Consider the following 57671-nt stretch of genomic DNA (forward strand, 5'->3'; position numbering starts at 1 on the left):
TTTTTTCTTTTAATCCTTTTATTCAGAATACTCGGAAAGTGACAGAAGAGGGGTAAATCATCACAAACCTATTTAATCCTGCACGTAGTCTTGTCCTGTCACCAATGCCAATTCTGCTCGCATAAACTCACGCCCCAAGTAAGCCGCATGATCCAATCGGCTCACTGGGCAAGGTTTTATTGACTCAAACACTTGAATGCAAATTTCTTTAGCAGTTCTTCCAGTAAATAGGGCAGTTGGTTGTCGTTCCACTTTGACGGTTGCAGGAATGGGTTTTCCGGTTTCTGGATCGATAGCCAATCCTTGCTCGTTCACTTCATTGGTAAAATGTTTCGCACAAATTAAGCCTGCTCCCCGATCTAAGTAGATGATAAAATAACCGGCCGGATCGAGTTCTAAAAATCGCTTGGATAGTTTGTAGTCAATTGCTGCAATCGTTTCCACTGTCGTTATCATATTTTTTAAACTCCAAAACAAAAAGCACCGCTCTAAACGTCAACAGAAGTCTGAGCTTCATATCTTCAGTGAATGCAGAGAAGAGTAGTGTAGATAATTGGGCATTACTGTTGAGTTCAACAATAAGCAAGAGAGCAAAAGTCTTAAAGCACTCTCAGACTTTTGCCTGTGGCTACTTTTACTGTTATTTCACAGTCGCATTTGCTTCCTCCCGTAGAACTTTTGTGGCTTCCACCATGTTCTTTAAAGCTGGAATCACCTCTGACCATCTCCGAGTTTTCAAACCACAATCTGGATTTACCCAAATTTGTTTTACCGATAAATTAGCAATTCCAGTCCGCAATTGTTGTAAAATCTGCTCAGTTGTCGGGACAACGGGACTATGAATATCGTAGACTCCATTACCAACTTGATGTGAGTAACCACCCTCTGTGATTTCTCGCAAAGTTTGATTGTTGCTGCGACTATTTTCAATCGAAATAACATCAGCATCTAACCGTTCAATATCCTTGATGATGTCACCAAATTCGCAGTAGCACATGTGGGTATGAATTTGGGTTTGGGGTTGGGCTACTGCTGTCGCCAAACGAAATGCATCTACAGCCCAAGAAAGATATTCATTCCAGCGCTCAACCTTTAAAGGTAAACCCTCACGCAGCGCTGGTTCATCAACTTGAATTACCTTTGCACCAGCTGCTTCCAAATCCGCTACCTCATCCCGCAACGCTAAAGCAATTTGGAAAGCTTGTTCTGACCTAGAAATATCGGTACGGGGATAAGACCAATTTAAGATAGTTACAGGAGCCGTCAACATCCCTTTTACAGGTTTTTCCGTCAAAGATTGAGCGACTTTAAACTCACGTACCGTCATTGGCGCAGTCCGAACCACATCACCGTAAATAATTGGTGGACGAACATAACGACTACCGTAGCTTTGCACCCAACCATTTTCAGTGAAAGCGAAGCCTGATAACTGTTGTCCAAAAAATTCCACCATATCGGTGCGTTCAAATTCACCATGAACTAAAACATCTAATCCTAATTCCTCTTGTAGTTTAATGCTGTCGGCAATTTGAACATCAATTGCAGCTTCGTATTCTGACTGATTCAATTCACCCCGTTTATAACGCATTCGGAGTTGGCGAACTTCAGAGGTTTGGGGAAAAGAACCAATTGTAGTTGTCGGGAACAGAGGAAGCGAAATTTGGGAATCAAGCCGCAATCCATAGGATAAGGAGCGCTGAAAATCATCAGTCTTCAGAGTTTTCAGTCTTTCTTGAACTGACTGATTTGCTGGATTAAACTCCTCGAACTTATTCCAGCCAGTCTCGAGAATTTCTTGCTCTCTTTTAGTGTTTTCTCCTGTTATTGTCCGAGCCAAGAAAACCACTTCTTGAAGTTTCTGTTCTGCAAAACTTAAGACATCGCGTAGCTTTGATGGTAATTGTTTTTCTCGTTTGGCATCGTAGGGAACAAATTGTAAAGAAGCAGATGGTTGAATATGTAGAGATGTTCCATGTAAAGTCTCTACAATATCTTGCAAAATGGGAATAACTTTCTCGGAACGAACTTGCCAAATATTTCTTGCGTCTAGAATCCCTGCACCTAGTCGCTTATTTGCTGGGAAACCGTAAGTTTTAATTAACTCTAAGTTGCGTCCGCGTGTCAAGTCTAAGCTAATAGCAGCAACAGGTAAATCTATCACCCAAGGGTAAGTTTCACCCAAATCATCAAAATAAGTAACCAAGTGTAGGGGTATTCCAACTAACGAAAGTGATTGATAAACTGTTTGAAAGTGTTCTTTCCACGAATTAGCATCACTTAAAACAAGCGCAGGTTCATGTATTTGTACTTCTTCTACTCCCAGATTTTTTAATTCAGTGAGTAGGTTTATGTATAGCGGAATTAACTTTGATACTGCTTGCTGAATATTTAGTGCTAGTTTGCTTAAGCGCAGTAGAGTACAGGGGCCAAGTACAATCGGAATTGCCCGTTTTCCTAATGTTTTTTGAGCGCGGCTAACTCGTTCTAAAAAGTCACTGAAATCAGATGGTAATATTGATTCTGCAATTTCCGGGACGAGATAGTGATAGTTAGTATCAAACCACTTGGTCATTTCCAAGGCAGGAATTCCTTCTTTACCCCGTGCCATTGTAAAGTAGCGTTCTAACCCGGAAAGCTGTTGAAATCTTTCAGGAATTAGCCCAAAACGAAATGTCCAGTCAAGTACATGATCGTAGAGAGTTGTGTCTCCAATTCCAATATGGTCAATTCCGGCTTCAAGTTGGGTTTTCCAGTTAGATTCCTCGACTTTTCGCACGGTTTGGAGTAATGATTCTGACTCTAGATTACCACTCCAAAATGCTTCTAGCGCTTTTTTGACTTCCCGGTTTTTACCAATGCGGGGATAGCCTAATGTTGCTGTTTGAATCTGCATTACTTTCTATTCCTTTGAAGACTAATGATTTAAGTACTAAAGATTAAGAACTGGGAAATTTTACCCAGTCATCAATTAACAACAACTTATGTTTAATTTTGCCCACTTATTTAGTGGTGGAATCTTTGCTAAAATCCCCTTTTTCAAAGGTTCAGGTCGTTCTGACCAAGGCAGTGAACCATCGGATTTAGCATAATATTGAGTTGCACATTTCAGTACAGCAGATGCACAGCCGTCAACTGGTAAATCGCCAAAGAGATAAGTTGATTTCCCTTCTGCTGTAAAGGCAATAACACAAGAATGGTTACAAGCACTCATGCATTCAACTCCCTGAATGTGGAATTTATTTCGCAATTCCCAATCTTGTGCAAGTTGTTGAAGCTGTTGTAGTAGTTGTTCACCTTTACTTTCACCAACTCGTTTACCGTTTTGCCACACGCTGTCACAAGTCGTGCAAACAAATAAAGTATGTTGTTTATTGAGCATTAATTTTTAAGTTTGTAGAAAGAAGTCTGAATCGCAGACATGAAAAATTTTTACAGTTGTGCAACTGCAACATAACTGTAAATTTGGCAGAAATAATTCTGTAAAAGCTTTCACGCCAGCGAAAACTAGCGCAAATGACAGTTAGACCAAAGCATAATTGCAATTATCAATAAACTGTCTGTAATTTCACAGCCATGAGTAGTCTGTGGGGTATCTCTGGCACTATGAGAACGTGAAACTGATGTATCGTTGAAATATTTATGGCAATATTCACCTGTACCTCGCAGATGGGTATGAGTTTGTCTGTTACTTTCGGCGGGCATTCTGACTCACAAGGTGAACCTTGATTACAGCTGCGGGACAGTGCCGGATTTACACCGGACTTTCCCCCTTGCGTCTGATGGCTGACTCCCACCAGAACCGAGTTCTAAACTTAGACTATATCATTGTTTACAGTTTAATGCAAAATTCAATCACCTGTTTTGTTATTGCCGGAAAAATCTGATTTAGGGAGATCCAAAAAATAAAATGCCCAGCCGGATCAAGGATATTATGTCCACACGACTATATCTTTGGCGATGAAAGCCCTTCCCTACGGGACGCTGCGCGAACAGACGAAAGCGACGGCTGGTCACTTTATTATTGGTAAGTGCCTTAACAAGAAACTTACTTACCTTTGCTGTAAATATTGGAGAATACCGCGAACGATCGCCTCAGCCATCCGATTATCATACTCTGGGTTCGCTAGTCTGGGGTTATCTTCAGAACCTGTTACAAAACCAGTTTCTATTAAAATTGCGGGCATAGAACTTTTTCTCAGCACATAAAATCTAGCTCGTTTTACTCCTCGGTCTTTTAATGTCGGAATGGCTTGAAGAATGCTTTTGTGAACCACTTGCGCTAAACGATAACCCCGGTCGTAATGATAGGTTTCTAAACCATTTGCACTAGGGTTGTTATCAATTGAATTTGCATGAATGCTCACGAATAAGTCTGCATGAACATGTTCTGCCATGACAACTCTAGGAGCAAGATCGATAAAATAGTCAGCATCCCTTGTCATGATGACTTTAATACCATTTTGCTCTAAAAGTGAGGCGACCTTTTTACCAATCCTCAAGATGATATCCTTTTCTTGCAGTCCATGAAGACCAATAGCACCTGCATCTTTTCCCCCATGTCCAGGGTCGATAATTATGATTATTCGTCCTTTGGGAGGACGAGGTATAGGTTGTGAGGTTTCGGATGCAGTCGTTGGTGGAGACTCAAGGTCTGGGAATGGTGTTGGTAAAGGAGGAAAAACAATTGGGGGTTTTGTTATAGAAGCAGAGGGTGGTAAAACTAAGCGATCGCGCTGAAATTCTAATGCTAATATTTGAGAACTAATTTGGTTGAGTTGCTTAATTTGTACCCTAGACGCAGGTTGAACGTAAATTACTACCGCTTCTCTTTCTTGCTGTTGTAGACGTACTCTCAACACGGGACTATTTGCATTCAGAGTCGGCCCGGTAATATTGCCTGCGAGTTTAGCATTAGGGATAGCGATTCGGTAAAGGGCTGTTTGTCTATCCCAGTTACTCGTGACATTTGATAAACTGCGATCGCTTTTAATTAGCAGTTGTGTACCATTGCTTGCCAATTCTACAGACTCAATTGTGGAAGGGGAAGTAGGTAATTGGGTAACTGAGTCAGGTTGATTATTGCTTTGTTGTGACTTGATTACTCCATTATCAGGTAACAGTACTATACCGTCGCTACCACTAACCGTTGCCCGCCAATCAGGACTATTTTTGTCTATGCGTAAGGTCATGCGGACGGTGGGTATTGCAGTTTGTAGTTGAGTAAATTGAATGCTGTTGACACCGTATCGGTTGATCGACTGCTGTTGTTGCAGACTAGGCGATAAAGTTGCACCTTTAATATTAATATCTATAACGCTACGATTCTCGCTGCGATTTACCTCAATTTGTGAATGATTACTGCCATGAGTGCGGATAAAAAATCCATCTCCTGTGACTAGTAAATTTTCAATAATATTTGTCTGCGATGTCGTTTGTGCAACTTTTCTATCAGTCACCACACTGTAAATTCCACTTGCAGATGATGTTGTCTCTACCCGTTCTGGCGATAGTAACTGTACTACCCATTGATTGCCAGTTCTTGATGTAAATTTTACAAGTTGTGGATCGAGAGTGTAACCTGAATTCAGTTCTACAACTATGCGAGTCTTTTGTTCGTCAAATTGTCCAAAGCGGATAGCACGAATTGCACCACCTACAGATTGAGTAAAACTAGGTTTTCCTAAAGTAGTTCCAGGTAAATCAATTACCAAACGAGTGGGATTAAAAATTAACTGTGCCTGGGGTTGTACAGCATCATCAGTCGTAAATTCCAGCTGCTTGGAGACACCATCAAATCGCCAAGATTCTAGTTTTGCAGCAAGTGCGGGAGATGTGAGTATGGCAATACTTAATATTGTACTGGGTAGCAACCAGTGTATTTTCACAGAGTACTCTCCTGTTTCGATTTTATAACATAAGACAATTTGTATTTACTTCTACTCACACCAGTAGTAACCCAGCAGAAATACTTTGCTGCTAAGTGTCCGTTTAGCTGGGTATTTAAATGCAACTAAATTGCTTTAAATATTACTCACACTCTCTAATTTTGTTTGCTCAAAACATTACAAAATTTTTGGAAATTTTGCGTACAACTATTCAAAAATCTAGCAAAAACACTCGAATCTTTAATCGAGTTAATTACAGTTGAATCAACTTAAATAAATTTTATTTAAACATTAGCCATGCTGAGTTTTCGCAAGGTATAGTTGATAGCTGTATATTTTTGCTTTTGATATCGCGATTGTTGTTTGGTAAAATCCACTACCTATGGACTTTTACTAACGCAGATACAAAAAACGATGGATGATATTAGTCTTAACTCTGAGTAGAGAAAATTTTGCAACATCTGTACCTCGCAGATTTTTTAGGTGTGTTAACATCGGCGGGTCTTCTGACTTTGAGAGGATGTTTGAACACAATCTCATTACAGCTGCGGGACAGCGCCGGATTCACACCGGACTTTCCCCGTTTCCTCTAGTGGCTGTTCCCCACTAGAACCGACTAATCGACCCATTATATAGCATGGTGAGGAAAATAATACAAGAGCAAATTTTAGTTAACAGTCACGATTATTTGAAGATTTCATGACATTAAAGAAGTCTTGGTTGTCATAACCAAGACTTCTAGTGAATTTATTCAATTGAATACGCTTACACAATTGCTTATCCCAAATTACTGAAGAAAGTTCCCCAAAGGATTCCCGTTACTCCCACAGCAATTAAAAGGTTAGTGAAAAACTTACCTAATTCAATTTCTTTTCCCAGCACTTTGTCGTCTTGACCTGCGGTGAAAAACAATGACCAAGCTTGGTTGAGATTGATTTTCTCAAAGTTGGTGAAATCAGGTCGAAAAACAACGGGGCCAATTAAATCCTTTTTAGGGAAGTCAAAATCAGTTCTCATAACTCTCCTCACTGAATGTTCTATTTGAATGTAATTTTTGAATAGTCAAAATTATCTACAAGCTAGTCAGCCATCCAATCAGGCCGTGTCCGGTGATTACTTCAAAAGCGATGAGTGAGACAAAACCAATCATTGCCAAACGACCATTGAGTTTTTCAGCATACTCGGTAAAGCCAACTCTTGGAGTTTGGTCTACATAAACCTTTGGTTCAACTGCAAAGTTGTCAAGTTGACCGAGTTCGTTGATGGTGAAACCTTTGCTAGTCATGTCTTTTTTTCCTTCGCTGGTTTATGTAACTAAATATAACGTTATGTAAATAATATTTGCAAGTACTTGACAAAACAATTAAGTGTGGCGAACCGTACTAAATTAAGTCGTAGATACCGTATCTGTGAAAAGAAAGCAATTATTGTTCGTTTGTAAGCATCATTTTTTCATGTTGCTGCCGTTACTCCGATGGCGCTGCTTCGCCCGCCGTAGGCGATGGTCTACGACCGACCGTAGGTCATCGCACTGCACTTGATATGCCCCCCTACCGGATTGAAGTTGATCCAAAATACATGGTCTACTGAAAAATTAGACCCTTAAATAATCTGGCTGCAAAAGACACTTATTAAATATGGACACAGTAGCGTTCACGGGTATTTCGTCCTTCGGCTGGCTGTACTGGATAATACAGCCGCATTTAGCTATGCATATTCCGGATGGCTTTTTGAATCTACCCGTTATCCTTATCACCTGGATAATTGCCATCGGTCTAATTGCACTAGCTATTAGGCAGGCACAGGCAGAATACCAAGAACGAGCTGTACCTTTAATGGGAGTTTGTGCAGCATTTATCTTTGCAGCACAGATGATTAATTTTCCAATTCCAGGGGGCACTTCTGGTCACCTTTTGGGTGGAACACTAGCCGGAGCTTTATTAGGGCCGTGGGCTGGTTCGCTAGTGATGGTTGCAGTGTTCATTGTCCAGGGCGTTCTGTTTCAGGATGGTGGACTGACAGTGTTAGGAGCCAACATCTTTAACATGGGATTAATCGGTACATTTGGTGGTTACTATCTCTATCGCACAGTGAGATTTGCTATCGGGCGCGATCGCTTATCTGGAGTAGTGATTGCAGCGGCGATCGCAGCCTGGACAAGTGTAGTGGTAGCTTCAATTGTATGTGCCTTGGAACTTGCTATCTCTGGAACAGTTCCTCTGGCGGTAGCTTTTACCGCGATGGCTTCTTGGCACGTTCTCATTGGCATTGGCGAGGCGCTGATTACTGTAATAGCACTTAGTTTCATCTGGCGGACTCGACCTGAGCTACTTTACGATCCCCCCCGTCAAACGAAATCACCTGTCTCTCGTCCCCTATCTCGGTATTAAAGGTATTTATTGAATCAGGAGTGAACGCTTATGAGTAGCAACCTCTCGCGATCGCGTAACCGTGCCTTTGTCATTGCTGGCTTAGGTATTGCCCTGCTAATTGCAATTTTCCTTTCACCACTGGCTAGCAAAAATCCAGACGGACTCGATAGAGTTTCACAAGACCTCAAATTTGACAGCAAGGCACATGAAGATACGCCAGCTCGGAAGTTACCCTTTTACGGCATATTTGATGAGTATGCCCTCAGAGGTGTACCAGAAGCGATCGCCACTCCCTTAGCTGGTTTAATCGGAACCTTAGCAACTTTCGGTTTAGCTTGGGGGATTGGCAAACTAGTTGTGCGCGGTTCAACTTCACCTTCCACAGAGCATGATGGCTATTCAGACTCAGATGAGTAAAAGGGAGTGGGGACTGGGTGCTGGAGATTGGAACGCTTGATAACTGATAACTGATTTAAGTGGGAACTTAACATCATGCTGCTGCACGTTGGAGCATTTGTAGTAGATATCGATAGTAAACAGGCTACTCCCTGGCACAAACTTGCTCCCCGTACCCGGATACTATGCACATTGTTGTTTGTATTTGCTACTGTCCTTACCCCAGATGGGCATTGGTGGACTTGGGCTATTTATGGATTAGCTTTAGTCAGCCTACTCTTGCTAAGTCGAGTCACCTTACCAATACTGCTCAAACGCTTGGCAGTAGAGTTCACATTTATTGGTGTTGTTCTGTTGGGTACTTTATTTCGAGGTGGTGGCGAGGTGTTATGGTCTTGGGGGCCACTACAGATTACAACAGTGGGGCTGACTATTTTGGGTAGTGTGACGCTTAAAGCATTGCTATCACTTTTGATACTGAACTTATTGACTTTAACAACTTCAGTAACGGCGCTGCTTCATGCCCTACTTGAATTGAGAACTCCACCACTACTAGTAGCAATTCTGGCATCTATGTATCGCTATATCAGCATATTAATTGGCGAGTTTAACGCTATGCGTCGAGCAGCCGAGTCCCGAAACCTGATGAACAGCAATCGCTCGATACGTTTAATTGTCGGTAACATGATTGGAGCGTTGTTTATCCGCACTTATGACCGGGGAAATCTGGTTTATCAGGCGATGCTATCACGAGGTTATCAAGGAGTACCACCGATGATGGAAAAAGTTTCGTCAGGGGGACAGCGAGATTTTGTAGCTTTGAGTTTGACTGTAATTTTGGTACTACTAGGTCAGGCTATTTACTGGCGGAAATAATATTTGTTCGTATTGTCTCAATGCACCATAATCCAATATCAATTCAAAATCTTAGCTATATCTATCCTGACGGAACTCAGGCTTTGAGAGATATTAATTTGTCTATCAAAGCAACTGAGCGAGTAGCATTAATCGGAGCTAATGGTTCGGGAAAATCCACCTTGCTGTTACATCTCAATGGAATTATCATGCCTGGGTCGGGACAGATAACGATTGGTCAATGGCCATTAACTGTTGAGAATTTGCGAAACATTCGGAATTTTGTCGGCTTGGTGTTCCAGAATCCTGATAATCAGTTATTCATGACAACAGTTTGGGAAGATGTTGCTTTTGGCCCGATGAATATGGGTGTGCAAGGTGAAGAATTACAACAGCGAGTTCTGCAAGCAATGGCAGCAGTTGATATCGATCCCCAATGGTATGGGCAACGCTATACAGGTAATTTATCTGGAGGTGAAAAGAAACGGATTGCGATCGCCGGAGTTTTAGCCATGAACCCGCAGATATTAGTATTTGATGAACCCTCGGCTCAATTAGATCCTCGTTCTCGCCGTCAATTAATCGAACTGCTGCACAGTTTACCTCTGACACAACTGATTGCAACGCATGATTTAGATTTAGCTTTGGATTTGTGCGATCGCACTGTTGTTCTCAGTCAAGGTCAAGTTGTGTACGATGGCGCAACTGAACAAGTAATGAGCAATCCAGAGTTCTTGGTTAGGCACGCTTTAGAGTCACCATTATGCTATAGCCGCCCTTACTGTCAGCTGGAACATGCACCTGTCAGTCCATCTCCACGAGCGTGAATTTGTTTGAATCAGTCATATGAAATTGCTACCCAACAAGATTTTTTAGCAGTAATTTAGATTTCAGCTAGTAGTAAATTGTTACTTAATCAATTCCAAACCCATCAAAAACCAAAAATAGCTATATGGATTCTCATCAAGAAAACTCATCTAATATAAAGCATAATTACAGTGAAGCATCTCTAAATGATTTGGTGAAGCGATTGTCCCGTATTGAAGGACATATTCGGGGTGTCAAGAATATGGTTGAAGCCAGTCGTCCTTGTCCGGATGTATTGGTTCAAATAGCTGCTGTTCGAGGAGCAGTTCAGCAAGTTGGTCGAATTATTTTACATGAATATCTCAAGGAATCCGTTGCTCGAACTACCCAAGAGGGAGATATTAAAACTGAGATTGAAGCATTAAAGACAGTGTTAGATCGCTTTTTTCCCTAGATTTAGGTTTGCTACGCAGTGAAGTTATTGCTAATTGGATGCTATTAGCAAATGGTTAGGGTTTTAGAGATTGTTCATTCAAGTTGATTACAGTTGTATAGTAGCTATTTTGGCAAAGTATAGTGATGCCTAACAAACTTGAGCGACTTATATCCTTACTAATTTGTTTGTGTTTTTTAGTTCAGTCTGTACCGGCTCTTGCCCAAACTCCAGAAGAATGGGTCACTCTCGGAAAGCGCATACATGGAGGTTTTGGTAGTTATATTGCTTTAGGAATCCGTATAGGATTAGATGCAATGAAGCGTCTTGATGCTAAATCACGCGAATTGGATGTTACTTACTTTGATGGTGCTAATGCGCCATGTCCTTGCGTTGCGGATGGCATTATGATTGCTACAGTTGCTACGCCGGGGCAAAACTCACTACGGGTCATACCCTCTAAAAGCGACGCAAGTAACTTTGCGGTTGTTGTGATTAAGAATAAGAAAACAGGAGAATTACTACGTTATGTAATACCAGCCACGGCTCGTTATCTTCTTGATAAGTGGAACCAGGATCTAAGCGATCGCCAGCGCTACGATGCAGTCATGAATACTTCTAGTGATTCTCTATTTCATGTTGATAGTAATAAGAGAATAATTGAAATCCCCAAAATTCAGTATAATAATTAATTTAATACTTTTGCTTTTTCTAAATTTTCAGCATAATTTCTAATTGACAAAAGCAATATTATCTTAATCTCTCACCGATGCTTTTATAGGAGAGCCTCATCAGCAATTGCATCTGGCAGTTGATGGTTCAGCCGCCGTAGAGGTTGATATAGATAGCCAAAAGCGATCGCTATTATAGTCAAGATTCCGACGACAATAAACAACAAAGCAATACCATATCCTCGACCGACACCAATAAGCTTGCCAATGCTTCCGGCTAATAACCCTCTAGGAGCAAGTAATGGCTCAAAAACTCCATCGGCTAAAGGCCCTGCAATTAGATAGGCAAGCGGTAGTGATACCAAAGCAAGCATACTTCGCACGGCAAACACACGTCCTTGAACAGCAGGTGCGACTTTGCTCTGCCAAATGGCTTGGTCACAGCCATTAATCATGGACACCCCAAAATAGTAGATGAAAGCAGCTGCAAAGAAGACCGGAACAGAAGGTCTAAGCCCCGCAAGTATTATGGACAATGCACCTGATAGGGTAAAACCAAACACACCAAGGATACGGTTCTTGGGGCCGCCCCAAACGCTCATCACCAGACCACCAACCAACATACCGCTTCCACCAATGGACAGTACCGTACCCAGTACGTTAGCCGTAGCAAAGGCTAATACCAGTGGTGTAACTAGTACGCTGACAACTCCGATTAAGAAATTAATGGCAGCAAAGAAAATCAACAATCCTAGTAGTCCGGGTCGAGCAGTAATGTATGTCCACCCATAGGTGAACTCCCGCAGCTGCCAACTTTTCTTCACTTCATGCTCTGCGGTAGTTTTCGGCTCAGGGAATCGGACGAGTAGCAGCATCACCAGGGAAAAGAGAAAAGTAACGCAGTCGATCAGGATTACGCCCTGAATCTGAATAGTCACAACCAGCACACCTGCTAACATCGGTGAAAGCAGCCGTGAAGTTGCCTCTGCAAATTGCACCATACCACTGGCACGACCAAGGTGTTGCTTTGGAACAAGCATTGTAGTTGCAGCAGCATAAGCTGGCCATTGGAAAGCGCTAAAGGTCGAACTAACTGCTACAACTAAGTAGATATGCCAGACTTGAAGCTGACCAACCAAGAGCAACAGCACAATAGCTAGCGTACTCAGTCCTGCTCCAGCATCGCTAAGTATCATGCAAGTGCGTCGGTTCCAGCGATCTACAAGCACACCGACCAAGGGTGACAACAAAATGCTTGGCAGTATTGCGAACAAAGAAATCAGGGCAAATTGCGTGACTGACCCAGTATTTCGGTATACCCAGACACCTAAAGCAAATCGAGTCAGCCCAGAGCCAATTAATGAGACAAGTTGCCCAAACCAGATCAGGGTAAATATTCGCATTCTACAGATGTGGGTGATTTACGAAACCATTATGAGTGAAGTAAGAGAAGTAGTTTTGCAGAAGTTCGTCATCGATCGCCGGACATACAATAGAAGTATTTGCTAGCTTATCAAGCGTGTTTTGGCAATCGAACTGTGTCATTTTTGATTGAGAAAGACTCTCTTCGATGGATATCTGATTTTTGAATCTATTTTCAGGAAACAAAGGCAAAAGGGAATACAACGTTGCATCTAGAGAATGCTTTGCAGCAGTTATCAATTCTTGTCGCCATTTATCATAAGCAACTAGCCGCAGTGGATAGCCATAAGAACGTACCCACTTGATAAGTTCTTCTAGTTTAATTGGATGCGGATTGAGCAAGTGAAAAACTTCTCCAATTGATTCTTTTTGCTGAGATAAATAAACGATCGCTTGACTTACGTAATTTACAGGGGTCATATCCACTAAACCAGTAATTTCTGGCACACTACCAAGCTGAATACAGCATTTAATCATGCTGCACATAAAATCATTTGTATTCCAAACTCCTGTTTTGCTGTTTCCTGTAATTCTTCCCAGTCTGTGGATAGTCACAGGAAGCCCTCTAGAAAGTGCGATCGCTACTAATTTTTCCGCCACCCATTTACTCTGAGCATACCCACTTTCGAGAATTTCACCATGTTCTAAATAGTCTTTTTCTCGAAATACTTGAACTTCCGAATCGCTTTGTGCGGGGAAAACGGAAAGAGTAGAAACGTAATGCACTGGCTTGATTTTGATTAAGCTTGCTAATCTGAGAACTTCCTGAGTTCCGAGAACATTAATCGCCTTCATCTGCTCGTATGGATGAATAAAATTAACGAAAGCACCATTGTGATAAATAACATCTATCTTATTTGCCAATAGTAGAAACTTTTCCTGAGATAGTCCAAAAAGTGGCTCAGATAAATCTCCCACAATCGGGATGATTCTGGAACTAAAATTTTCGTTCCACAGTAAATACGTTTCCAGGTTTTGGCGCAGCTTATTTTTGCCTGATTCTGCATCAGCAGAACGTACCAAACAATAAATATCTGCTGGAGTTTTTTGGAGAAGTTCATCAAGTAAAAAAGCTCCTAAAAAACCTGTGGCTCCGGTTAATAATATACTAGCTGGCTCGGTTGTATAATCTCTTGGGACAGCTTCAGGACGAATTGTGCGATCGAGAACGGCTTCAGCTTGCAGATCCGCAACAGTTTTCCTAGCAATAGTATTAGAAGAACCTGTGTTTTGAACCATCTCAATACTTTCGGCTAGGCCAGCTACCGTAGGCATTTGAAATAGACTACGCAAGGGTAACTCTACTTGAAAAGTTTCTCGCACTCGAAAAATCATCTGAGTCAGCAGTAAGGAATGACCACCCAACTCAAAAAAGTTATCATTAATACCAACTTTTTTCCGAACAAGTAAATCAGACCAAATTGCCGTTAATTTCTTCTCAGTTAATGTACGTGGCGCTACGTAAATTGTGTCATCATCATAGTGGTTTTGGTCAGCAATTGGTAACGCTTTGCGGTCTACTTTGCCGTTAGGAGTGAGTGGTAGTGCTTCTAATACCACAAAGACTTTTGGCAGCATATATTCGGGCAACTTATCACTGAGAAAGCGGCGTAGTTCACTGCTGTTGGGAACTGACTTTGAAGTGGGAACCACATAAGCTACTAAATATTGGTTGCCCGTAGCGTCTTGTTGAGCGATGACTACAACTTCCTTAATCTCTGAGTGTTGAGCCAGTACGACTTCAATTTCTCCAAGTTCGATGCGAAAGCCGCGCACCTTTACCTGATTATCAATACGACCGAGAAACTCAATGTTGCCGTCTGGGAGATAACGCACTAAATCCCCAGTTTTATAAAGGCGATCGCTCTCTTGTGACTTGTTAAAGAAGTTAGGAATAAATTTTTCTTCAGTTAAGTCTGAGCGATTCAAGTAACCTCGTGCTAAACCAGCACCACCAATGTAGAGTTCTCCCTGGATACCAATAGGAACTGGCTGTAAATTTTTATCTAACACATACACTTGAACATTACGAATTGGCTTACCAATGGGTACTCCTAACAATGTACTATCTGAAGAAAAGGTAGCTTTTGGTAACTTGTAAATTGTGGTTACTACAGTTGCCTCTGTAGGCCCGTATCCGTTGAATAGTTGCGGGTAATCACCTACATACTTTTGCCACATTTTTACTCGTTCTGGAAGTACCTGCTCTCCCCCAATAATTACTAGGCGCAATGATTCAGGTAGCCTTAGTTTTGTTGTTGTTAATTCAAAAGTCAGATGATGCCAATATGCTGTAGGTAAATCTAATACTGTAATTTCCCATTCTTGACATTGTTTAAGGAAATTCGGTATATCAATTAACATCTGTTCATTACGTAGCACCAGCGTGCCACCAGAGATTAGGCAGGGATAAATTTCTTCGACTGCCGTATCAAAGCTGATAGAGGCAAACTGTAGAATGCCATCAGACTGGGTAAACCCATATTCAACAATTGCCGCAAGAGTGAAATTCACTAAAGACTGATGTTGAATCATCACTCCTTTTGGTTTGCCTGTAGAACCTGATGTATAGATGATATATGCTAGATTTTTCGGTGTAGCACCACTGAGGAGATTCTCTTCACTTTCATGAGAAATTACTTCCCAGTCTGTATCCAAGCAAACTATATGCAGTCCATCAAACTCTCGTTCTACCAGCAAATGCTTCTGAGTCAAGAGGACTGGTACTCGTGAATCTAATAACATCCAGGTCAAGCGCTCTTGGGGATAAGTGGGATCTAAGGGTACATAAGCCCCACCAGCTTTGAGGATGCCCAACAAAGCGATCGCCATCTCTAGAGAGCGCTCTACACAAATACCCACCAGCACTTCTGGTCTGACACCAAGAGAATGCAAATAACGCCCTAGTTGATTTGCCTTGGCGTTCAGTTGCCGATAGGTCAACTGTTGCCCTTCAAAGACCACTGCAACAGCATCCGGTGTTTGCTCTACTTGAGTTTCAAACAACTCATGAATGCACAAGTCTTGCAAATTTTCTGTTTTTGTGCTGTTCCACTTTACCAACAGAGTCTGCAATTCTGTCTCTGTCAAGATTGGCAAATCACTGAGACTCTGGTCGGGATTCACCACAATGCTTGAAAGCATTGTCTCGAAATGCCCCACCATTCTCTTAATAGTGGCTGCTTCAAACAAGTCAGTGTTGTATTCTAGATTTCCAATTAGTCCCTGCGGCGTATCTGTCATAGATAGAGACAGGTCAACCTTGGCTGTCTTACTGTCCACCATCACAGGATTCAGGATCAGTTCTGGCAACTCCAAGGGTGGCATCGGTGCATTTTGCAGGACAAACATCACCTGGAACAGTGGCGTATGGCTGAGGCTGCGCTCCGGCTGCATTTCTTCTACTAGCTTCTCAAAGGGCAAGTCTTGATGGTCAAATGCCCCTGAAATTACTTCCCGTACTCGTAAAAGCAACTGCCAAAAACTAGGGTTATCCCCAAGGTAAGTACGTAAGACAAGAGTGTTAACAAAAAACCCGATCAATCCTTCGATTTCCGGGCGGTTGCGGTTAGCAGTAGGTGAACCTACTATGATGTCTTCTTCTCCTGTATAGCGGTAGAGTAATGTTTTGAATGCTGCTAGCAGAGTCATAAACAAGGTGACTCCTGCTTGCTGGCTAATGTGCTTGAGCGCCTGGGATAAATCAGAAGACAATAAAAAAGACTCGGTTGCACCTTGAAAGTTTTGGACTGCTAATCTTGGACGGTCTGTGGGCAGTTCTAAGACGGGTATGGAACCGGCTAGCTGTTGTTTCCAGTAGTCTAAATGAGTTTGAAGTACCATCCCTTGCAGCCACTCTCGTTGCCAGATAGCATAGTCAGCGTACTGTATGGGCAGTTCGGGAAGTGGCGAAGCAGTCCCAGTAGAAAAGGCTTTATAGAGGGCTGTTAATTCTCGGATGAAAACCCCAATCGACCAACCATCAAAGATGATGTGATGTAGCGTCAGCAACAGCAGATATTCATTCTTACCTAATTGGAGCAAGGTGACACGCAGTAACGAATCGTGTGCCAGGTCAAAGGAGTATTCTGCCTCCTTGTTAATTAGTCCCTGAACCTGGGCTGCGCGGTCTACTTCCGACCATTCACTGAGATTCACCACAGGTATGACTATCGAGCGGCTTTTGGCAATGACTTGTACCGGATTTCCATCCACTGTGGTAAAGGTAGTACGCAGGATTTCGTGACGATTTGCGATCGCTTCAAAAGCCTGTTGCAAAGCCTCTACTTTCAAATTACCACTTATTCGCAACCCATAAGGAAGGTTATACACTGAGCTATTCGCCTCTAGCTGATGCAAAAACCACAGTCGTTGCTGGGCAAAAGATGTAGGAAAAACAAATAGTTGTTCTGTCATTTGATTTTGGATTTTAAATTGGTTTTACAAAAGAAGGGAATAGGGAACAGGGAACAGGGAACAGTGATAAAAACTTTATTTAGTTCTGGGTAACAGCCACGTTTTTAAAAGGATGTTTTTTGAGCGGAGAGTGCAACGAAAAAAACAGCGTCATTGTTTCAATCCCATTCTTTTAAGGGTGGGTTTACTTGTTGTCTGTTGCCTGTTAAGAGTTTCCTCTGAAAGATAAATCTGGCGCTCATAGGACTTAGGCAGACTCTACGCCAACGCTACCGCTTCACTATCACAAAATATAATTACGAATTATTTAAATCTGGTATTGGTCACGAGACACTGGCTTTATTGTGGGTATCCGCAGTTCTTCATTTGTTTTTATCACTTGAGAAAGTTCGTGAATTGTAGGATGTTGAATAAACTCTTGCAAAGAAAAACTTAATCCTCGGTCATTAGCTCTGGATAATACTTGAATACTGCGAAGTGAGTCTCCTCCTAACTTTAAAAAGTTGTCGTGAATGCCCACTTTTTCTACATTCAGAACTTGTGACCAAATTTCTGCCAGTGCTACTTCGATCGCAGTGCTAGGTGGGACAAATACTGCTTCCAGATTTGGTCTTTCTTGGTCGGGAATCGGAAGCGCTTGACGGTCTACTTTGCCATTGGGATTTAGTGGTAGCGCCTTCAATATCACGAACATCGAAGGCAACATATACTCTGGCAAGCAGTTTTTTAAAAAGCTACGCAAATCATCAACTGTGGGTACTTGCTCTTTTTTTGGGACAATATAAGCTATTAAACGGTGGTGAGCATCGATATCCTCTTGGGTAATAGCGATCGCTTCTTGTACAGCTGGGTGTTGATTCAGAACGGCTTCAATTTCAGGTAGCTCAATCCGATACCCGCGAATCTTAACCTGGCGATCGAGACGACCGAGAAACTCAATGTTTCCATCTGCAAGATAACGCCCTAAATCTCCAGTTTTATAGAGGCGTGCGTTTGGTTCATCGCTAAATGGATTAGGAATAAACTTTTGGGCAGTTAGTTCTGGGCGATTAAGATAGCCTTTAGCTACACCCAAACCACCAATATAAATTTCACCAAGAACTCCAATTGGTACTGGTTGGAGATGAGAATTTAGTAAATAAATCTGAGTGTTGGCAATGGGACGACCAATAGAAACAGGATTGTTTAAATCATGATTTTGACAATCGTATACACTACTCCAAACTGTTGCTTCTGTGGGGCCATACTCATTAAATAAGCTTACTTCCGGCAATAATTCACGATGTTGCTTAACAAGTTCCTTTGAACAAGATTCTCCAGCGACAATTACGGTTTTGAGGCTAAGTAGTTGCTGCGATCGCGCTTGTTCTAAAATCAGCTTGTAGAGAGACGGCAGACATAATAAATGGGAAATTTCTTGTTGAGTGTAGCTTGCCGCCGTAGGCATCGCCTTTACAAGTTGTTGAATATCTAATTGCCCATTTTCCGGTAAAACGGAGACAAAACCACCTTGACAAAGTGTCCAAAAAATCACTGCAACAGAACTATCAAAGGCAAAAGACGAAGTAAAGATAAAGCCTATTATAGGTTGTTCATAATAATAAATTCGAGCAGTCGTGGAGTGAACTAAGTTTTGATGCGTAACCTGCACTCCTTTGGGTTGTCCTGTAGAGCCAGAAGTATAAATTAAGTAAGCCAAATTATCAGTCTTCACTTCATTTTTGGGATTCTCATCACTTTCTTGAGCAATTACATCCCAAAGAGTATCTAAGCAAAGCACCAACGCTCCAACATCAGGTAAATTTTTCACCAATCGTTCTTGGGTCAATATTATTGATACCTGAGAATCTGCAAGCATATAACTCAATCGTTGGTTGGGATAGGATGGATCGATTGGTACGTATGCTCCTCCAGCTTTGAGAATGCCTAGTATACCTACTAGCATTTCGCAAGAGCGTTCTACGCAAACCCCCACTAATACATCGGGTTCAACTCCCAAAGCTTGAAGACGATGTGCTAGTTGATTTGCCTTAGCGTTCAGTTCTCGGTAAGTTAGTTGCTGATTTTTAAATACTACCGCTACATTTTTTGGAGTACGTTCTACCTGTGACTCAAATAATTGTTGGATACACTTGTCGTTAACATAATCTCTTCTCGTATTGTTAAATTCGACAAGCAGTCGTTCTCGCTCAACATCGCTGAGAATCTCTAAATTGCCAATTGATTTTTCTGGATTATTTAGAACGCTCTTTAACAAGGTGTGAAATTGTCTTGCTAAATAATTGATGTTTTCGGTCGAGAATAATTTAGAATCGTAGTGAAACTCTGCAATAATATCCTTTTCTTTTTTAATACAGGAGAGTTTTACTTTAAATCGGTCAATGCAACTGTACTGCTTGTAAATTTCAAATGATACGTTGCCAGCAGAATACTTTACAGACTGTTGTATAAAATCAAAACAAAATGGTAAAAATGTTGGTTTCTCAACATTTTCTGTCTCTCCCACTGTTGAGTGCCAAGTAAAGTACTCTTGCCATTGAGCAACCTCACGTATTAATTCATCAACTTGCCGTAGATTTTTACTAAATTGAATGTTTTCTTCCAGATAACAATGAACGGGTAAGTATTTTGCTAAAAGTCCCACCGCACCCTCAAGTTCTTCACATATCCGACCGTTGTCGGCCGTACCAACTATCATATTTGACTGTCCAGTTAAACGCCAAAGTAAGACTAACCAACAATTTAGCAAGAATACAGATAGTGAAGTCTCATGTTTTTGGGCAATGGTCTGAATTTTTGTCACCACATCGTGGGGAATCGTTAAGGTTAAAAATCGAGGTTTAAATTCCGGTTGTTCAACAAGCTGATTTTCAAAAGGAAGCGTAACTCTATAAAAATCAAAAATATTCTTTTTACGCCAATATTCTATTCCTATTTTGGCATCCGCTAATTTAATAATTTCATTTTGCCATTCAGAAAATTGGACGTACTGAATCAGTGGTTCGGACGTTTTTTCTAAATTATTTTGGTATGTATCGTAGAGAGAGGCAATTTCTTTGCAAATATTTTGGAGTGTCCAAGCATCGGCACATAAAGTAGGGAGAGTAATAAACAAAGCATATTTTTGCGTTGACAGAGTAGCTAAAACGAAACGCAAAACAGAATCTTTTTCATAATCAAAAGTCTGCTGTCCCTGTTCTACAAAAAGTTCTTCAATTCTGGTGTTTTGTTGCTCAATTTCCAAATCACTCAAATTTAACTCCTGCAAAGATAGGCTACTAATATCGTTTATTATCTGAATTGGAGTTTTCATCTTAGGTGATGTCCGAAAATTAGTACGAAGAATCTTATGCCGTTTTACTAGCTGATATAAAGCTTCTTTTAGTAAATTGACCTTAATGATACCTTCTATTAAAATAACTAATTGAGCACGATAAGTCACAGTATCTTGCTGTAATAACCAGAGATGTTTCTGGTGAGGTGATATCTGAAAGCCTTCAATAATGTTAGTTTGCATTTGTTTGACTCACCGTTCTAGTTTGGTTCGACTATAATTTTTTGCTCAGTCAAAATATATAATTTAAATTTAATGCTGCCTATACTTAACTAGTCTATAAATTTTTGATAATTGAGCGATTACAGTTTAGTTAACTTTTTTAGGAGTTACGCACACTCTACGAATTCTTAGCGTTCTTGGCAGTTCGATAAATTAAGCTTTTCGGCAATTTTTGCATAAGTTCTATTTTTAATGAATTATTTATAACTAACAAAGTATGTATATTCAGACCTTTCTTGAAATACAGCATCGTGTTTTTCTTCATGGACGCTTACTTGCCTGAAACCCACTTTTTCCAGGGCTGACAGAACTTCTGCACGAGAATAAGTTTTTTCTAAAATAATTTGTTCTAACGGTTTCCATTCTTTTTCTATCAATTGAAAACCAGTTATTTGAATTTGACCAATTTTTTCTTCTGAATTATAGCTCTTTTGACTGATCCAGGCATAATCATCTCTAACAACGCGAGTAGTAGAATTATCCCAATATGATTTAAAATCCTCTTCTAAGCGCAGGTTGAAAATAAATATTCCATTTGTTTTTAAGGCTGTATTCACGTTCCGAAACACGCTCATTAATTCTTCTAAGTTCATGACATAGTTAAGGGCATACATTGAAATAACTGCATCAAATATGGGTGATAGTTCAAAGGATTGTGCATCACACAATATGAATTTGCCTTCAGTTGCATTGGATCGAGCATAATTCAACATTGACTCAGATCTGTCAAGTCCAGTTATTTGATAACCTTTGATTAATAACTTTTGTGCCAATTGTCCTGTACCACAACAAAGGTCAAGAATATTAGCTGCTTTGGGAAGATGCACTAACAGTAACTTTTCTAAAATTTGTATTGTTTGTTCGCTAAGTATCTGAGCGTAGACTTCGTTATATTCTTGAGCAAAATAATCATAATTTGAATCTGATTTTTTAGAAGACATAAATGATGTATTAATTAAAATTTCTTGATAAAAATGTAAAAGTTTTTCTTATTTTTGTAGTTTATTTAATTATATTATCTGTTTTTATTAATCAACTGATAATTTGATTGGTTTAGGCTGGCAAGTTTTTAGCTTGTTAATTATGAAATTTCTACGTTCTTTGATATTTAAGGTTTGTTCTTGACTTTCAAGCTCATTAATTATGTTTATTAAACTTCCTAATTGAGTATTAGGTTCTGCGAGTATACTATTGATAAGTAGTTCAAAAATTTTCATTATTTTGGCGATCGCAATAGATTTGAAGCAGTGTAAATCATAGGATATATTCAACGATAGCTCTGCTCCTAGTGTCACCATCAGCACAAGAGAATAGTTAGAGTTAATCAAGGAACGAACATTATCAATCCTCAAGTTTTCTATAGGTAGGCCAGAAATACTTGCTGTTGAGGTTTCAAATACTAAAATACTCTCGAACAAAGGCATACTTGAGGGTACTTCACTCCAATTCTGAATTTGCACTAAGGGGGTATACTCATATCGACGCATACTAAGCTGCTGGAGTTGGAGTTCCTGGAGCCAAGACAGAAGTAAAGCTTCACCAGACACCAATACGCGCATTGGTAGGGTGTTGATAAAAAGTCCTACCATCGAGGAAACCCCTGGTAGAGTGGGCGGACGACCAGACACAACGGTTCCGTAAACTACATCTGCTTCACCACTGTAATAACTCAACAGTAAAGCCCAAATTCCTTGTACCAAGGTGTTCAGCGTCAAATGATGTTGTTGCGCCAGAGATTTAAGTGCTTCTGTAGTTACTAGCGACAGTTGGATTTGCTGTTGACCAGAATCTTGGTGGCGATTGGAGTAAGCATCAGTTCGCCAGTCTGCTGCTAAAGGAGTTGATGTTGTGAAGCCCTGAAGACTTTTTCGCCAAAATACCTCTGCTTGTGATAAATCCTGCTGCTTAAGCCAAGCAATGTAGTCCCGATAAGGACGGCTTGGTTGCAAGTGGAGACTTTGGTCTTGGCAAAGTGCTTTATAGAAGGCAAAAAATTCTTTCATAATAATGTTAGTAGACCACCCATCCAACACTAGATGACAAATACTCCAGATAAATTGGTAAGTGTTCGCGTCAGTTTGAATTAAGGCAAGCCGCATTAAGGGTGGTTGAGCCAAATCAAAGCCACTTTTTTGGTCTGCTTCCAGGTAACTTTGTAGTTGCGCTTCCTGTTCAGCAGTTGAGAGCTGACACCAATCATATTGCTGTATCAGCAGTCTAGCTTGTTGGTGTACTATTTGAACTGGCTGGTTCAGACCTTGCCATACAAAAGCTGTCCTCAAGCTCGGATGTCGGTTTACCACTTGCTGCCAAGCCTGCTCAAAAGCTGAGACATTGAGAGTGCCATGCAAGGTACATAGCGTCTGCTCAAAATACATCTTGGAATCTGGAGCAGAGAGGATGTGAAACAGCATACCCTGTTGAGTAGGCGAGAGTGTATAGATGTCCTCTATATTTTTGGCTTCCATACAGTGAAATTTCTACTTGTTGTTGTTCATAAAAAGCTTATTTAGTTCTTCCTGAGTTAACTCAGCTTCTGGAAAGTCTGAAGGTTTGAAGTTGAGCGTATCGGTAGACACAAAATGAGTATTTGGCGGCAATTCCTCCTGTGGAACTGCAATTGTCTCCACAATTATTGCTAACTCTGCAATAGTTAAATGTTCAAATAGCTGATTTGTTGTGAATTTTAAGCCTGCTTCATAAGCTTTAGCTACAACTTGAATACTCCCAATTGAATCACCTCCCAATTCTAAAAAGTTGTCGTAAATGCCTACCTGTGGAATTCCCAAAACCTGGCTCCAGATTGTGGCTAGCACTTTTTCCACTGGCGTGCGGGGTGCTACGTAAATAGTTTGCCTTGCTATACCTTCTTTGTGCATCAGCATTGCCAAAAGTTCGCGTTTTTCTGATGAAAGCTGTTCAATACGTTTTAAAAGCTCGTCGCTCACTGTTGATTTGCTCCAAACAAAATAAATATTTACTGGCGTTGCATAGATAATTGATTGTTGGCAAGCATTACTTTCACTTCTTCTTCTGAAAGTGTTTCCAATATGCTTAGAAGTTGAGCCATTTTTACCTCTTTGGATTGTACTTGCTCAGGTGCAGGCAAATGGCGGCGATCGACCTTTCCACTTGGAGTCAATGGCAATTCTTCTAAGACAACAAAGACATTAGGAATCATGTATTCCGGTAATTTCTGCCGCAAGAAACTCCGCAATTCATTGGTCGCAGGTGCAGGTTTTTGCTGTGGTACTACGTAGGCTACTAAGCGTTTGCTACCTGATTCCTCTTCTCGAAGTATGACCGCTGCTTCCCGAACAACAGGATGTTGAAGTAAAATTGCCTCAATCGCCGTTAGTTCAATCCGATACCCGCGAATCTTCACCTGGCGATCAATACGTCCCAAAAACTCAATGTTGCCATCTGGAAGATAACGCGCTAAATCCCCAGTTTTGTAAAGGCGGTTAAATTTTAGATTTTGGGTTGCACCTTTGGTGCGCTGGAAGCGCAACTTAGATTTTGGATTATCGAAATTTTCATTCTTATCCCCCAATCTAAAATCTAAAATCGGCAATCCAAAATCGCTAAACGGGTTGGGAATAAACTTTTGGGCAGTTAATTCTGGACGATTGAGATAGCCTTTAGCTACACCCAAGCCACCAATATAAATTTCACCAGGAACTCCAATGGGTACTGGTTGGAGATAAGAATCTAGTAAATAAATCTGAGTGTTGGCAATGGGACGACCAATAGAAACAGGATTGTTTAAATCATGATTTTGACAATCGTATACACTACTCCAAACTGTTGCTTCTGTGGGGCCATACTCATTAAATAAGGATGTATCGGGCAGTAGTTGACGATGGCGTTCAACCAATTCTGTAGAACAACATTCCCCAGCAACAATAACTGTCTGCAACGAGACAAGTTGGGCTGGATCTATAGCAGCGAGTAGGGTGCTGTAAAGTGAGGGAACACTTAACCAGTGTGAAACTTGATGTTGAACAATCAGCTTGACTAATTGCCAAATATCTCTCTGGGAACCCTCAGTTAACAGTACTAGTTTACCTGCTTGACATAATGTCCAAAATATGGAACCGACTGAACTATCAAAAGCAAAAGAGGGAATCAATAAGAAACTGGTAACGGGTTCTGAGTAATAAGTAATCCGCGCCAAGGTGGAATGGGCTAAGTTTTGCTGGGTTACGAGTACTCCCTTCGGTTGACCTGTGGAGCCTGATGTGTAAATAATGTAGGCTAGATTTTCTAATGTGCTTGTACTGCTGGGGTTTTCTGGACTTTCCTGCGCTATGATATGCCAGTCTGAGTCTAGGCAGACAATTTGGGCTGTGTGGGTAGGTAAGTTAGCTACTAGCCGTGCCTGAGTCAATAAAACTGGCACTTGAGCATCTTCCAATATAAAAGCCAAGTTTTCTTGGGGATATGTTGGATCTAAAGGTACGTAAGCTCCTCCTGCCTTGAGAATTCCCAAAATTCCCACTATCATTTCTAAGGAACGCTCGACACACAGAGCTACTGGTACATCAGCAGTTACTCCTAGACGCTGCAAGTAATGAGCCAGGGCATTAGCTTGATGATTTAGCTGTTGGTAAGTTAGAGACGCGACGCCAGTCGCTACAACGGGGGGAACCCCCGCAACGCGCTGGCTCATTAATCGCGTCTGTACATCTTCAAAGACGATGGCGATCGCATCAGGATTTTGTGCTGCCATAGCCTCAAAGTGTTGATGGATACAGCAGTCTTGGGGATATTTGGTGGCAGTGTTATTCCATTCTGTAAGCAACATCTGCCGTTGGCGATTGCCCAAAAGACATTGCAACTCGTAACGTGCTAACGGCTGTGAAGACATTGCTGTTAATGTTTCTTGAAAATAAGTGCCAATAGTCTCTAACTGGGCATGACTTATCTGTGTCAAGTCACACTCTAAATCGAGTTGTATACAATCTGAGGCATGATTGAGATTAAACTCAGACCGCAAGGTAAAATGAGTTTCACCAAAACCCCTCGCCCCTAAAACTTCCAAATCTTTGAGACTTTGCAGACTCTCATAAACATGGAAGTTAGTGTAATTAAAAACAGTTTCAACTAGGGGCTGGAGAGCTTGACGACCAACAAGTTGATGTAAATCTGCGTAAGGATAACGTCTGAAGGGCAACAACTCTCGTTCAGCTGCAAAAACCTGCTGCACCAACTCTAGCCAAGTTCCCCCCGTCAGCTGCAAACGCAAGGGAACCGTATTCAAATGGATTCCCAGAGTTTTTTCTCCGTCAGCTGCTTCCAATCGACCATTCGACTCCAGCCCCGTGAGGATATCACTCTCACCACTCAACAAACTCATCACCCTGATATGTGCAGCTAACAACACGTTTTTCAGGGGGACTTCTGCTAACCGGGCTAGTTTTTGCAATTTCTCAGAAAGTTCTGAGGAGATGGGGACATCTAAAAAGCCAATTTCCGGGGTATTTGTGCTGTAATGAGTCACCTTCCAACGGGCTATTCTCGTGGTTACACAACCTGCTAATTTTTGCCTCCAAAAATCTTGAGAGTCGGAGGATTGCAATGTTGCACGCTCCAAAGCAACAAAATCTCTATAAGTTATAGCTGGGGCTGGTTCAATGGCTTTGCTTTTACCGTTGAGCAGAGCATAATAATCATGTAGCAATTCTGTCAGCAAACAAGCTTTGCTCCAACCATCAAGAATAGAAGTGTGACAGCTAAAGGTGAGATAAAAAGACTGCTCTGTAAGGCGGTGAATGAAAAAGCGAATAAATGGTGGAGAAGACCAATCAAAATTTCGTCGTTTTTCAGCTTTTATCCAGGTGGAAAGTGCTTGTTGTTGTTGTGGCGAGAAATCACGCAAGTCCTCGACATGAAAGGGAGCAGTAACTTGTTGATGAACCAACTGTAAGGGTTCACTAAAATTAGTCAAATCGAAGGATGTCCGCAAGATGGCGTGGCGATCGACAACGTGCTGTAGAGCTTTTTGAAACAATTCAATGTCTAGACGAACTTGCAAATTGTACAGAAAAATATCATGGTACATCGGCTCATCAGGCATGGACTGAGTGTGAAAAATCACCCCAGCCTGCACCCTAGCCAAAGGATAGGCATCTTCTACATCTTTGGGTAGCTTTTGCCGTTCTGTCTGGGAAATCAGGCTAAATGGCTCTGTTTTTTGAGTTATTAAAACACTGGGTTCAACAAAAGTAATTTCTCGTGCCAGTGAGTCGATAGTCTGATACTGAAAAATCTGCGCTAAGGAAAAACTTAAACCTTTTGCAGAGGCTTTAGCTAACACTTGGATGCTGCGAATCGAATCTCCTCTTAACTCAAAAAAGTTGTCGTGAATGCCTACTTGTTCAATGTCCAGCACCTCTGCCCAAACCTCTGCCAATGCCTTTTCTATAGGAGTACGAGGTGCTACGAAAGCTTTTTCCAATTCAGGTCTGACTTTAGCAGGAATTGGTAAGGACTGTCGGTCTACCTTACCATTCGGCGTTAAAGGCAGTGCATCCAGTAGGACGAAAGCCGCCGGAACCATGTAATCAGGGAGCTTTTCTAAAAGAAAGCGACGCAATTCGGTAGTGGTGGGTGCTGGTTGATGACGGGTGACGCAATAAGCAACTAATTGCTGATTGCTAAAATCTGCCTGAGAATTAGCTAATTCTCCTTTGAGTAAGCGACGCAAACCAGTAATTGTTGATGAATTTTCTACATCAACCAGTGGTGTGAAATCTCGGTGCTGTTCCTTCTTCTCAATTTCTCTGATCAAAATAACAACTTGCCGCAATGCTGGGTGTTGACTCAGTACCGCTTCAATCTCTCCTAGCTCAATACGGAACCCCCGCAATTTAACTTGATCGTCGAGTCGTCCGAGATATTCAATGTTGCGATCGCTCAGATAACGTGCCAAATCCCCAGTTTTGTATAAGCGATCAAATCCAGATTGATCTTCATTCGCTCCCCTGCTCCCCTGCTCCCCTGCTCCCCTACTTCTTTTAAACGGGTTGGCAATGAATTTAATATCTGTTAACTCTGGTTGATGCAGATAACCCCGCGCTAAACCCACACCCCCAATGTGTAGTTCCCCAGGTACGCCAATAGGTACTGGTTGCAAGTGATTATCTAGCAAATATATTTGCGTATTGGCAATGGGGCGACCAATGGGAACAGTATGCTTACGACTCTCACGTTCACAAGCCCAGAATGTGACATCGATCGCAGCTTCCGTTGGCCCGTACAAATTATGTAAGTCTGCATCCAAACGCTCAAAAAATCGTTCTTGTAGTTTCAAAGGTAGTGCTTCACCACTACACATCACCTGCCTCAAGCACTTACACACCTCAAGTCCAGGTTCCTCAAGAAATACTTGCAACATGGAGGGAACAAAATGCAACGTGGTGATCTGTTCTTGGGCAATCATCTGAACAAGGTAGGTGCTATCTTGATGACCTCCTGGACGAGCTACCACTAAACGCGCTCCGGTAGTCAAAGGCCAAAAGAATTCCCAAATGGAGACATCAAAACTGAACGGTGTTTTTTGCAACACTTTATCTACCATTGTCAGTTGATAAGTTTCCTGCATCCAAGATAGACGATTGCAAATTCCTCTATGAATGTTCATCACCCCCTTTGGTTTGCCAGTGGAGCCGGAGGTGTAAATCACATAAGCTAAATTATCAGTTGTCACCTGGCTAACTGGATTGTCTCCACTTTCACTAGCCCAAACCTCATGGTTTTTGTCCACCAATACCACTTGCGCCCCATGTTCAGGCAAAGCTGCAAGGAATTTCTCTTGAGTCAGCAACACTGAAACCTGAGCATTTTCCACCATGAAAGCCAGACGTTCTTGAGGATAGGAGGGATCTAGAGGAACGTAACCTCCTCCAGCTTTGAGAGTCGCCAAGATACTCACTACCATTAAGAGCGATCGCTCTAGACAAATGCCAACCAACACTTCCGGTTCTACTCCCAGAGTTTGCAGATAATGTGCTAATTGGTTGGCTCGTCGATTCAACTCGATGTATGTGAGTTCTTCTGTTTCAAACACTACCGCCACTGCATCTGGTGTCTGCTCTACCTGAGCCTCAAATTGTTGATGGAGACAAGGTTTGCTAGCATAATCTACTTGGGTAGTATTCCACTCGACTAATAATTGTTGCTGTTCTAATTCCGTGAGGAGTGGTAGAAGTGAGATGTGCTGCTGTGAGTCAGCAACAATACCTTCTAGCAAGGTCTGAAAATGACCAGCCATCCGCGCAATAGTGGCAGCATCGAATAAGTCTGTGTTGTATTGCCAAGAAGCAGATAGGGTTTCATCCACCTCAGCCATGACGAGATTGAGGTCGAACTGAGCAATTCGTTGTTCGAGGGCTAGGGACTCTAGCTCTAGTTCTCCTAATTTTATCTTTGCTCCTGTTTCCCCTAAAGCAAAGGCCGCCAAACCTGATTCATTGAGCAGGTGGGCTTTGTGCAAGACAAACATCACTTGAAATAAGGGCGAACGGCTGGGATCTCTGACTGGTTGTAATTGCTCAACCAGTCGGGCAAAGGGGTAGTCCTGGCGATCGAAAGCATCCAGCACACAGGAACGTACTTGAATGAGAAACTCATCAAAGGTGGGATTTTTTGATAAAGGCGATTGCGTGAATGCCAAAGGCGTAGGCGTACCCGCCCGCCGCAGGCATCGCAATACTACCGGATTGACAAAATACCCTACTACTCCTGCTGTATCAGTTCGACTTCTGCCTGTTGTGGGGGAACCTACTAGAAAGTCTGCTTGACCTGTGTAGCGATAAAGTAGCACTTGAAAGGCTGCTAGCAAGGTCATGTAGAGAGTAACTCCACGTTGGCGGCTGAAGTTTTGTAGCTTTTGAGTTAATTCTCTACTCAGCTGATAGCCAAAGGAAGCTCCTTGATAGGTTTGAATGGCTGGACGCGGATGGTCAGTTGGCAAATTTAATATAGATAACTCTCCTGCCAACTGCTTTTGCCAGTAGTCCCACAGGCGATCGCCTTCTGGACTCGCTAGCATTAGAGCCTGTTCTCGTACATAGTCGGTGTACTGCCAGACCAAAGGAGGTAAAGTCACCGATGTATTGTTTTTGTTGCTCTGGTACAGTGTTCCTAACTCATCCACCAAGACGGTGAGGCTCCAGAAGTCGGCGACGATGTGGTGGACAACAAGTAAAAGAATGTGTTCTGTTTGTGAACGAGCGAACAGACTCACCCGCATGAGGGGGCCTTGCTCAAGATTGAAGGGATGGTATGCTGCTTTAAGCAGGCGATCGCTCAAAAATTCCTCATCCCATGTTGCAGCATCTTCCTGTTGCCAGCAGACCTCTACGTGCTTATGGACTCGCTGTATGGGATGTCCATCAACATTTGGGAAAGTCGTACCTAGAATTTTATGGCGTTCCACTAAACTCTGAAATGCTCGATGCAATGCAGAAATATCAAGCTCGCCATGAATACGCAGAGCATTTGTAATGTTGTAAGCAGGACTCTCTGGTGCTAGCTGGTGTAAAAAGTACAAAGCCTGTTGACCGTAGGAAAGAGGGTACTCAGTGACAGTTTCATTAACTTGGGCTGGAGTGCTTTTGGGGACGGAAGAAACATTTGTTAACAGAGCAAGTACTACGGTTGCTAGTTGGTTAATACTCGAACTCCCCAGAAAGCTAGTCATCGGTAAGACCACACCCAAGTTAGTTTCAATGGAATGCTGGAGTTCGATCACCATTAAGGAATCGAGTCCCACAGTGTTCAAGGGTTGCTGCGGGTTAACTTGGGAAGAAACTAGTTTGAGTACCTGAGCTACTAGCTGCTGAAGATAACAGGTTAGCTGAAACTGACGCTCTTGCGGCTCTAATGCTAAGACGGTTGCATGAGTAAGGCTGGCTGTATTGACTATAGTATGAGATTCTTCTAAAACGCTACTGGCAATATTTTCCCAACTTCCTGCCAAAAAATTAGTGCGACAAGCATGGCGCTGAACCTTACCGCTAGAAGTTTTAGGGATACTACCTGGCTTGAGGAGTAACACTGCATAAACTTGCAGTTCATGTTCTTCTACTACTGCTTGACGGATAGCTCTAATGACTTCCTCAGTCGCCAAGTTCCGTAGAAAACTGCGATTAACTTCTTGAGCAATAACTAATCTCTCTTCCCCAGCAACATCAATTGTAAAGGCTGCACCACCGCTAGGTTGTAGTGATGGGTGGCTTTGTTCTACTGACCATTCAATGTCTTGGGGGTAATGATTCCGACCCCGGATAATAATCAAATCCTTCAGACGACCTGTGACAAATAGCTCTCCTTCCTCCAAAAAGCCCAAGTCTCCTGTCCTTAGAAAAGGCCCGTCTTGAGTATCCTTAAGGTAGGCTCGGAATGTATAGTCAGTTTGCTCTGGCTGATTCCAGTAGCCTTGGGTGACGCTTGGCCCTGCAACCCAAATTTCACCCACCTCACCAGGCTGGCAAAGGGTTAGAGTCTCAGGATGAACTATGGCAATCTTTAAATCTTGTAAAGCATGGCCACAACCGACTATGGTCTGTACGCCAGCTTCATTTTGACCAAAAGGATAAGGTTCAAAGCCTCGCTCCTTGTGGGTAATCGCTCCCTTGTTTCCCTGCCCCTCTGCCCCTCTGCTCCCCTGCTTCCTCTGCCCCTCTGCTTCCCCTGCTCCCTCCGAAGTTCTGATCGGAGGAAGCCTCCGCTCAGACTTCTCTCTGCTCCCCTGCTCCCCGAAGTTTGGATCGGAGGAAGCCTCCGCTCCAACTTCTCTTCCTGCTTTTTCACTGGCTGGAACTATTTGATTTTGCAACAGTGCCGCCGACTGAACTGGCAACAACACAGGTGGAACTAATTTGCTGCCACCAGTTACCATCAGCGTTGTTTCTGCCATCCCGTAACAAGGATAGAAACTTTCACGCCGGAAGCCACATTCAGCAAAGGTAGCGGTAAACTGCTCTAGAGTTTCTTTCCGAATCGGTTCAGCGCCGTTAAAAGCAATTTCCCAGCTACTCAAATCCAGGGTGGCTCGTTGTTCGGGCGTAATTTTGCGAACACACAGGTCATAGGCAAAATTAGGGCCACCGCTAGTTGTTGCTTGATATCGGGAAATTGCCTGTAGCCAGCGCCAGGGCTTTTGCAGAAATGCCACAGGAGGCATGAGTATGCACGGTATCCCCAAGTACAAGGGCTGGAGCAGATTCCCGACTAAACCCATGTCATGAAAAAGCGGCAACCAACCCACGAAAAGGGTATTTTCTGTGTGCTGCATCGCCTGTTTAATTAGAAGTTCGTTATGTAGCAAATTCCCATGACTTACCATTACGCCTTTAGGTGTACCCGTAGAGCCGGAAGTATACTGCAAAAAGGCCAGGTTGTTGCTATTTATCGATGGTTGCTGCCATGAATTTGCTAAGTCGGTAGTAATGTTATCGGTGGTTAGCAACCGCAATGCTTGTAAATTCGGATATTGGGCAAATTGTCGCTCAATATTGGCAAAGACAGTTGTAGTAGTCAGGGCGATTGTTGCCTGTGCATCTACCACAACAGCCTGGAGTCGGGAGAGGGATTGGTTCGGTCGGGGTGGATAAGCGGGGACTGCAATTACCCCAGCATACAGACATCCGAAAAACGCAGCAATGAATTCTAAACCAGGTGGGTAGAGCAGTAGTCCACGCTCTCCACTTTTGACTCCATAACTTTGAAGTCGGGCAGCAATGGTTTGAGCTTGGCGGTCTAGTTCTCCATAAGTCAAATTCGATGCTTCTACTTCTCCATCCAGCAGAAAAGAATAAGCCTTTTGCTCAGGTTTCAGAAGCGCTCTCCAACGGAGAAGTTCAACCAACGAGGTGAATTCCCTCGGTAGCTCCCAAAGATTTTTGCCCATTAATGCCACTCCATTTATATAAGTATCTACGTGGAGCCAAACTCACTGGTTGAGTTAAGTGCGATCGGCTACGCTGGGCGGTTACGCCATCGCGTTCTAAGTCTTTATTGGCGTTGCATAAATGCGGAATGATTTGTCTCACGCAGTAGACGCTTTGCGGTGAGGGGGTCGCAGTCTTGGCGGTTCCCGTCGATTGCGATAGCGAAGCGTTAGCGAGTCTTCGAGCGTCACCCCCGAACCCGAAGGGCTTCCCGCAGGGTGGCGCTCCAGGCGCAGAGAAGATAAGGAGTTTTAGATTTGAGTACATGAAATTTCATCCCCTGATTCAGCAACGCCCCTTTATTGAAAATTTCAGTGTATTAGCCAATACCGTATTTTTTTGAGAAAAAAGTTTTTTATTTACGAGTCTAAAATTTAACAGCACAACCAATTCAGACAGAGTATGCCTTAACGTGACAGCTTTGTGAAATTTAGAGTCGAGCTATATTTAAGATTAATAAAAATATTTATCATTAATTTTTTACTGTTGTCAAGCATTTTGCCATGCGTAAACAATATTTAAACCAGGCAAAATCACATTTTTATTATGCCTATAAAACACTCATTAATATGAATATTTTTATTCCGAACTAGAAAAAGCTATTCATAGCAATATTTTCAGGGCAGTTTACACAAACTGATTTCTATTTCAGAAATAAAAAAATCTGAATAGGACAAGTTGTCAAATTTTGCATAACTTATATTAAGTAGATTTTTCATAGGAAACTGATAGTCTAAACTGTGATAAAAGTAATCCAGGCAAAATAAAAGTTATAAAACATTTAAAGAAAATAAAAGCTAACTTCAGACTATCTATAGTACGTGCTGCGTAAATGCGCCTATCCTTTTTTAGGCTAAAAGCCCAGCTTTTCAGGATTAATAATGCTAGGTTCATTTCTACAAAACTGTGTTAGCTTCCATTCTGGAAGTATATGAATACTTAAATATATTAATATTTAATAAATTCATAAGCTTTTAAAACAAACATGAGAGTAGCGAAAAATTATTGTAGTGTACAGGCTATCAATTCAACTTGAATAATATTTTATTCAAAATAAATCATGAGTTATTAATATTGCTATATTTAAATGAAAGTACTTAAAGTTTAGCACTTTTATATTTTCAAAGGCTTAGTTTTAGAGAAAATAATTGTTTTTAGGAGAATTATGAAAAAATTGGTTTAGGTTGGTACGGCATTTTGAAAGTGTAGTTGTCTTTCACCAACAAAAATAACTAACAATTATTATTAATTATTTATTGTAGTAGTTGAAAGTAAAAGCAGATTGCGATCGCGTGCAATTAGGTGTGTCTTGATTTCATCAATATTGTGGTGTGGAGGAAAATTTTGAAACTAAGGCAGATGATCTATCTAGGGATTGTCGGAGGTATTTGTCTGTTGGGGACTCAAGCTGTAAAAGCACAGTCAGCAGAACCACCCATCACAAAGATTCCCCAACTGAGTGATATTTCACGTCCTCACACCAATGTTAAAGACTGGCTAGCGCAGCCCAATCAACAGACTCAAGTCACACTAGTGACAGGAGTGCGCCTGAACTCAACTTCTAGCGGATTGGAAATCCTCTTAGAAACTCCTACATCTGACAAATTACAAACCACCATCAAGAACGAAAACAATAATTTTGTTGCAGATATCCCTAATGCTCAACTGCAATTAACAGGTGATAGTTCTTTTCGTCAAGACAAGCCTGTTGCGGGAATTAGCGAAGTAATAGTTACCAATTTAGACACAAATACTATCCGAGTCACAGTGACAGGTGAAGCAGGTATCCCAAAAGTCGAATTAGACGATGGCGATACAGGCTTAATTTTTGTTGTCACACCAGTTACATCCTCGACACCGCAAGCGCCGGATACCTCTAAACCTAATACTGAAACACCACCAACTCAACCATCGGCTGATGCAAATGAACCGATTGAACTAATAGTGACAGGAGAGAGTGATACATATTCAGTACCCGATGCTAGCACTGCAACAAGGACAGATACACCACTTAGGGATATTCCCCAATCAATTCAAGTGATTCCTCGCCAGGTGATTGAAGACCGAAATGTTGTACGTCTTTCGGAATTAGCGGATAACGTTAGTGGCGTACAACCAGAACGAGGATATGGGGGATTGTCGTCATTAGGATATCGGGTGCGTGGGTTTCTCACCAATTTTGAAACTTTACGCAATGGCTTTCCTGATTATGGTTACTTCAGTCCGCGAGATGTAGCTAATATCGAGAGGTTGGAAATTCTCAAAGGGCCGGCGGCGGTACTTTATGGTGGTAGTCCAACCCAGTATGCGGGGGGAAGTGGTGTTATTAACACAACTACCAAAAAACCCCTTGCAGAGCCTTATTACAACACGAGTGTAACTTATGGAAGTTACAACTTTTTGCGTCCGACTTTAGATATTAGCGGGCCACTGACAGATAATAAATCAGTGCTATATCGTTTGAACGTCGCTTATGAAAGTTCTAACAGTTTTCGTGATTTTGTCGATTATGACAGCTTTTTTATCTCGCCTGTGGTAGAGATCAAAGTAGGCGATCGCACTAAACTTACCTTTGAATACGAACACCAAAAATACAACTTTGTTTTTGATAATGGTTTTCCCATTGAGCCAGAAATTCTCCAACTTCCGCGCAGTCGGTTTTTAGGAGAACCTAACTTTGCCAATGGTGAAGTGACATTTAACTCATTAACCTATACATTAGAACATGATTTTAACGACAACTGGAAATTTCGCCAAGGATTTAATGTTCTCAATGCTAATTTGAATGACGCAAGGCAGGTATCTCCTGGTTCTTTACAAGACGACCGTCGAACATTAGACCGTCTTTTTTATGCTTCTGATGAGGAACACGAAAATATCACTCTGCAAAACCAAATTTCTGGCAAGTTTTCCACTGGTTCTATTCGCCATAATGTAGTATTTGGAGTAGATTTAGCCCGAAACTTATTTAGCTATATTTTTGCTCCAGATTTAGAACTATCAATAGATATTTTTAACCCGCAATATGGTGGGACTCCTACTCCTGTAGAAGGAGGTTCTCCTTTTGGACGAAAAATTATCTCCGAGAATGTCGGTTTATTCGCCCAGAACTTAATTGAACTTACACCTAATTTCAAGGTTTTATTAGGTGGTCGCTTGGACTTTAATGATTACAGCACTCAAGACCGTGTGAGTGGCGATATTCTCGATACACAATCAAAGACTCGATTTTCGCCACGAGTGGGAATTATATATCAACCAAGTGATGCTACTTCGCTTTACTTCAATTGGTCTAATGGTTTTTCTCCGCAATTTCAAGCCAGAAGTCGTACAGAAGAACAGTTTGAACCGCAAACTACCGAGCAATTTGAAGTGGGGGTGAAACAGAATTTTCTGGACAATAAGCTTTCTGCAACTTTGGCATTCTTTCAAATTACCAAACAGAATGTATTGACACCAGACCCAGTAGACGACGTATTCAGTATCCAAACCGGAGAACAACGTAGTCGAGGTATTGAACTAGATATTGCAGGCAAAATATTACCTGGTTGGAAAGTGATTGCCAACTATGCTTACATTGATGGCAAAGTAACAAAAGATAATCTGATTCCTGTAGGAGATAGATTATTTGGTGTACCAGAGCATAGCGCTGGATTGTGGACAAGTTATGAATTGCAAAGTGGTAGTTTGCAGGGGTTAGGATTTGGTGCTGGGTTGTATTTTGTGGGTGAACAGGAGGTGGATTTACCGAATAAGTTTAAACTTCCAAGTTATTTACGAGCTGATGCTTCTATCTTCTATCGGCGGCAAAATTATCGATTTGCAGTCAATTTCAAGAATATTTCTAATATTAAATATTATGAGGTTGATGGGTATGGTATTGACCCTGCGCCGCCGTTTACAGTGTTAGGAACAGTGTCAGTTGAGTTTTAATCCCAAAGCATTCAAGCGAGAATTGTGAGTAAATTACATAGCCTTATCGGGATATTTAAACCTTTTGTTGCAGTCTTAGCAGTGCTGATGCTGGGAATGGTTTCAGGGTGTGCAGGAAATGTCGCCACTCCAAATGATTCTAACTCTAATGCGACAAAACATACACCATTTACACTTAAGAACTGTGATTTGACAATTACCTACAAACAACCACCACAACGCGCCGTCACCATGATGCAATCGGCGACAGAGGTGATGCTAGCATTGGGCTTAGAAAAGCACATGGTTGGTACAGCCTATCTCGATAATCCGATTTTGCCAGAGTATCAACAAGCATATTCCCAAATTCGCGTATTAGCGCCAAAGTACCCGTCACGGGAAGTTTTTTTGGGAGTTGAGCCGGATTTTGTCTTCTCTACTGAGGAAAGCGCTTTTGCCAAAGAAGCACTTGGATCGCAATCAGAGTTGCTAAAACTAGGTATTTCTTCTTATTTGTTGCCTATTGAATGCGATCGCATCGAACTTAGACCTGAGCGCGTAACGATGGAGAATTTATATCAAGAAATCCGAGAAATAGGGCGGATTTTTAGAGTAGAACAACGGGCAGAAAAGTTAATTGTGCAATTGCGATCGCAACTCGAAGCAACCCAAAAAAAGCTAGGGAAAGTAACAACCAAAAAACGCATTTTTTGGTATGATTCTGAAGATCCTCCCCTAACTGTTTCTACTTGGGGAATGCCCAATCATATTATTGAGTTAGCTGGTGGTGAAAATATATTTAAAGATATTCAAAAAAAAGAAGCATGGGTAACAGTTAATTGGGAAGATGTGATTGCACGTCAACCAGATGTGATTGTTCTGATTGATGCTAACTGGTCATCTGCTGAAGAGAAGCGTCGATTACTTAAATCTCACCCTGCTTACTCCCAACTAACAGCAGTGCAACAGGATAAATTCATTGTTCTGGGCTTTAGTTACACGATGCCAGGAATTAGGAATGTCGCAGGGGTGAAAAAATTAGCAGAAGCTTTGTATCCAGAGAGGTTTAAATAATGGAGGGGAGTAGGGAAGCGGCGCAAGAAAGAATGACTAATAGACAAGAGTGCAAAAGTGCCTTTTGCACTCTTGTCGGGAAATGGGGAAAGGTTAAAGGGGAATGTTAATTCTATCTCTTTTCCCTTTAACCCTTACCCTTTACCCGACTTATGCAAGAAGTCTAATAACCAATGACCAATGACTAATAACTAATGACTAATCTATTACCAAAGCAATTGAGAAAAAATAAGCAGCAACGCTACAAGCTGCTAATGGTAGCTTTGGTAGTGATATTGTTGGTTTCTATGACGTTGGCGGTGATGATTGGGCCTGTGGCTATTCCTCCTTTGAGAGTATGGCAGATAGCTTTATCCCAACTGTTTCCAAATGTTACAGGAGACTGGACTCCAGCACAAATTCAAATTGTCTGGCTAATCCGCTTTCCGCGTGTGCTATTAGCTTTTTTTGTGGGTGCTGGACTATCAGTGGTTGGTGTCATCATGCAAGCAGTGGTGCGAAATCCCTTAGCTGACCCATTTATTCTCGGTATTTCCTCTGGCGCGTCGGTTGGTGCTGTTTTAGTCATCCTATTTGGTATTTTCTCATTTTTTGGTGTCTATGCACTGTCTTTTGGGGCTTTTCTCGGTGCGCTGTTAGCATTCGTTGTTGTTTTCTTTTTAGCACGACAAAAAGGACACCTCTCCTCCACCCGCTTAATCTTAGTTGGTGTATCAATATCATATCTGTTTGAGGCAGTAACGAGTTTCTTGGCTATCAAAGCTGGAAGTGGTGAAGCTACACGACGAGTATTGTTTTGGTTATTGGGAGGACTTTCAGGAACAACGTGGACAGACTTAATCCTGCCGGTGCTGACTTTGTTCTTGGGAATCGGGTATTTGTTACTCCAGACGCGATCGCTAAATGCACTCCTGATCGGTGAAGAAACGGCTCGCACTCTGGGAACTGACACCGATCGCTTCCGCAAGCAGTTATTCCTAGTAACCTCACTGTTGACAGGTGTAATAGTTGCTGTCAGTGGTGTTATTGGCTTCGTTGGGCTAATGATTCCTCACAGCGTCCGTTTCCTCGTCGGCTCAGACCATCGCCGCGTGTTACCTGTGAGTCTGTTGCTGGGCGGAATTTTCTTAATTTGGGCAGATGTCCTAGCACGTACCATTGTTGCCCCAGAAGAACTGCCCATTGGTATTATTACGGCACTTTTCGGCGCTCCTTTTTTCATTTGGTTGATGCAAGGTAAAGGGGGTGGGAAATGAAGTTAGAGGTGAAACACCTATCGTGGAGTATTGAAAGAAAGCAAATTTTGCATGACATCAATCTGCAAGTGTCATTGGGTGAGTTTGTCGGGTTGATTGGCCCTAATGGCAGTGGTAAATCAACTTTGCTCAGATGTATGTATCGTGTCCTTAAGCCAGATAGTGGGTTGATAACTCTCGATGGAAAGAATATCTGGCATTTGAGTACCCGTGAAATGGCACAAGCTACAGCAGTTGTTTTGCAGGAAACATCTACTGAATTTGATTTTACTGTTGCAGAAATGGTATTAATGGGGCGTAATGCCCATCAAGGTTTGTTTGACCGCGAGACAGAAAAAGACCACTCCATAGTCTTCGATGCTTTGGTGCAGGTGGGAATGAATGACTTTGCAGAACGTAGTTTCATTTCCCTTTCTGGTGGAGAAAAACAGCGTGTGTTGATTGCACGCGCCATAGCCCAGCAAGCACGGTTTTTGATTCTTGATGAGCCGACTAATCACCTTGATATTCGCTATCAGTTGGAACTTTTGGAACTGGTGAAGGGGTTGGGTGTGACTACTATTGCAGCGTTGCACGATTTGAATTTGGCTGCTAGTTATTGCGATCGCATTTATGTTGTCAATAATGGAACAATTAAAGCAGTAGGAACACCCCAAGATTTACTACAATCTACTTTAATCCGTGAAGTTTTCGGTGTGGGTTCAACAATAGAAACCGACCCAAGTAATGGTAAGTTACACATCAGCTTCTTCTTAGATGGAGGAATAGGAAGCAAGAGGAATTCCCTTGCTCCTTAAATCTTGCTACTTTATCTGTATTTAATAAACTTTTTCATTATCAGACAATTGCTACGCTTTTTGAAAGCATGAGAATTGAAGAAAAAATTATGTGTGTAACCTGCGGTTGTTCTGACGATGCTGAAGTCAAAATCATCAACACTGAAACAACTGAAGTAGCAGTAATTAGCTCCCAAGATGAGCATTATCACGATGCTCATACTTCACCTACAGATACAGCGATCGCCCATTCTCACAATCATGATTCTCATCATGTCCACACTCACACTTTACCAGATGGCACTGTAGTCACGCATTCTCACAGTCATGATTCCATCTCAGAAGCATCTCAGATTCATGCTCAATTACATAGTACAACTATATCTTTAGAACAAGATATTTTAGCAAAAAATAGTTTAATAGCAGCCCAAAATCGGGGATGGTTTAAAGGGCGCAACATCGTTGCTTTAAATCTAATGAGTTCTCCTGGCTCCGGGAAAACAACACTATTAACTCGCACTATTAATGATTTAAAGCATCAGTTGTCTCTCAGTGTTATTGAAGGAGATCAAGAAACGATTAATGATGCTAAGAAAATTCAAGATACAGGCTGTAAAGTAGTACAAATTAACATAGGTACAGGCTGTCATTTAGATGCAGCGATGGTAGAACGGGGTTTACAACAACTAAATCCACCTTTGAACTCAGTGGTGATGATTGAGAACGTGGGCAATCTTGTTTATCCCGCCTTATTTGATTTAGGAGAACACCTCAAAGTAGTAATTTTGTCTGTCACTGAGGGAGAAGATAAGCCGATAAAATACCCTCATATATTTCGTGCTAGTGAGATGATAATTCTCACCAAAATTGATTTGCTGCCTTATGTGCAGTTTGACGTTCAACGTTGCATAGAATACGCCCAGCAGGTTAATCCTCAAATTCAGGTTTTTCAAGTTTCAGCCCTGACTGGAACTGGCTTAGAAAGTTGGTATAAGTGGTTATCAGAAAGGGTTAGGAATAGTTTACAGGTATATCCCTAAAGTGAGTTCAAATTTTCAATCTGGACAATCCATTTGATCAACTTACAATCTAGGTCAAAACAGTGTGCAGGAATATCCAGATGAGGACACATGACCAAAATTATTACGCTCCACTCATGATATTAACTATCTTGAATGGAGCACATTATCCTGCATACTTGTCTAAACCAAATTCTCACAAAGATGGAGATTTTTGTTGCTCTGCAATACTCTACTAAAGAACAACATTATTTTTTATGAGAAAAATCCCCAGAACAGTCCTCCAAGAAGCCCACTTTTATCAAATATTTCAAACAATGCGGTTGCAAAGAAGCCAATCATAGCCAAGCGTCCGTTCCAAATCTCTGCACTTGGTTGAAAGCCCCATCTCCAACGTGTACCGGCGTAATAGTAAGGCTCTTTAACTTCTGGGAGTAAATCCTGACTTGCTTTTGCTTCTTTTATTTCTTGCATGATTCCTTGCCTTTTTGAGAAGAGTGTTTGTACTTTATCTATCTTGTCTCCCATCTTAAAAAAACTTTACAGAATCCTCGTCTTCCCAACGATACAAAAAATTACACACAAAAACCAAAGAATTTACGCCAAAAAAACAAACAATTTCTTCCAAAAGTTGAACACTTAGTTGTGTTATCTAACATAAGAGATAAATACTCTCCTTCATCTTGGCAGCAAAATGAAGGACAGTAAAGCACGCTATAGGTAATATTTTGAGATTATTGTTTGTCTGTGACAGGGGAGTAAATTTATCCCCCTGAAAATTTCTACACAGTTACTACCTTGGGTTGAGGTTTAGTGAATAACTCAGCTAAATGATGCGGTTGGCGATAAAAGCGGGGACAAAAATCGGGACTTGGTGTTGATAAGCGGCTTGCACTACAGATTGACCATAGTTACCCCGGCGTTCTAAATAAACCGCCATCTGCTCAATAAATTCCCGTGAAGAATAGGGACGCTTCTCTAAATTCTCGGCGATTTCTGCGATCGTCATGTCACACACCCGCAGTTGATCTTCATCAATATAGGTGTCATATATGCGGTCTATCCGTTCCTGTCTTAACACCTCATCATCAGCAAAGGGGTCGCCAACATAATGACGATAACCTAACGCTTCAAAGAAATCTTGGTCAACAATGTTAGCGCCAGTAGACACGATCGCATCTACCATATTGTGAGTAATTAAATCGTGGACTATTCCCTTGAGTCCAGCACTAAACAAAGACCCAGCTAAACACAGAATAATCGTACATTCTTTATCTTGCAGCATTGCGTCATAAATTTTTGCTGCCCTTCCCAAATTTCGACCTTGGAAAGCTGTCTTACTCATAGCTTCCACTAAGCCAACAACATCGAAAGCTTTGATGTCAATTGGTTGCACAGTCTGTTGCAAAAGTTCTTCACGATTCATGGTAGATTGTCCTTTTTATTGAAAATAAAAGTCATACGGTCTGCACAGCGACTACAAGGCAAGTCTTGCCAATGTACTAGGCGCTTCGCAGTGGTCGTACCAGGACAAACCAGGATCAGATTGCCGTCTTTTATTTAACTTGACGTGCAAATCCCAGATACTCATGAGTTGGATGAAACGATTGTTCAATTTTGCTATTAATAACTTCTCAAACACTACAAGTCACCCATGATACTCAATTTACGCCAAACTAACAAGTGGTTGTCAAAACTAGCTTAATTTTCTCCAATGCCCAATCTATTTCATCTTGGGAAATAACCAAGGGTGGAGCAAAACGAATGACATTATCTCTAGTCTCTTTGGCTAATAATCCCTCTTTAGCTAAGGCTTTACAAAAACGTCTAGCACCACCAGCTTCGGGGTACAATTCCATCCCAATTAATAAACCTTTACCACGCACTTCCTTAATATATGAACTCTCAATTGATTGTAATTTTCTCAGAAAATATTCTCCCAGTTGTAAGGCTTTTTCTGGCAACTCTTCAGAGAGAATTACATCAAGTGCTGCAATGCCAATTGCAGCAGCTAAGGGATTTCCACCAAAGGTACTACCATGATCTCCTGGTTGAAATACACTCATCACTTCGTCTGTCGCAATAAACGCAGAAATGGGATAAAATCCACCAGATAAAGCTTTTCCTACAGTTATACCATCTGGCTTAACATTCTCATACTGATGGGCAAACATTTTACCTGTTCTTCCCAAGCCAGTTTGAATTTCATCAAAAACCAGTAATACATTATGATGGCGACAGATTTGTTCTGCTTGCTTTAAAAACCCGTTGGGAGGAACGATAATACCTCCCTCACCCTGAATTGGTTCTACCAAAAATGCAGCAGTGTTAGGAGTAATCGCTTTTTCTAATGCTTCAGCATCACCAAAAGGGATAACTTTAAACCCAGTAGTTAAAGGCCCAAATCCATCTTGATATTGTTCTTCTGTAGAGAAACTGATTAAACTAATAGTGCGTCCAGAAAAATTATTACTACAAACAATAATTTCTGCTTGATTTTCTGGTACACCTTTTACTTTATAAGCCCATTTACGAATGGCTTTGATAGCCGTTTCCACAGCTTCTGCTCCCGAATTCATGGGTAGCACTTTAGGTAAACCAGAAATCTCAGAAAGCTTCTCATAAAATTTTCCCAATTGGTCATTGCGAAAAGCCCTGGAAGTTAGTGTAACTTTCTCGGCTTGCTCAATCATGGCTGCAAGAATTTTGGGATGACAATGACCCTGATTTAATGCTGAATAAGCTGAAAGAAAATCTAGATATTTTTTACCTTCTATATCCCATATCCACACTCCTTGCCCTTTAGTAATGACTACATCTAAAGGATGATAATTATCAGCACCATATTGCTGTTCTAGTTCAATATAATCCTGGGTATTCATAGTGTTGAGGTTGGGAATTCCCAGAGTTACGTTTGCTGCTTGCATATTTACTCCTGATAGTTTTGAAAGGTTGAAATAAAACTAGAAAATATCTGAAAGACTACCAATTGAATGAGACATTCAACAGTATGAGCAGAAGAGAGAAAAATCCCGATCAGTTCTTCGTTTTATAGTTCCCAATTGCAGGACACTATTTACAATGAGAGCAATACTGCAACTCCCTTTTCTTAGGTCTGCATATCAAAGATATACGCAACTTTGATACTGATGGATTTTTTCTAAATATTTAAATAGCCGATAATTATTGACCAGCCATTTCCTTTTCTTCCAGATACGCAACTTGTGTAGGACTTCTGCCTACTTTTAGTGAAGAAAACCAGTTGCCCACTCTGTCTGAATGTAAAATTTTGCTGGCATAATAACCAAGGGTGTAAACTGCAATCTTTTTAATGGTACTTTTATTTCTATCCGCAATTCACAGATAAAAAATAAAAGTTGATAAACAGGCGCTGGGTATTCTAACTTAGAGACTTTTGTCTCGTTTACAGGTGTACCAAAGTGCCGGATTTATACTCTTGTTTTTACCTTACTTCTGATAGATAGCCTACAGAAGTTAAAGGCATAACTTAGTATATCACTGTTTGACATGAGAGCAATTATAAAATCCATTCTTTGTCCAAATTTTTAGACAAATACCTGTTTTTTTCCACAAACTCATTTTGCTGTATACTTTTCCATCTGACATAATAGCATCAGTTATAATAACCTGCTCAAGGTTGCTTGAAATTAGATATTTTGCTCCGGTTAAATTGGCTTTTGTGAGGTTAGCTTTAGTGAAATTCGTCTGATTTAGATTGGTCTGACTCAAATTAGCTAAAGTCAGATAAGCTGATGTGAAGTTAGCATAGCTCAAATCTGCCTGAGTTAGATTTGCTAATATCAAAAAAGATTCTTTGAAGCAAGTTCCACGCAGATCAGCTTCATTCAGATTAACATGCATCAAAGAAGCCTTACTTAAGTCAGCCCAACTAAGGTTTACTCCTCTCAAATTCACCCCTCTCATGTATATTCCTTGAAGGTTTACCCCACAGAAATTACGTTGTCCTGCTGCATACCTCTGCAATACTTCTTCTGCTTCCATGCTTATATTCTCCTTTGTTAACTTTCTTTAGGTAGCAGAATGCTAACAAAGACATCTGAAATTAAACAATTTTAGATAAATTATGATGACGGTTTTGTAAAATTTTTAATTATGGTTAATTTAATTATTTTCACAAATAAATTTTCATCTAACTATCTCAGTTTTAATTATCCGATGACTTTTGTATATTGAGATTTTTAGTAAGTTGTACAATCCAGTTTGGAGTCTCTGCATTTTCCCAACCAGCAGGACGCTTAGAGATATACCAGCCAATTGAACCAACAATTGTAGCTAGTAGAAAGCCACCAAGTATTATTACCAGCAAAGAAATTTGGATATATCTTGTATATGTAGGATTAGTTGCTATCTCGCTCAGGATTAACATTTAAGATTTCATCTCCTGTAAATACACTCACTCTAGCGATATCAAATTAAGAAATGCTAATTAGTATTCATTAGTAATGACTAAAAAGAAAAAGGAATTTTTTTCTTAATTCAAAATATTTAAAAAAATATGAGTAATATTTTTTTAAATATTCTTAACTAGCTATAAAAAATTATCTTTTTACATTACTATCCAAACTATCAAATACAGATTACCATTGAATTCCCAAACTCTCAATGCTGGGGTGGGGGATGAAAAGGTGAAAGATTATTTCAGTGCCTATGCCAGCAAAAAAATAAACAACCAGAAAAATCCAGCCATCCCCCAAAAAATAACGATAATCATTGAGTCAGAGAAGATAGTGAAATTACTGCATACTCTTACACTGAGTCTCAACGGATCACTTTTATGCTTCAGTCCTGAGTATGTCTTTCAAGGTATCTTATTGCAATGGCACGCTTGAAAAGGGACAATCGTTGAGGCAGCAGTGGTGCAGAGGATCTCTTGAGCAGGGGAGAAAGAAGAAGTTTTAGGTATTGCGTTCGGATATTTAGAAATTCCCCCCTGCACCCCTGCCCCTCTGCAATTCTTATGCTGCCTACCATTCAGCTTAACAAGCGTGCCATTCGTATCTGATTGCAAGTAGTCAAGCACGACTTGGCAATGAAGTAGCGTTGGCGTACCCCTACTCTTAACCAAGAAGAGCGCAGGTGTGGCAGACAAGCCTCTCGTAGAGAAGCGCTGCTGCTTTCAGAAGATCGCGCCAACGATCTGACAACTCAGGGCTGGCGCGATCGCCGTTACTTGTAGATCAAAGCAATATCTTCATTAAAAGCCAAGTATCTCACTCCAGAGATAACCATATCCTTCCCCCGTTGATAAGCGAAACTGTTCCTTGGAAAAATCCATTTAACGTCTAGATTGTATCGCAGCTTTTTGAGTTCTATCATTTCATTGAAGCGATCGCTTTCATACAACGAGTTAATTGTTGCATTGTTGCATTAAGCTATTGTTTACTTTTGCTGTCTCCATACAAGGTTGTACTCTCTTTCAACAGCCACCAGCAGTTTCGATTGCAAAGGTGACAGATACGGTTTAGCTTGTTTCCCCAGCCCCTGCAATAGCCAATCCACAGAAGAGTCACGGCTGGCCACTTGATGCAACTGCTGTAACCTCACACATAGCTGCTGCATGAATTGGCAATCTTCATCAAGCAATTCCAGTGATTTCAGGTGTTCGATTTTTACGGTATAGTCGCCGTCCCATGTCTGAACTGTACAACTGTATTCTCCAACGTGGCTGACCACTCCCCAATAACCTGCTCTACCTCTCAAGTCTGGGTTATCCTTTGGCAAGAGAACGCATATCTCCCCACCGTGGTAAGGATTGGGTACTTTCGTGCTTTCGCGTATCCTATCCACAACATCTTTTACTATGCGACCAGATGGAATCTTATTGCCAGCTTGCTCTACTGCCATACATCCGCTTGTACAGTCGGTTTCAACTCGGCTTTCGCCAAAAACCGCAATTGTCGTTCGTTGGTCGGCATTGGAATTTGCCGACCAATGGTCGGCAAAAACTTTTGAAGATTCTCATAAACCACAGTAGCCGAAATCTTTAAGTAAGCGGCATCACGACTATAATTGAAGCGATCGCGGCAGTATTCTTCAAAAGTCCGGTGCGTGGAACGGTACAGCCGTCTGTCCCTCAACTCCATAAGCGCCTGACCTGCTGACAAAAATGCCCTTTCTACCTGACCTTCCAATTGCAAGCGTAAGCTTTGTTCTTCCTCGGTCAACTCTGTAACTTCAACAGCAGTCACCGTAATCGTTGCTGAGGCTAGGTTGTCTAGTCTCTTTCCCCCTGCCCCCTGCCCCCTGCTCCCTGCCCTTTAAATGATAAGTCTTCAACCGCACATGATATTACTTCTGAGCTTTTTGCTCTCTGCCCCGATTACTATCACGCTAATCATCAAATTTGCAGTATATCCGTTCACTTTTCCAGGTAATCTAGAGCGGAGCGGTAATCCCTTTGGTAGCTGGAAAACTGCCTTGATATTCTTAGCTGGTGGTGCGATTACCGGAGCAGTCACAGGCAAGGCCTTGGATTTTTACTGTGAGCGAGTAGAACAGCGATTAATTCAGCTTTAGAGAGAACCGGTAGAAAGAGAAAAGCTTGAAATGGAAATTATAGAAAGAAAAAGGATCTCAAGAGAAATCGCTTTGGAGGAAGGAAGAAAGAAAGTTTTTATTATAAAAAGAATCAATTTTTAGATTGGTCAGACATGAAGAATACATCAGCAAAGCAAATATTGCTCCGCAGCAATGCATCGGAATCATTTTTTATGCCGTATTTGAACAACTACTTGGAAGCAGTGGAGGAAAAATTTTTTCTATTGAATTATGAGGACTAACGAGTGTATTCTATTTTGATAAGTTCCCGATTGATGTTCCCCATTAATGACCGCTAACTTCCCTAGAAAAATTTCTGCTCTGGGACTATTTGTATTACTTAACAGTATAGTTTACAAACCATTAAAAGCACAGGTTCCAGCACGCCCTCCTACAATCCCTAGAGATATCCAACCACCTTCGACTGCCCCTCTGCCAACACCACAACCACAGCGATTGCCTCCAACTCAACAAATACTCCCGCCTTCTAACTTAAGTCCTAATCCTGAAGAGCAGTTTCCTGACGCAACTAAAGAAACTTTCATCGTGAAACGGTTTGAAATTCTTGATGGCACAGTTTTTAGTCAAATTGAGCTAGATAAACTTCTTGAAGAATTCATCAATCGCCCAATCACACTTAATGATTTGTATCAGGCACGACAGAAAATTACTGATCTCTACATCAGTAAAGACTACATTTTGTGTGGTGCTTATATTCCACCTCAAAAAATCCGGTCTGGTATCGTTAAGATTCAAATTGTCGAAACTAAGCTCAGGGATATCGAAATCAAAGGTACACAACGCTTAAACAAAAGTTATATTCGTAGTCGTATAGCAGCAGCAAACAATGGCCCTCTCAATCAACAGCGTTTGCTAAAGTCATTGCAGCTGCTAAAGCTCAATCCTTTAATTCAAAACTTATCTGCTAATTTACAACCTGGGAATCCTCCTGAGCAGATTAAGCTAGTTGTAGAAGCTGTTGAGGCAAAAACCTTTAGTACCCAAGTAATTCTTGACAATGGACGATCCCCTAGTACTGGCAGTTTCCAACGCCGAATACAACTAAATGAAGCTAACTTACTGGGGCTAGGAGATAGTTTAAGTGTCGGTTACAGCAATACTGATGCTAGCAACTTTTTTTATGGCAGTTACACGCTACCCCTCAATCCCAAAAACGGAACCCTCTCTTTTAACTATGGAACTGGCAACAGCAGTGTTATCGAACATCCTTTCGATACCTTAAATATCAAATCTGCTTCCCGATATTATGAACTAATATTGCGCCAACCAATATTTCAATCCCCTACTGAAGAATTGACTTTGGGTTTAACTGCCTCTCGACGAGAAAGCGAGGCCGATTATGCTCCACTAGGAAAACAAATTCCTTTTCCTCAATTAGGAGCTAACGACCAAGGAAAGACCAGAGTATCCGCATTGCGATTTTTTCAAGAATGGATTACTCGTGGCAGTACTCAAGTCTTTGCAGTGCGATCGCAATTTAACTTGGGGCTAGATGCATTTAATGCCACAGTTAATCAAGATGCTCCTGATAGTCGTTTTTTTTCTTGGCAAGGGCAAGCGCAGTGGTTAAGATTATTAGCTCCTGACACCTTACTATTATTTGGTTTCAATACTCAATTAGCGACTAGATCCCTTGTACCTCTAGAACAGTTTAGTCTGGGTGGAATTGAAAGTGTACGTGGCTATCGTCAAGATTTACTGCTAGCTGATAATGGTATTTTCGCTTCGGCTGAGGTACAAGTTCCAGTACTTCGTCTATCTAAGACAAATGGAATATTGCAACTTATTCCATTTACTGATTTTGGTGTAGTCTGGAATAATTCAGGAAGCACAATTGCTAACACCAACAGCCCTAATATTCTTGCTTCCATTGGACTGGGATTAAGATGGTCGCAGAATGCTAACTTTAGCGCTCGTCTTGACTACGGCATTCCTGTCGTATCTGTTGACCAGCCAAATCAGACATGGCAGGAAAATGGACTGTATTTTTATTTACAATATAATAATTTTTAAGCTTAATCTACCCACATACCTTAAGTTATCCAGAATTAATCTTTGCTAAAGTCATGTTTTTTTAATCAAACTTATTGATTTACTTCTCCATCTGGAATAAAACACAACAGTAATCTTCATAGCTATTTTAAAGACTTAAAACCCACATTCCGCAGGTAAGTTGAAAAATCTTGGTATTTTCCATAACCCAGATATAACAATGCTTTTAGGTTTTTAACCTCTATTCTGTGTTCTGCGATCGCTACTGAGTTGAGTGTCAAAATTCATCTTATTGACACTGTTCTCAATAAATTTGGTCTGTTTGACCTGAAATACTTCTATAACCCCCCATAGATGATAAAAAGCCTGAAGTGTTTGTATAAATTGAGTTATAGCGATTTTATAAAAATTCAGATTTTGGCAAAACTACCTGCGGAGAGCAAAGCTTTAAGTATATTTACTCATGCAAAATATGGGTTAAAAGTTTACATCTTACTTTAGTTGAATGCATAAATAGAAATATTCATAAAGAAATAAATTTAGATTCTATTAACGCATTCCAGTTACTACCATTTCAAAATTACTAGGAGGTACCATAAGAATTCCACGTCGAATAGGCTTAATAGGACAGGTCGTAATTAACCTTAATTTCAAACGGGACAGCATAGTTGCCAATACGAGTTTAATCTCAAGCTGCGCTAAAGCTGCGCCAACACATCGGCGATTGCCACCACCAAAAGGCAAGTATTCGTAAGGAGAAAATTGACGCTCCAAAAAGCGTTCGGGATTAAAACGCTTGGGTTCTGGGTATACTTCTTTTCTTTGATGAGCTAAGTAAATTGAAACATTCACAATTGTTTGAGGTTCAAGCTGATAGCCTCCAATCTCCATAGGCTTTTGTACAACCCGTGTAAAGGCATTTAAGGCAATCGGATAAAGACGCAATGTTTCAGAGCAAACTGCGCTGAGATAAGGTAGCCGAGAAATTTCGCTCTTATCTTTAGTAGAGACGAAACAGTTAAGTTCAGATAAAAGGCTTCTTTGAACTTCTGGCAAATAGTGACTCCAGTATAATGCCCAAGAAATAGCAGATGCAGTAGTTTCGTATCCAGCGAATATTAATGTCAATAAGCAATCACGAAGCTCAATGTTTGTCATTGATTTACCAAACTCGTCATGTGCCTCCATAAGCATACTCAGAATGTCTTTAGAGGGAGAATTATTTTGTATTGCCCGTTCAGCAATCAGAGTATATACCACTCGATCTAACTGCTCTATTTGATGCATTAAATTTGTCTGTGGACTCCATATTCCCCAATCCTTTTGAACTCTAGAGAACAATAGCATAAAAATAGAATTTAAAGGATTATCAAAAAGCTCAAACAGCGAGTTAAGCATCTGTCGCAGTTTATTGTAATATTTACCTGTTTGCAATCCAAACACAACATTAAGGATGACACGCAAAGAAATTTCCTTCATGACCGAGTGAACTACAAAAAACTTTCCGGGAGCTAACTGGCTTATTACTTCTTCAGTAATCTCACAAATAACCTGACTATACAGACGCATTCGTTCTGAATGAAAAGGAGGCAACAACATTCGTCTTTGATGTTGATGGCGTTCATTGCCAAGAAAAATAATAGAATTTTCTCCTAATAATAGTTTCACAAAATCACTATTTTGAATAGAACTAAGATCCTCTGGAGAGGATGTAAAAATTTTTTGAATTGCTTCTGGACTGCTAAAGTAAATAATAGCAGGAAATTCATTTGCTCTAAGTCTAAAAACACTACCATAGTCCTCAGACCACGCATCTAAAGTTTCTAATGGGCGAAGTAAAAACTGAATATTCTGTAACAAAGGTGAGGTTTTTGGCCCATCAGGTAAATACATAAAAATATGTTTGAAATTGACAAAAGATATTTTATCATATAATTATTAGCTTTATCTGCTACTTTCTCATAACTACCATTAATAGGCTTTGAGCTTGATTATGAATATTTTTTCTATCCGCAACTTAATGGTATCTATTTTGATATCTCATCCTTTTTATTTACTTACTTTTTCTGTTTCAGCCCAAATAGTTCCAGACAAAACACTACCTGTTAATTCGCTTGTTACCCCTCAAGGAAGGAACAATATAATCGAAGGAGGAAGTCAGGCAGGAAGCAATTTATACCACAGTCTTGACCAATTTTCTGTTCTTACTGGAGACACTGCTTTTTTCAATAATCCTGTAAATATTAAAAATATTATTACTCGTGTAACAGGTGGTTCAGCCTCGAAAATTGATGGATTAATTAAGGCTAATGGAAGTGCAAATTTATTCTTTATTAACCCCAATGGAATTTTATTTGGTCACAATGCACATCTAATTATTGGTGGTTCTTTTATAGCCAGTACTGCCAACAACATCAATTTTCCTAATGACATTCAATTTAGCGCTAAAACTCCTGAGAACACTCCACTATTAAGCGTGAATGTTCCTATAGGGTTAGAGTATGGTGGTAATTCATTAGGATCAATTAATGTCCAGGGTACTGGACACAGCCAGGTTATATACGGGAATCAGGTAGCTGCTTCAATTACCTTATTAGGAGCAGGAGAAAGTCAAAATGGTCTGCGTTCACAACCTGGTAAAACTTTAGCTCTAATAGGAGGTGATGTTTTATTTGATGGTGGACTAGTAACTGCTCCTTCTGGACAAGTTGAAATAGGTGCTGTTGACACTGGTATAGTTAACTTTACTTTTACTAATTCGGGTTTAAATTTAGATTACAAAGGAATAAATGGTTTTAAAAATATTAGTTTTATTAAGCAATCTTTGTTGGACGCTAGTGGTTTTATGCCAGGATATATTTCTGTTCAAGGTAAAAATATAAATTTTACAGATGGCTCATTAGCTTTGATTGCAAATCTCGGAGCTTTTAGTTCAGGAGCTATCCGTGTAAAGGCAACTGACACTTTAGATTTAACAGGAATAACGTCTTTTAATATGCAACCTTTTCTCAGTGCGACAAGAATTAATCGAGGTATTATTACTTCAACTAATTCTGGCAGAGGAGCGGATATTATCATTTCAGCATCAAAAATAATTGCTCAGGACTCAGAAATAATTACTCCTCTAACTTTTGGTAATGGTAATAGTGGAAATTTAACTATAGATGCTTCCGAAAAAGTAGTAATTCGTAGTGTGGCAGTTAATGAAAGTTCTGGAGTTGCTTCTGCGTTGGGGACTATAACTTACGGTTCTGGGAACGCAGGTGATGTAATATTATCGACCAAAGAATTATTAATTGAAGATGGAGGAAGCTTAGAATCTTTGACTTTTGGTGATGGCAGAGGAGGTAAGGTAACTGTAAATGCTTCTGAGCTTTTAAAAATTTCCGGTGGTCATCCTAACTTCGTGTTACTAGCTTACGGAACACCACCTATTCCTACTTTTTCGGCAAGCAATATAACCTCTCTCTCCGTTTCTGCTGGTGATGCTGGTGATCTAAGTATTAATACAAGACGATTGATTGTTGAAAACGGAGCTGGAATTGCAGCATCGGGGCTAAAAAGTGGTAATTCTGGTACTGTAAATATTAATGCCCTTGAATCTGTTAATATTAATGGTTCAAGTTCAGTTAATCCTTCTTTAAACCGTAGCAAAATAACTTCCTCTGTAGGTACTGGCGACCCTTTTGTAACTTACATATACAATCTTAAGCAACCATCTGATGCTTTGTCTGGAAACATTTTTATCAAAACAGGAAACTTAAATTTAGAAAATAATGCTCAAGTTGAAGTTAGAAATGATAGTACAAAAAATGCTGGGATAGTGACAGTTATTGCAAATTCTATTAGCTTAGATAATCAAGCAGGAATAACTGCTTCAACTAAAAATGGTCAAGGTGGTAATATCAATTTGCAAACTAAAGTTTTGAATTTATATGACAAGAGCTTTATTTCTGCAACCGCAGGTGGTATCGGTAATGGGGGTAACATTACTACCAATGCAGATATTATAAATGTTTTGGGAAATAGTCGGATCACAGCTGATGCTTATAAGGGACGTGGTGGTAACATTCAGATTAATTCTCAAGGATTTTTTGCTTCTCGTGACAGCCAATTTACAGCCAGTTCCGAGTTAGGAATTAATGGCAATGTCCAATTTAACATTTTAAACGATAATATTGTACCTCCTAAAGCAGTAGCAGAAACAATTCAATTACCTCCTGAGATTACTTCAGCTTGCCAAGGAAATTCCCGCAACGCAGCTAGTAAGTTTGTAATTATTGGAACTGGTAATCTCCCACGTAGTTATAAAACCCAAGTATCTAACAATAGTGGATGGCACGCTAATTCTGCTGCTATAGCCCCAACTTCTAACAATTTAGACAAACAAAGCTTACTAAATAATGAAATTAAACCAATTGTAGAAGCACAATCAGTGTTGATAGAACCATCAGGAGAAGTCAATTTATTAGCGTCTAGCAATCAGGTTGCTGCTGTTGCTTCACAGTTGCCTAAAAGTGCTTGCTTTGCTACAAGTTTTACATCCAAATTATTTCCATAAACCAGAGTGATAAGTGAAAATTACTAGACGTAGATATCTATTTTGCAGTGTTGCAGGTTTCCTTATTGCAGTCAGCAAACCATCTCGGCTGATGGCTCAAAATGTCAATAAAATCACCGAACAAGCAGAACTTTTGACTGAAAAGGGGCATGAGCTATTAAATCAAGGTAAGTATTTGGAGGCGCTGGAGGCTTGGAAAGAAGCCACTAAAATTTATCGTCAACTCCACTTAGATGAAGGCATTGCTGGAAATTTAATCAACCAGAATCTTGCGCTACAAGGGTTAGGCTTGTATCTTAATGCTTGCGATCTGCTTTTATCAGCTTTAAAAATAGATACTTGGAGCTATTTTCCAACACTTAATGCGCCTGATAAATCTAGCAAAAAAGCACTTTATACTGCAATCTATCAAGTTAAACCAACCCCAGTAAATTTGTTAGGATTACAAAACTTGGGAGATATTTTACGTTTGCTGGGTAAGTTAGGTGAATCAGAAATAGTTTTAAAAGAAACTTTGTCAATGGCTCAAAAGATGACACTCAATGCAGATATTAGTTCAATTCTTCTCTCATTGGGAGATACTAAACAGTTTATGTATGAACGTTCGAGCGTAGAGTATAGGTGGGTAGGAGAACTATTGTTCCAAAAAGACACTGTTACTGAAATTCACCAAAATGCGTTAATATCGCTTGACTATTACCAACAGGTAAATAACACAACAAACGCTCCAATAGCTATAAAACTGCAAGCTCAACTACACAGTTTAACTTTATTATTAGATTTTGATAAATGGCTGAAAAAGGAATTATTATCAGGTAATAGCAGATTGACAACTACTAAAACTAATATTCATCGACAGATTCAGCCTTTAATCGACTTAATCATCAAAAACTCTTCTTTATTTAATGAATTACCTGTTAGCCAATCTGCTTATGCCAAACTCAACTTTGCTGACAGTTTAAATAAAACTTCAAATAAACAGTTACAGTCTCTAGCTATAAATTACGCAAAATCTGCATTGCAAACTGCTGAAAGCATTAACAATCAACTTTTACAATCATTCTGTTGGGGGACTCTAGGCAAATTAAATCCCGATGAATCACATGTCTGCTTTAAGCAAGCTCTATTGTTTGCTCAATCAATTCGGGCATCGGATATCGTCTATGAATGGCAGCAGCAATTAGCTGATTTATACAGCCAACAAGGAAAATCTAAAGAAGCTTCCTATTTTTACGACGCAGCTATTAATAGCTTAATCCAAGTTCGTGCTAACCTTTTAGGTAGTAATCCAGATACTCAGTTCTTTTTCTACGAAAAAGTAGAGCCTATTTACCGGAATTATATAAGATTATTAGCAGCAGATCCTTCGCCAAATTTAGAAAAGATAATTCAAGTAAACGCACATCTGCAACTAGAACAGTTAAAAAACTTTCTTCAATGTGGCAGACTCAATCTTATACCTTTGAATAATCTTCAGGAGTTGCCTAACACCACAGCAATAATCCACATTATTGATTTAGATAGCACCATAGAAGTAATTGTCCAATCCCCTGACCACTCTCTTCACCACAATTCTGTTGATGCTAAACTAATTAGAAGTCATGTCAATAATTTATTAGATATTGTTCAGTCTATCAAATTTTACTCTAATAATCAAAGTGAGATTATCTTGCATTCTCAAAGACTTTATGACCTACTAATTAAACCTCTTAAAATATATTTTCATTCATCAGGGACACTTGTCTTTGCTTTAGATACATCTTTTCAAAGTCTACCAATGGATTTACTTCATGATGGAAAAGAGTTTTTAACACAGCAATACAGTTTTGCACAAACTGTAGGTTATAAAATTCAACCACCTAATTCCTTATCTAGAAATCAGCCAACAGCTTTAATCGCTGGCTTGAGCAAGAAGTCTCCTAGTTTCAATGACGAAAATGCTCCAAAAGGCCTGAAACCACTGCCTGGAGTAGTAATAGAAGTAGCAGAGATTAAAACACAAATTACTAACTCTAAAGTGTTGTTAGATGAAAAATTCACCAGTTTACAGTTTCACAAAGAGATAAGTAAAGATGCTTTTCCAATTATTCATGTCAGCACTCATGGGCAATTTAGTTCTAATGCTGAAAAAACTGTCTTTTTGGCATACGATAAAGTCATTAATATTTTAGATTTTAATAATTTTATAAAATCTCAAGCTCAGTCTAATGAAAATCCAATTGAGTTATTAGTCTTGAGTGCTTGCCAAACAGCGAAAGGAAATAAAAGATCAGCATTGGGGATGGCTGGTGTGGCAGCCCAAGCAGGCGCACAAAGTATAATCTCTAGCTTATGGTTAGTAGATGAAAGCTCCACTGCTATACTTATGCAAGAGTTCTACAAGGCTTTGAAAAATGGTTTGACTAAAGCAGAGGCACTGCGTCAGGCAAAATTAAGTTTATCATCCAATCCTAAATACGTTCATCCTTACTTTTGGTCAGGCTTTGTGCTAGTTGGCGGATGGTTATAAAGTTCTACTATTTTTAAACCTTTTTGTACACGAGCTAGTTCATCTAGGTTATTAATGTTTTTTGCCAGTTGTGCTGCTTTGCTATATTCACGAAGCGCCTCTTTTGGCAACCATGCCTCTAAATATCTATCTGCCAATAATCGGTAGATAGTAGGGTTTTGACTTCCTGCTCTTACTCTTGCTTTCAATGACTCAATGGTTTCATTTAAAAGATTTCTTGCCATAAACACAGCATCTAAATCCCATATCGCAGCTTCATCTGGAGGTAAGTTTAATTCTGTAATCTGCTTTACCCTTTCTGCAAAAGCATCTTGTTCTTCTTGTCTCAAAACACTAACTACTAACGTTTCAGAGGAACTAATGGGAGTATCGCCTACATTAGCAAGTACGGTAAATTTATAAGTATTAAAAAATTGCAATTCTTTTTGTTCTTTTGGATAGGGTAGTGCAGTAATAGTTTTATCTACTGTCTTCTCCCAGTAAAACTCATAACCGCTAACAACTACTGTGTAACTAGTAGCTTGAGGTACAGCATACCAAGAAATTACAGGTCTGGTACTCAACATTGAACTGCCATAGGGACTAATTAGCATTGGCACATTTGTTGGACCTTTAATGCCGTCACATTCAGTTGGGTTCAACCCCGTACATAGCCTTACTCTGTCGTGCGGTAGCCTACATTTATCTTCAATATCGAAAATGCTACTTTGTTTAAAATCTAGAAATTCTCCGTTCAAGTAACATAAAGTATTAACTGTTCGTCCATTCATTGGAGTAATGCGATCTCCTGAACACAATAAGCTATTTACTCGCCAGCGAAGATCGCTCACGCTAGTAACTCGACCAATAACCTTACATCTACGTTTTGCTTCTGGCTTTACCTGACCCCACGCATTGCTCCAACCTAAAAGAAGTATCGTTGATGCAACTACTAAAATTTGGCAGATGTAGACTTTTCTCCCAATTTTACTCTTTTGCCTGTGTGTACTCAGCATCAAAAGTTTTATATAGTTATATGCAAGTTAATAGCATACAAGAATTAGAGAGATAAAAAAAGGTGTTTAGAATTGTAAATTGTAATAATAATTTGTTACTCTTGAGAGGCTATTAAATTCAAGAAGCTTAATCTTGAATTAAATTAGGAGCTTTTTGTCTAATTCTTTCTATTATTTCGGCTCGCCAGATGAAAACTTCTGGTTCTC

At 40.6% G+C, this 57671-nt stretch carries 40 protein-coding genes, 1 pseudogene and 2 riboswitches (1 of these 43 running past the window's edge); of the genes and pseudogenes, 15 read left to right on the forward strand and 26 right to left on the reverse strand.

Annotated elements, in window-relative coordinates:
* Positions 1–72: 72 nt before the first annotated feature.
* The 7 genes from RMX89_RS23405 to RMX89_RS23435 all read right to left on the reverse strand — a co-directional run bounded on the left by RMX89_RS23405 (position 73) and on the right by RMX89_RS23435 (position 7170).
* Positions 73–456 carry a DUF4346 domain-containing protein gene (locus RMX89_RS23405; protein ID WP_322690626.1) on the reverse strand — a complete coding sequence of 128 codons (384 nt, stop codon included), beginning with the start codon at positions 454–456 and terminating at the stop codon, positions 73–75.
* A gap of 184 nt (positions 457–640) precedes the next feature.
* On the reverse strand, positions 641–2893 hold the full coding sequence (gene metE / locus RMX89_RS23410; RefSeq protein WP_322690627.1) for a 5-methyltetrahydropteroyltriglutamate--homocysteine S-methyltransferase: 2253 nt from the start codon (positions 2891–2893) through the stop codon (positions 641–643).
* Positions 2894–2968: 75 nt separating this feature from the next.
* Positions 2969–3379: a DUF1636 domain-containing protein gene (locus tag RMX89_RS23415; RefSeq protein WP_322690628.1), complete on the reverse strand. Its 411-nt coding sequence runs from the start codon at positions 3377–3379 to the stop codon at positions 2969–2971.
* 125 nt (positions 3380–3504) lie between these two features.
* Positions 3505–3702: a hypothetical protein gene (locus RMX89_RS23420; RefSeq protein WP_322690629.1), complete on the reverse strand. Its 198-nt coding sequence runs from the start codon at positions 3700–3702 to the stop codon at positions 3505–3507.
* Positions 3676–3819, reverse strand: a riboswitch (cobalamin riboswitch). It overlaps the preceding gene by 27 nt.
* Positions 3820–4049: 230 nt before the next feature.
* Positions 4050–5885 carry an N-acetylmuramoyl-L-alanine amidase gene (locus RMX89_RS23425; protein WP_322690630.1) on the reverse strand — a complete coding sequence of 612 codons (1836 nt, stop codon included), beginning with the start codon at positions 5883–5885 and terminating at the stop codon, positions 4050–4052.
* A gap of 478 nt (positions 5886–6363) precedes the next feature.
* Positions 6364–6517, reverse strand: a riboswitch (cobalamin riboswitch).
* Between the two features lie 145 nt (positions 6518–6662).
* The gene (locus RMX89_RS23430) at positions 6663–6902 is read right to left on the reverse strand and encodes a hypothetical protein (protein ID WP_322690631.1); all 240 of its coding nucleotides are present in this window, start codon (positions 6900–6902) and stop codon (positions 6663–6665) included.
* 55 nt (positions 6903–6957) lie between these two features.
* Positions 6958–7170: a high light inducible protein gene (locus tag RMX89_RS23435; RefSeq protein WP_322690632.1), complete on the reverse strand. Its 213-nt coding sequence runs from the start codon at positions 7168–7170 to the stop codon at positions 6958–6960.
* Between the two features lie 352 nt (positions 7171–7522).
* Here RMX89_RS23435 and cbiM point away from each other — a divergent pair, with 352 nt between their 5' ends.
* The 6 genes from cbiM (at position 7523) to RMX89_RS23465 (ending at position 11440) form a co-directional block, all read left to right on the forward strand.
* Positions 7523–8275: a cobalt transporter CbiM gene (gene cbiM, locus RMX89_RS23440; protein WP_322690633.1), complete on the forward strand. Its 753-nt coding sequence runs from the start codon at positions 7523–7525 to the stop codon at positions 8273–8275.
* Positions 8276–8305: 30 nt separating this feature from the next.
* Entirely contained in the window at positions 8306–8674 is a 369-nt protein-coding gene (locus tag RMX89_RS23445; RefSeq protein WP_322690634.1) for a PDGLE domain-containing protein, read from the forward strand.
* Between the two features lie 75 nt (positions 8675–8749).
* Positions 8750–9529: a cobalt ECF transporter T component CbiQ gene (gene cbiQ, locus RMX89_RS23450; protein ID WP_322690635.1), complete on the forward strand. Its 780-nt coding sequence runs from the start codon at positions 8750–8752 to the stop codon at positions 9527–9529.
* Between the two features lie 20 nt (positions 9530–9549).
* Positions 9550–10335 (forward strand): energy-coupling factor ABC transporter ATP-binding protein, encoded by a 786-nt coding sequence (locus RMX89_RS23455; RefSeq protein WP_322690636.1) that lies wholly within the window; start codon positions 9550–9552, stop codon positions 10333–10335.
* Positions 10336–10460: 125 nt separating this feature from the next.
* Complete coding sequence (locus tag RMX89_RS23460) at positions 10461–10769, forward strand: metal-sensitive transcriptional regulator (protein ID WP_416211676.1); 309 nt, start codon at positions 10461–10463, stop codon at positions 10767–10769.
* Positions 10770–10894: 125 nt separating this feature from the next.
* On the forward strand, positions 10895–11440 hold the full coding sequence (locus RMX89_RS23465; RefSeq protein ID WP_322690637.1) for a formylmethanofuran dehydrogenase subunit E family protein: 546 nt from the start codon (positions 10895–10897) through the stop codon (positions 11438–11440).
* A gap of 83 nt (positions 11441–11523) precedes the next feature.
* Here the strand turns inward: RMX89_RS23465 and RMX89_RS23470 are convergent, their stop codons facing one another.
* The 8 genes and pseudogenes from RMX89_RS23470 to RMX89_RS23505 all read right to left on the reverse strand — a co-directional run bounded on the left by RMX89_RS23470 (position 11524) and on the right by RMX89_RS23505 (position 33037).
* Positions 11524–12822, reverse strand: a complete 1299-nt coding sequence (locus RMX89_RS23470) for an MFS transporter (protein WP_322690638.1) — start codon at positions 12820–12822, stop codon at positions 11524–11526.
* A gap of 1 nt (position 12823) precedes the next feature.
* Positions 12824–17257, reverse strand: a complete 4434-nt coding sequence (locus RMX89_RS23475; protein ID WP_322690639.1) for an amino acid adenylation domain-containing protein — start codon at positions 17255–17257, stop codon at positions 12824–12826.
* A 307-nt stretch (positions 17258–17564) separates the two neighbouring features.
* Complete coding sequence (locus RMX89_RS23480) at positions 17565–20774, reverse strand: amino acid adenylation domain-containing protein (RefSeq protein ID WP_322690640.1); 3210 nt, start codon at positions 20772–20774, stop codon at positions 17565–17567.
* A gap of 236 nt (positions 20775–21010) precedes the next feature.
* The gene (locus tag RMX89_RS23485; protein WP_322690641.1) at positions 21011–21754 is read right to left on the reverse strand and encodes a class I SAM-dependent DNA methyltransferase; all 744 of its coding nucleotides are present in this window, start codon (positions 21752–21754) and stop codon (positions 21011–21013) included.
* Positions 21755–21841: 87 nt separating this feature from the next.
* Positions 21842–23281 carry a condensation domain-containing protein gene (locus RMX89_RS23490; protein ID WP_322690642.1) on the reverse strand — a complete coding sequence of 480 codons (1440 nt, stop codon included), beginning with the start codon at positions 23279–23281 and terminating at the stop codon, positions 21842–21844.
* Between the two features lie 162 nt (positions 23282–23443).
* Positions 23444–23659 (reverse strand): annotated as a pseudogene (locus RMX89_RS34585) (phosphopantetheine-binding protein); the annotation flags it as partial.
* A 131-nt stretch (positions 23660–23790) separates the two neighbouring features.
* On the reverse strand, positions 23791–32730 hold the full coding sequence (locus RMX89_RS23500) for a non-ribosomal peptide synthetase (protein WP_322690644.1): 8940 nt from the start codon (positions 32728–32730) through the stop codon (positions 23791–23793).
* Complete coding sequence (locus RMX89_RS23505; RefSeq protein ID WP_322690645.1) at positions 32681–33037, reverse strand: hypothetical protein; 357 nt, start codon at positions 33035–33037, stop codon at positions 32681–32683. The genes RMX89_RS23500 and RMX89_RS23505 overlap by 50 nt, the downstream gene beginning before the upstream one ends.
* A gap of 1077 nt (positions 33038–34114) precedes the next feature.
* Here RMX89_RS23505 and RMX89_RS23510 point away from each other — a divergent pair.
* From RMX89_RS23510 to hypB, 5 genes are all read left to right on the forward strand, one after another.
* The gene (locus RMX89_RS23510; protein ID WP_322690646.1) at positions 34115–36703 is read left to right on the forward strand and encodes a TonB-dependent siderophore receptor; all 2589 of its coding nucleotides are present in this window, start codon (positions 34115–34117) and stop codon (positions 36701–36703) included.
* 24 nt (positions 36704–36727) lie between these two features.
* Positions 36728–37756: an ABC transporter substrate-binding protein gene (locus RMX89_RS23515; protein WP_322690647.1), complete on the forward strand. Its 1029-nt coding sequence runs from the start codon at positions 36728–36730 to the stop codon at positions 37754–37756.
* 194 nt (positions 37757–37950) lie between these two features.
* Positions 37951–39012 (forward strand): iron ABC transporter permease, encoded by a 1062-nt coding sequence (locus RMX89_RS23520; protein ID WP_322690648.1) that lies wholly within the window; start codon positions 37951–37953, stop codon positions 39010–39012.
* Positions 39009–39809: an ABC transporter ATP-binding protein gene (locus RMX89_RS23525; protein ID WP_322690649.1), complete on the forward strand. Its 801-nt coding sequence runs from the start codon at positions 39009–39011 to the stop codon at positions 39807–39809. Before RMX89_RS23520 ends, RMX89_RS23525 begins: the two co-directional genes overlap by 4 nt.
* Before the next feature lie 89 nt (positions 39810–39898).
* Complete coding sequence (gene hypB / locus RMX89_RS23530) at positions 39899–40828, forward strand: hydrogenase nickel incorporation protein HypB (RefSeq protein ID WP_322690666.1); 930 nt, start codon at positions 39899–39901, stop codon at positions 40826–40828.
* A 234-nt stretch (positions 40829–41062) separates the two neighbouring features.
* Here hypB and RMX89_RS34590 read toward each other — a convergent pair whose 3' ends face one another.
* The 7 genes from RMX89_RS34590 to RMX89_RS23565 form a co-directional block, all read right to left on the reverse strand.
* Complete coding sequence (locus RMX89_RS34590) at positions 41063–41281, reverse strand: chlorophyll a/b-binding protein (RefSeq protein ID WP_416212001.1); 219 nt, start codon at positions 41279–41281, stop codon at positions 41063–41065.
* Between the two features lie 352 nt (positions 41282–41633).
* Positions 41634–42233, reverse strand: a complete 600-nt coding sequence (locus RMX89_RS23540) for a deoxyhypusine synthase family protein (RefSeq protein ID WP_322690650.1) — start codon at positions 42231–42233, stop codon at positions 41634–41636.
* A 250-nt stretch (positions 42234–42483) separates the two neighbouring features.
* Positions 42484–43734, reverse strand: a complete 1251-nt coding sequence (rocD, locus tag RMX89_RS23545; protein ID WP_322690651.1) for an ornithine--oxo-acid transaminase — start codon at positions 43732–43734, stop codon at positions 42484–42486.
* Between the two features lie 589 nt (positions 43735–44323).
* Positions 44324–44830, reverse strand: a complete 507-nt coding sequence (locus tag RMX89_RS23550; protein WP_322690396.1) for a pentapeptide repeat-containing protein — start codon at positions 44828–44830, stop codon at positions 44324–44326.
* Between the two features lie 163 nt (positions 44831–44993).
* Positions 44994–45215 carry a photosystem II assembly protein Psb35 gene (psb35, locus tag RMX89_RS23555; RefSeq protein WP_322690652.1) on the reverse strand — a complete coding sequence of 74 codons (222 nt, stop codon included), beginning with the start codon at positions 45213–45215 and terminating at the stop codon, positions 44994–44996.
* A 1013-nt stretch (positions 45216–46228) separates the two neighbouring features.
* Positions 46229–46693, reverse strand: a complete 465-nt coding sequence (locus tag RMX89_RS23560; protein WP_322690653.1) for a hypothetical protein — start codon at positions 46691–46693, stop codon at positions 46229–46231.
* Positions 46684–47037 carry a hypothetical protein gene (locus RMX89_RS23565; RefSeq protein ID WP_322690654.1) on the reverse strand — a complete coding sequence of 118 codons (354 nt, stop codon included), beginning with the start codon at positions 47035–47037 and terminating at the stop codon, positions 46684–46686. Before RMX89_RS23565 ends, RMX89_RS23560 begins: the two co-directional genes overlap by 10 nt.
* Positions 47038–47131: 94 nt before the next feature.
* On the opposite strand from RMX89_RS23565, the gene RMX89_RS23570 reads away from it, so the two are divergent.
* Both RMX89_RS23570 and RMX89_RS23575 read left to right on the forward strand, forming a co-directional pair.
* Positions 47132–47365: a hypothetical protein gene (locus RMX89_RS23570; RefSeq protein WP_322690655.1), complete on the forward strand. Its 234-nt coding sequence runs from the start codon at positions 47132–47134 to the stop codon at positions 47363–47365.
* A 309-nt stretch (positions 47366–47674) separates the two neighbouring features.
* Positions 47675–49420 (forward strand): ShlB/FhaC/HecB family hemolysin secretion/activation protein, encoded by a 1746-nt coding sequence (locus tag RMX89_RS23575; protein ID WP_322690656.1) that lies wholly within the window; start codon positions 47675–47677, stop codon positions 49418–49420.
* 122 nt (positions 49421–49542) lie between these two features.
* On the opposite strand, the gene RMX89_RS23580 is transcribed toward RMX89_RS23575, so the two are convergent.
* Complete coding sequence (locus RMX89_RS23580; protein WP_322690657.1) at positions 49543–49680, reverse strand: hypothetical protein; 138 nt, start codon at positions 49678–49680, stop codon at positions 49543–49545.
* Between the two features lie 268 nt (positions 49681–49948).
* Positions 49949–51292, reverse strand: a complete 1344-nt coding sequence (locus tag RMX89_RS23585) for a cytochrome P450 (protein WP_322690658.1) — start codon at positions 51290–51292, stop codon at positions 49949–49951.
* 100 nt (positions 51293–51392) lie between these two features.
* On the opposite strand from RMX89_RS23585, the gene RMX89_RS23590 reads away from it, so the two are divergent.
* Positions 51393–53960, forward strand: a complete 2568-nt coding sequence (locus RMX89_RS23590) for a filamentous hemagglutinin N-terminal domain-containing protein (RefSeq protein ID WP_322690659.1) — start codon at positions 51393–51395, stop codon at positions 53958–53960.
* Positions 53961–53973: 13 nt separating this feature from the next.
* Positions 53974–56469: a CHAT domain-containing protein gene (locus RMX89_RS23595; protein ID WP_322690660.1), complete on the forward strand. Its 2496-nt coding sequence runs from the start codon at positions 53974–53976 to the stop codon at positions 56467–56469.
* On the opposite strand, the gene RMX89_RS23600 is transcribed toward RMX89_RS23595, so the two are convergent.
* Positions 56427–57464, reverse strand: a complete 1038-nt coding sequence (locus tag RMX89_RS23600; protein ID WP_322690661.1) for a hypothetical protein — start codon at positions 57462–57464, stop codon at positions 56427–56429. The two genes, RMX89_RS23595 and RMX89_RS23600, sit on opposite strands and share 43 nt — an antisense overlap.
* Before the next feature lie 127 nt (positions 57465–57591).
* Positions 57592–57671: the end of a serine/threonine-protein kinase gene (locus RMX89_RS23605; RefSeq protein ID WP_322690667.1), read on the reverse strand. It continues 1786 nt past the right edge of the window; 80 of the gene's 1866 nt are visible here — the last part of the coding sequence; the start codon falls outside the window, past its right edge; its stop codon occupies positions 57592–57594.

Source organism: Nostoc sp. DedSLP04 (genome assembly GCF_034530775.1).
In the GTDB taxonomy this organism is placed as follows: domain Bacteria; phylum Cyanobacteriota; class Cyanobacteriia; order Cyanobacteriales; family Nostocaceae; genus Nostoc.

What these genes read in the sequence shown, in the direction of transcription:
- RMX89_RS23490 (WP_322690642.1), bottom strand. Translation starts at nt 23,281, where the DNA reads ATGGAAGCCAAAAATATAGAGGACATCTATACACTCTCGCCTACTCAA.
- RMX89_RS23470 (WP_322690638.1), bottom strand. Translation starts at nt 12,822, where the DNA reads ATGCGAATATTTACCCTGATCTGGTTTGGGCAACTTGTCTCATTAATT.
- RMX89_RS23420 (WP_322690629.1), bottom strand. Translation starts at nt 3,702, where the DNA reads ATGCCCGCCGAAAGTAACAGACAAACTCATACCCATCTGCGAGGTACA.
- RMX89_RS23585 (WP_322690658.1), bottom strand. Translation starts at nt 51,292, where the DNA reads ATGTATTTACCTGATGGGCCAAAAACCTCACCTTTGTTACAGAATATT.
- RMX89_RS23520 (WP_322690648.1), top strand. Translation starts at nt 37,951, where the DNA reads ATGACTAATCTATTACCAAAGCAATTGAGAAAAAATAAGCAGCAACGC.
- RMX89_RS23590 (WP_322690659.1), top strand. Translation starts at nt 51,393, where the DNA reads ATGAATATTTTTTCTATCCGCAACTTAATGGTATCTATTTTGATATCT.
- RMX89_RS23455 (WP_322690636.1), top strand. Translation starts at nt 9,550, where the DNA reads ATGCACCATAATCCAATATCAATTCAAAATCTTAGCTATATCTATCCT.
- psb35 (WP_322690652.1), bottom strand. Translation starts at nt 45,215, where the DNA reads ATGTTAATCCTGAGCGAGATAGCAACTAATCCTACATATACAAGATAT.
- RMX89_RS23525 (WP_322690649.1), top strand. Translation starts at nt 39,009, where the DNA reads ATGAAGTTAGAGGTGAAACACCTATCGTGGAGTATTGAAAGAAAGCAA.
- RMX89_RS23435 (WP_322690632.1), bottom strand. Translation starts at nt 7,170, where the DNA reads ATGACTAGCAAAGGTTTCACCATCAACGAACTCGGTCAACTTGACAAC.
- cbiM (WP_322690633.1), top strand. Translation starts at nt 7,523, where the DNA reads ATGGACACAGTAGCGTTCACGGGTATTTCGTCCTTCGGCTGGCTGTAC.
- RMX89_RS23505 (WP_322690645.1), bottom strand. Translation starts at nt 33,037, where the DNA reads ATGTACTCAAATCTAAAACTCCTTATCTTCTCTGCGCCTGGAGCGCCA.
- cbiQ (WP_322690635.1), top strand. Translation starts at nt 8,750, where the DNA reads ATGCTGCTGCACGTTGGAGCATTTGTAGTAGATATCGATAGTAAACAG.
- RMX89_RS23540 (WP_322690650.1), bottom strand. Translation starts at nt 42,233, where the DNA reads ATGAATCGTGAAGAACTTTTGCAACAGACTGTGCAACCAATTGACATC.
- RMX89_RS23415 (WP_322690628.1), bottom strand. Translation starts at nt 3,379, where the DNA reads ATGCTCAATAAACAACATACTTTATTTGTTTGCACGACTTGTGACAGC.
- RMX89_RS23475 (WP_322690639.1), bottom strand. Translation starts at nt 17,257, where the DNA reads ATGACAGAACAACTATTTGTTTTTCCTACATCTTTTGCCCAGCAACGA.
- RMX89_RS34590 (WP_416212001.1), bottom strand. Translation starts at nt 41,281, where the DNA reads ATGCAAGAAATAAAAGAAGCAAAAGCAAGTCAGGATTTACTCCCAGAA.
- RMX89_RS23445 (WP_322690634.1), top strand. Translation starts at nt 8,306, where the DNA reads ATGAGTAGCAACCTCTCGCGATCGCGTAACCGTGCCTTTGTCATTGCT.
- RMX89_RS23500 (WP_322690644.1), bottom strand. Translation starts at nt 32,730, where the DNA reads ATGGGCAAAAATCTTTGGGAGCTACCGAGGGAATTCACCTCGTTGGTT.
- RMX89_RS23560 (WP_322690653.1), bottom strand. Translation starts at nt 46,693, where the DNA reads ATGGCAGTAGAGCAAGCTGGCAATAAGATTCCATCTGGTCGCATAGTA.
- rocD (WP_322690651.1), bottom strand. Translation starts at nt 43,734, where the DNA reads ATGCAAGCAGCAAACGTAACTCTGGGAATTCCCAACCTCAACACTATG.
- RMX89_RS23460 (WP_416211676.1), top strand. Translation starts at nt 10,461, where the DNA reads ATGGATTCTCATCAAGAAAACTCATCTAATATAAAGCATAATTACAGT.
- RMX89_RS23575 (WP_322690656.1), top strand. Translation starts at nt 47,675, where the DNA reads ATGACCGCTAACTTCCCTAGAAAAATTTCTGCTCTGGGACTATTTGTA.
- RMX89_RS23550 (WP_322690396.1), bottom strand. Translation starts at nt 44,830, where the DNA reads ATGGAAGCAGAAGAAGTATTGCAGAGGTATGCAGCAGGACAACGTAAT.
- RMX89_RS23485 (WP_322690641.1), bottom strand. Translation starts at nt 21,754, where the DNA reads ATGTCTTCTAAAAAATCAGATTCAAATTATGATTATTTTGCTCAAGAA.
- RMX89_RS23480 (WP_322690640.1), bottom strand. Translation starts at nt 20,774, where the DNA reads ATGCAAACTAACATTATTGAAGGCTTTCAGATATCACCTCACCAGAAA.
- metE (WP_322690627.1), bottom strand. Translation starts at nt 2,893, where the DNA reads ATGCAGATTCAAACAGCAACATTAGGCTATCCCCGCATTGGTAAAAAC.
- RMX89_RS23600 (WP_322690661.1), bottom strand. Translation starts at nt 57,464, where the DNA reads ATGCTGAGTACACACAGGCAAAAGAGTAAAATTGGGAGAAAAGTCTAC.
- RMX89_RS23570 (WP_322690655.1), top strand. Translation starts at nt 47,132, where the DNA reads ATGATATTACTTCTGAGCTTTTTGCTCTCTGCCCCGATTACTATCACG.
- RMX89_RS23430 (WP_322690631.1), bottom strand. Translation starts at nt 6,902, where the DNA reads ATGAGAACTGATTTTGACTTCCCTAAAAAGGATTTAATTGGCCCCGTT.
- RMX89_RS23405 (WP_322690626.1), bottom strand. Translation starts at nt 456, where the DNA reads ATGATAACGACAGTGGAAACGATTGCAGCAATTGACTACAAACTATCC.
- hypB (WP_322690666.1), top strand. Translation starts at nt 39,899, where the DNA reads ATGTGTGTAACCTGCGGTTGTTCTGACGATGCTGAAGTCAAAATCATC.
- RMX89_RS23465 (WP_322690637.1), top strand. Translation starts at nt 10,895, where the DNA reads ATGCCTAACAAACTTGAGCGACTTATATCCTTACTAATTTGTTTGTGT.